Here is a 57263-nt window from a genome sequence, read left to right on the forward strand (position 1 = left end):
CGAAGAACAGGGCCAGCAGCAGCCCGGGGAAGGCGACCGCGATGTCGACGACGGCTGCGATCAGCCGGGCCGCACGCCGTCCGACGACCACAGCCGCGGTCCCCAGCAGCAGCCCCGCAACGACCGCGACAAGCATGGCCAGCAGCGCGAGTCCCACGGAGAGGCGGGTGGCGACGAGGACGCGGAGGAACAGGTCGCGGCCGAGGTTGTCGGTGCCCGCCCAGTGCGCGGACGATGCGCCTTTCAGCAGGTCACCGGTGTTGATCGTCGCTGCCTGGTCATGCCACAGGGGCGGAGCGATCACCGCGAGCACGAGGACGGCCCCGAGCAGCAGTCCGGCAGCAGCTCCGACCGGTGTGCGCAGCACCGCGAGCCAGCCGCCTCCACGGCGGGGGGCCGGACGCGTGCGGGCGGGGGCAGGTGTGTTCATGGCCATTGCTCAGTACTCCCGGATCGTCGTCGAATGCGGGTCGAGCAGGGCCACCGCCACGTCGACCATCACGTTCACCAGCAGCACTCCGACGCCGTACACCAGGACGATGCCCTGCACCAGCGGATAGTCCTTGGCCAGAATGGAGTGAACGATGGTGTCGCCCAGTCCCTGCCAGGCGAAGACGTTCTCCACGAGCACGGTGCCTGCGATCATCGCGCTCAGGAGCAGTCCGCCGACGGTGATCGTTGCCGTCAGCGCGTTCGGCAGCGCGTGCCGCAGGTAGAGGACGGCCGCGGGCAGCCGCTTGGCCCGGGCGGTACGCATGTAGTCGGCCTCGATCACCGTCACCATCTGCACGCGCAGGAGCCGGGCCAGGACCGCTGCCGGGCCGATTGCGAGCGACAGCACAGGCAGCACGTACGAGGCGGGTCCCGTGTGCCCGGCCACCGGCAGCCACCCCAGGCTCACCCCGAACACGTAGACAAGGAGCACGCCGAGCAGGAAGTCGGGGATGGTGCCGAGCGCCACACTGGTCCCGGTGAAGCCCAGCTCGATGCGCCGGGCCCGGCCGCCGCGCGTGAGCACGCCCATGAGGACACCTGTCGGCACGGCTATGACCACCGCGACGGCGAACGCCGTCAGCGCGAGTTGCAGTGTGGCGGGCAGCCGGTCGCCGATCACCTGCGAGGTGGGCAGGTTGAAGGTCATCGAGGTGCCCAGGTCGCCGCTGAGGACGTCTCGGAGGTAGTGGACGTACTGCACGGGCAGCGGGTCGTCGAGGCCGAGGTCGGCGCGGCGCGCGGCCACCAGGGAGGCGGCCGCGGTTGGGCCGAGCGCGGCGCGGACCGGGTCACCGGGTATGAGGTGGATCATGAGGAACGCCGCCGTGACCAGCGCCCAGAGCGACAGGACGAGCCGGCCCGCCCGGCGCGCCGCGAAGCGTATCCAGGTGTTTCCGGTCAGTCGGGTCAAGGTGCGTGATGGTGCCTGGCTCAAGGTGGTCACGGCCGTCCTCGTCTCTCCGGTCGGCGGGCCGGTGTCTGCTGCGGGGGCTGCCGGATGCGCCGTCGTCAACGGGCGAGCATCCGGATACTGGTGGGGATGAGACTGCCGGCGTACTCGAACTTCGCGCCGCTGCCGAACATCCGGGTGGCCTGGTTGGCGAACGGGACCACGTCGGCGTCCTTGGCCAGCGCGCTCTCGGCCGCCAGCCACTTCGGGCAGCCCTTCGTACCGACGGAGTCCGTGGCCTGGGTAATCCCGGCGGAGTAGTCCGCGTTGTCGATATGCGCGAAGTTGGTGCCGGCCGGCGGCACGGGACCCGACAGGAACGGGGCCATCTGGTCGGGCGAGCCCGTGTTGAGGGCCTCCCAGATGATGTCCCAGTCGCCGGTGGTGAAGAGCGTCTGTCCTATGCGGGTTTCGTCCTGGGGCCTGCTGGTGATCTGCACCCCCAGCTTCTGCCAGGTCTGCACGGCGAGTTCGGCTGCTGCCGTCCCTCCGGCGCCCAGCGAGGTGTTGTGGACGAAGGTGAGAGAGAGCTTGTGGCCGTCCTTCTCCCGCACTCCTCCGGAAGCGCGCTTCCAGCCCGCGTCGTCGAGTACCCGCTCGGCCGCATCCAGGTCGTGGGCCGGCAGCGCCTTGGTCAGGGAGTCCCCCGGGCAGACGGGAGGTTCGGTGACGGTGAACGTGGTGGGCGCGGTGCCCTTGCCCGCCGTGAGCACCTGGCGCAACTGTGCCAGGTCGAGTGCCTGGGTCAGCGCACGCCGCACGGAGGCGTCCGCCGCCGGGCGGCTCTTGGCCTGGTTGAACCACATCTCCCCCGTGACCAGGGGTGAGGAGGTGGAGAAGAGGTGTTGGCCTTCCAGACGGGAGGTGTCCGCACCAGTGACGGTGGCGGCGTTCAGAGCGCCGGACATCAGAAGGTTCGCGGCCGTCGTCTGATCGGAGACGACCTTGACGACAATGGTGTCCGGCAGTCCCTTTGTAGCGGTGCCGATGCCGTTCGGCCCCCACGTGTAGCCGCGCCGCTTCCGATACGTGTACTCATTTCCGGCCACAGACCTGGTGAGCTGGTACGGTCCGGTGCCGAGCGTCTTGTGCACCAGCGCCGACCGGTTCTGCATGCCCTTCGCGCACACCATCGGCAGACCCGCCAGACCGTAGGTGACGAACGGAGCAGGACCGGCCAGGGTCAGCGTCACCGTGCCGGCAGAGGTGTCGGCCGTGGCGTGGGCGCCCGCCGGGAGGAGTACGCCGAGCAGCGGGCTCTTGTTCTTGGGATCGGCCACGTAGTTGATGTTGGCCGCGACGTCGGCGGCTGTGAACGCCGATCCGTCGGAACAGGTGACCCCCTGGTGCAGGCTCATGACGACCTTCTTGCCCGTCGTCTTCCAACTGGTCGCCAGTCCCGAGACGATCTTGCCGTCGGCGTCCGCGTTGAGCAGGTGATCGTAGGCGAACTGCCCGATCTGGATCGCCGCGTCCGACGGCGACGCCTGCGGATCGAGACTACCGGGGTCCGCGTTCACGGCGAACGTGAACGTCCCGCCGTCGACAACCTTCCCGGCTCCGGAGCCGCTGCCGGTACCGGCAGCACACCCAGTGATCATCATTGCGCCGACACCCGCCCAGGCTGCTGCTGCGCTGAGTCTCATGCCTTCCCACCTCCTGACCGCCCTGGCTGGCCGAATATGGCCGTTCGCGCCATGCTGCCCGATGCCGCAGCCACGGGGTTGGTACCGCCAGACGAGAACGGAAGGGCCCACTTGTCGGTGCGGACGATGGTCAGGCCGAAGGCCACACGGTCAGTGGTCGCTCAAGACCGCGGGCCCCCCGCCCGAGGTACCAGGCGTCGGCGGGCGAGCGCTGACGATGCAGGCAGGGTGCGAATCACGGCGCGAGTTTTCGTCGCCGCGCACGAGGCGCCCGGGGCTCTCGGCTCCCTAGCCTCCAGCCTCACAGGCCGGCGGAACAGCGCCGCCGGTGTCGTTCTCAAGGAGCCCGTGTACATGTCTGAGCTGCCCGACAACCCCGCGACGCCGTTCGCGCGCTGGCTGCGCGACACCGACGAATCCGATCAGCGGCGTTTCGAGACCGGCATCCCCGTGCGCGACGGCGCCGAACTCGCCGCCGACATCTACCTTCCGCAGGACGACGCTCCCGCGCCCGCGATCGTGACCATCACCCCGTACGGAAAGGACAGCACCGCCTTCGTCACCGACGAGGCACGTTTCTACCAGCGCCACGGATACGTGTTCGTCGCGGTCGACGTGCGTGGACGCGGCAAATCCGAGGGCACGTGGCTGCCGTTCGCCAACGACCCCGACGACGGCCATGACGTCGTCGAATGGGTCGCCGCACAGCCCTGGTGCACCGGCAAGGTCGGTATGACCGGACTGAGCTACATGGGCTGGACGCAGTGGGCGGCAGCATCGCGCAGGCCCCCGCATCTGACCTGCATGCTCTCCACATCCGCGGCCGGCCGCTGGCAGCAGGAGATCCCCTTCACCAACGGCGCCTTCCAGCTGTACTTCGCCTGGTGGGCGTACGCCACCAGGCGCCGCATCTCCGAGATCCACGGCCTGGCCACCATGGACTGGGACCGCCTCCTGCCCACCCTGCCCTACGACGCCATCGGGACCGAACTCGGCATCCCGCAGGAAAGCTGGCGACTGCTCACCCAGAAGGACCGCCTCGACGACTTCTGGCAGGCGCTGCGCTTCGACGACGTCTACGACAGCATCGACGTTCCGTGCCTGCACGTCACCGGCTGGTACGACCTGGAGGACCTGCTCGGCGCGTTCCACCACTACGAGCACATGGCCGCGGCCTCCCCCGCCGCAGACTCGCAGTATCTGCTGGTCGGCCCGTGGAGCCACGTCAAGTCCCGCTACCCCGACCGCTACTATGCCGGCCGCGACCTCGGCCCGGATGCGGCCTGGGACATGGATGCCGAGCATCTGCGGTGGTTCGACCACTGGCTGAAGAAGCAGGGGCCGGGTCTGGATGACGTGGCGAGGATCCGGCTGTTCGAACCCGGCACCGACCAGTGGCGCACCCCGGATACCTGGCCGATGGCGACGTCCGAGCAATCCCTGTTCCTGGGTAGCCAGGACGAAGAGGGTGTCCTGAGCGCCACCGCTCAGCAGCAGGAATCCTCGACCGCCTATCGGTACGACCCTGCCGACCCGGTGCCGACTCAGGTGGACGTGCGGGCCTATCCCGTCGAGGACGTACCGCTGCTGCAGGATGCCAACGAGGCCCGCCCGGACGTCCTGTCCTTCACCGGCCCGGTGCTGGAGACGGAGACCAGGATCTCGGGATGGGGACGCGTCGAACTGTTCGCCTCGTCCGACTGCGACGACACCGAGTGGCACGTCAAGGTCTGCGACGTCCACCCGGATGGCCGATCCTACAAGGTCACTCAGGGCTGTCTGCGCGCCGCGTGCCGTGACTCGCTGGTCGAACCGGCTCCGCTCACGCCGAACGAGATCACCAGGTTCGTCGTCGAACTGTGGCCGACCCAGCATGTGTTCCTGCCCGGCCACCGAGTGCGGGTCACCGTCACCAGCAGCGACTTCCCGTGGTTCGCCCGCAGCCTGAACCGCTTCGGTGTGGTGGCGGACCAGGCTGAGGCACGCGTCGCCCTCAACACCGTCGTGCACGGCGGCAACCACCCGAGCCGACTGGTCCTGCCGGTGGTGGACGTGGCGGCGCAGTGACATGAGCGGTGCCGCCTCCAGGCGGAGGCGGCACCGCATCGTTGCGTCACCGTGAGAGGCGCCGGTCCGCCCGGCCGGTGTGCAGGTACTGGGCGTGGCCCGCGCCGTCGTCGCCGACGAACGTGTGCGGCACGTGCACGCCCGCCTCGGCCTGGGCGGCGAGCAGGGTGTCGCCGCGCAGGTGGAGCAGCTCGTAACGCTGCGGCGTCATCCCCAGCCCCATGGCGACTGGGGTCGGCTTCTGGTCCACCCAGATGCGGCCCTCGGCGTCCTGGCTGACCGTGCTCTCGGCCATGCGGGAGGCGTACGTGCCGACGTACCGCGAGGCGTCCACGCGGCGGGGTTCAGCCGACGGCACCGGGTACCTCGGCACGGTCACGCCCGCGAGCTCTCCCAGGATGTGCCCGAAGACGGTCTCGAACACCGGGATCACCTCACCACCGTTGGTGAGCAGCGCCACCGCCACACCCCGCTCAGGCACCGCCCGCAGGAAGGCACGCTGACCGATGGTGCCGCCGTCATGGCCGACCACACGGCCCCCCTGCCAGTCGAACAACTCCCAGCCAAGCCCCCAGGACGTGTCCGTGCCCAGGTACGGTACATCCACCTGGGGTTCCTGCATCGCCCGCACGCTCGCCGCGCTCAGCGCGCGGTGGCCCGGGGCCATGTGCAACCGGGCGAAGGAGATCAGGTCGCGTGGGCTCATGGCCAGCATGGCACCGGCGGCCACGTTGGACCGGGTGATGGCCCAGACGGGCGCCGGCTGCGGCTCGGCCTCCGGTCCGGCGCTGAGGTGGCCGACGGCGGCACGGTGCAGGATCGCCTCGTAGGGGCTCGCCGCGGCGTGCTCCAGACCCAGCGGCGCGAAGAGATGGCGGCGCAGGCAGTCGTCGTACGACGCGCCACGCAACACCTCGGCGATGCGGCCCAAGACGCAGTAACCCGCGTTGTTGTACGAGAACATCTCCCCCGGTGCGAACAGCTGAGGCACATCGGCGAGGGTGGCCACATACTTCTCCACACAGTCGTCGCCGACGCCGGTGTCCGTGAAGATGTCGCCCTCGAATCCCGCGGTGTGGGCCAGCAGTTGGCGTACGGTGATTGCCGTCGCTGCGGCAGAGTCGGCCAGCACGAACTCGGGCAGGTAACGGCGCACCGGAGCGTCGAGATCGAGTCGGCCTTCGTCGACGAGCTGCATGACCAGGGTGGCTGTCCAGACCTTGGTAATAGAGCCGATCTGGAACACCGAGTCAGCAGTCGCCGCCACGCCGGTCACCCTGTTCAGCACGCCAGCGGCGAAGTCGACCACTTCATCTCCAACGCACACTGCGACGGCCGCGCCCGGAACTCGGTGCTCGGCCAACAGTCCCGGCAGGCTCGACCGGATCCAAGTCTCGATATCCTTCAGGTTCGCCATGAGGGAGCACTCCAAGCAGGAACTCTTACGGGTTACTGGATGCTAGACGTGGCCGCGGCGGCGAGGTTCGTGTCGCCCGACGATTCTGCGCTTACACCTTTGTGCTCGTGGCGTTCTGGCCGACGGATACGATGCGCAGCGATCGGCCGCTGCCCTCACTATCGATCACGCCCACGAGGAACGCGCCCATCCCGTCGGATCGGCCGCCGAGACCGTCGCCTCGCTCACGGCTGGGGCCAGGCCGGAACGCACCGAACTGGTGGCCTCCACATCGGCGCCAGTTTCGACCAGTCAGCCAGGGGCGAGAGGGAGGACGCCACCAACTGAATCGCCGACGCCCTGCCTTCCGAGGGCAAGGCCGGCGACCTCGCCCAGGCAAGCCTCTACGTCATTGAGCACTGTGCATCGTGAAGTTGCTCGTCACGGGTCTGGTGCGCGTGCGGTTCGGAGTGCTCGTGCTGGTCGTGGGTGGATGACTTCGTCGGGGTCCCGGGCTCCGGCAGCAGGCGGTAGCGGTCCTGTTCCCGCCGGACCAGGCCAGCTGTTGGACGGGGGAAGTGGGTGCCGAGCAGCAGGTCGTCGGAGTCGGCCAGACGGTCGAGGAGGCGGTGGCGGGTGCTCACGGCCTGCTCGGGGTCGATGTCGACGCAGCTGGTCAGGTGGGGGTGGGAGAGCTGCACGGGGTGGTGGATGCTGTCGCCGGTGATCAGGCCCGAGCGGTTGGTGCCGTGCAGTTCCACGGCGATCTGGCCGGGGGTGTGCCCGGCGGCCGGCACCAGGCGGATACCCGTCTCCACCTGGTGCCCTTCGGCGGGGATGTCGGCGAGGTCGAACTGCCCGTGGTCATGGACGGGCAGGACGGAGTCGCGGAACATCTGGCGGCGGTTGGCGTCCAGGTCGGCGGCGGCCCAGTAGTCCCACTCCGTACGGCTGGTGAGGTAGCGGGCGTTGGGAAAGGTCGGCACCCAGTGATCGCCGTCCAGGCGGGTGTTCCAGCCGACGTGGTCGGTGTGCAGGTGCGTGACGATCACCAGGTCCACCGACTCGGGCGCGAATCCCGCGGCTGTAAGGCGCCGCAGGTAGCCGGTGTCAAGGCGGTTCCAGGCGGGGTTGGCGCGCTCCTTGCCGTTGCCGATGCCCGTATCCACGAGGATCCGCAGGCCACCGGCCTCGACGGCGAAGGTGTGACTGGCGAGGTAGGGCACCTCGGCGTCGGCGAAGTGCGGGCGCAGCCACGGCGCCTGGTCGATGACCTCCTTGGTGGCCCCGGGGAGCAGCCAGGGGCCGGTCTGCGGCGGTAGGGCGATCTCGTCGATGCGGTGGACGGTGATCCCGCCGAAGTCCCAGGAGAGCGGGGTGTCGGTGGCGGCGGGGGTGGGCTGGGTCATCGTTGTGCCTTTCCGTGTGCGCCGTCCGGCTGGTACGGCGGAGTGCGGGGTCCGTGCGGGCGGGTTCAGCGGACTGCGGTGTGGTACCGGGTCAGGAGCGGTACGGCGAGGGCGGCCAGGGCCAGGATGATGACCGTGGCGCCGTAGAGGGACACGGCGGTGGTGAGGCCGTACAGGTTCGTCAGGACTCCGGCGAGGATCGCCGGGATGCTCATGGCGAGGTAGCTCAGAACGTAGTAGGCCGCGAGGGTCCCCGCGCTCTCGTCGGCTTCCGTCCTGGACAGCAGCCGGCGCAGAGCGCCCTGCGTCACCGACCCGAAGCCCACCCCGGAGAGCACCGTGCCGGCGAACAGCGCGAGCAGGCTGTGCTCGTACGGGCTGCTGAGGGTGAGCAGGGCGCCGGGGACCAGCAGGGCCGAGCCGGCGATGCTCGCCGTGCTCGCCGGCAGTGACCTGGCGGCGATCACCGCCAGCGCGGCGGCGACACTCAGGGCGAAGAACACCAGGCCGCCGACGGCCCGGGGCGCGAGGGGAGCGATCGTACGGGCCAGGGAGGGGCCGAGCGAGGAGTAGAAGCCGCCGAGGGCCCAGGCGGCGATGACGCCGGGGGCGGTGAGCAGCATCGTCCGGCGGGCGGAGGGGGCGATGGCGATGCTAGGGCGCAGCGAGTGCCACGCGCCGGGGTGCGGGTGCGCCGTCTCCGGGGTGAGGGCGACAGCGGAGGCCTGGGCGGCGAACAGCACGAGCAGTACGAGGTACACGGTGCGGGTGGGCGCGGGTGCGAACTGCACGAGAGCGGTGGACGCCAGAACGCCGGCCGCCATGCCGCTCACCGGGGTGACGCTGTTGGCCAGTGCGGCCCGGCCCGGGCGATCGGGGTGCTCGAAGTCGAGCAGTGCGGCCCCAGCGGCTCCCGACGCCGCGCCGGTGGCCAGGCCCTGGACGACCCGGGCGGCGATGAGGTCGGCCACCCCGTGCGCGGTGGCGAAGATCGCCATTGAGGCGGCCTCGGCAAGCAGCGCTCCCGCCAGCACCGGACGTCGGCCCAGGTAGTCGGAGAGGGTGCCGGCGGCGAGCAGTGCCACGAGCAGGGCGAGCGCGTAGGCGCTGAACACGACCGTGACCGTGAGCGCCGAGAAGTGCCACTCGGCCTGGTAGAGGGCGTACAGCGGGGTGGGCGCACTGGAGGCGGCCAGGAGACCGATCAGGACGGAGGCTTGGAGGGCGAACGATCCTCGGCGACGCAGCAGAGCGCGGGGGCGGGACGGGGTGGCGGTGGCAACGGACACGGACGCCTCCAGACACTTAAGGCAATATCTTTGCGATAAGAACCTTAGCGTGCACCCCACCACTAACGCAACAGATTAGCTTTTGTGGGGGCTTTTCGCGGCGGGCGTGACCGGAGCGGCGCCGGTGCGCGCTGCCCGCGCGCTACCGCCCCGGCGCGCGGGCAGCGCGGGCCGGCCGTGTGCTCCGGACGCTCAGGACGGGTCGAGCGCAGCCGCCACCAGGCGGTGGACGTACTCCGTCGACAGGCCGTCGGGACGGAAGAGGATGCGGTACATCACAGGCGCTACCACGCGGTCCAGCAGACTCTCCACCTCCGGCACCGCCTCCCCGCGCCCGGCCGCACGCACCCCGATGGCCTTCAACTGCTCGACCGCGTAGTCGGAACAGCGGGCGGCGCCGCCGCCCGCCGGGTCACCGGCCAGCGCATCGCGAATGTAGACCACGCCTACCTGCGAGGACATCTCCTCCAGGAACTGCTCCGCCCACGCCTGAAGGTCCGCCCGGAGGCTGCCGTGGTCGGCCGGGGGCCCCTCGGGGCGCAGTCGCTGCACCGCCACGTCGGCCAGCAGTGCCTGCAAATCACCCCAGCGCCGGTAGACCGTCGAGGGAGTGACCCCGGCGCGGGCGGCGATCAGGGGCACGGTCAGCCCGGCCCGGCCGACCTCGGCCTCCAGGTCCTGCACGGCCTGATGCACGGCCTGCTGGACGCGCGCGCTGCGCCCGCCCGGGCGTACTGCGGTTCGGGTAGCCATGCCACTACTCTAACGCGAACCGTTTGCGTCAAGCGCGGCCACCGGCGCGCGTCCTTGACGACGGGCTCGGGAGCCTCGCCGAGACGGGGCCGAAGGGGTCACCGGTAGACCATGTTGGAGAGACGTCGTTTCAGGGCTCGCCGTGCACCGCCAACCCTCCCGACGCGCAAGAACCGGGCCGCCCCGCATGGCTGAGGGTGCCCACCGCATTCACGCCACTCCCTCCTAGTAGTGCTTGGTCAGGTTGGTATCGGTTCTGGCATGTTGCGGTGGCAGGTGGGGCAGGCGCCGGTCCAGACCGCGAGGAGTGACTGCAGTTCGCGGGTGACTTGGTAGAGGGTCAGGCCGGCGCCGTCGCTTTGGGGGACCGGGTGAGGCGTTGGAGGGTGCAGAAGGCGTGGGCGACGGAGACGAGGGTGACGTGGTGGTGCCAGCCTCTGAAGGTGCGGCCTTCGAAGTGGGCCAGGCCCAGAGTCTGCTTCATTTCGCGGTAGTCGTGCTCGATGCGCCAGCGCAGTTTCGCGGTGCGCACGAGGGTGGCTAGTGGGGTGTCTGCGGGCAGGTTGGACAGCCAGAACTGGACGGGTTCGGTTTCGGTGGCGGGCCATTCGGCCAGCAGCCAGCGCACCGGAAGTTCCGGGCCGTTGCAGGCTTTGCGGATCTCGCGTCCGGCGGGACGGATCCGCAGGGCCACGAAGCGCGAATGCATGCGCTTCACACCGCTGCGGCCGCTGCCCGGCCGGGAGCCTTCCCGCCACTGCACCGGCCTCGCGGCTCGCTTCCCGGCCGCGATGACCAGCTTCTTCACCGTCTGGGCCGGCCCGGGGTAGGACGGTGCGGGCCTCGGGCCACGACCGCTGCAGGGCGGGGCGTACGGCCGGGCTTCTTCCGGGTGGGCGGTGGTCGTGGTGGAGATGCCGACCGCGTAGCTGAGTTCGCGTTCTTCCAGGCCGAGGCGGAAGGCTGCGGTATCACCGTAGCCGCCGTCGGCCACGACGAGCGGGACGTCGATTCCCCACGACCTGGTCTCGTCGATCATGTCCAGGGCCAGCTGCCACTTCTCGACGTGTCCGACGTCTTCGGGGATGCCGCACGTGGTGCGGCGGGCCACCTTGCCCGGATCGGCCTTGGGCGAGGCGGGATCCCAGCTCTCGGGCAGGAACAGACGCCAGTCCACAGCCGCCGACGCGTCGTCGGAAGCCAGGTGCAGGGACACTCCGGCCTGGCAGTTGGTGACCTTGCCCGGGGCCCGTATTTCAATAACTGTCAGGGACGGGTTTCCGCGGGGGCTGTTCGGGCGTGTAGCTGTTCCATTGTGCGGGCGGGCGATCCGGGTATCGGCGTGACGAGGATCCGGTGCAGGTCTAGGAGCCGTTGTGCGTCCTGGTACTGGATGGACAGGTTGGTGCGGTTGACGCCCAGTAGTTGGGCCAGGAACGTCATGGTCACTACTCTGCGGCGGCGCAGGATGGCTGCCAGGAGTCGGTGGGTGTGGTCCACGCTGCTGGTCTGTGGGTGGCGGTAGCTGCGCGGGCGGTGGAAGCGACGCTGGAATGCTGCCTCGGCCAAGGCGTCCCAGAAAGGCTCCGAGACCGCCACCAAATACTCGAAGGCGGTTCGTGACATGCCGGTCAGGGCCGGATCGGTGAGCATCGCGGTCAGGGCCGGGTCGGTCCGGTGTGTCGTTGCCGGCGCGCTTGGCGCTCGCGGTGGAACGGGAGACAGTGTGTAGTTCCAGTCACCGTGGAAGGCGTGGGGTGTGATCGGAAGGGCGTGGAACTCGGCGGGTGTGATGCTGATGCCGAGGTCGTAGCAGCCTGTGTCCAGTTCGGCCCCGATGGTCAGGCCGGTCCTGGTGGTTGTGGCGGCGATGGTCTCGAGGACGACCTGGTAGCTGGTCAGCGGCCGCCCTCGCCAGTTCGCGGTGATGTGACAGAACATCCGGTGCTCTATCTTGTTCCACTTCGAAGTCCCCGGCGGTAGGTGACAGACCGTGATCTCCAGGCCGCTCTCTCGTGCGAAGGTGGCAAGGTTGCTTTTCCAGGTCCAGCGGCGGGGATCGTTGGAGCCGCCGGAGTCGGCGGTGATCAGGAGCCTGCCGGCATTCGGGTGGTCCGCCCGTCCGCGGTGCTGCCACCAGCGTCGGATGGACTCCACCGCGAACTGGGCGGTGTCGTGGTCGGTGCCGACGTTGACCCATCCGCTGTTGTTGGCGATGTCGTAGATCCCGTAGGGGATCGCCATGGGCTGGTCGTTGGTGGTGAACGTGTGGCAGTCCACCTTGATCGCGTTCTTGCCCGGCCGCCAGGCGCGACCGGGCCGGTCCCGGTTGCCGAGCCATTCCTTGGCCTTGGTGTCGACGCTGATCACCGGCTGGGCATCGTCGAGGAACGCGGCGGCGGTGGCATTGAGGTGGGTGAACTGGGCATCGCGGTCCGGATGGCTGATGCCCTCTGTTGTCTTCGCGGTTCCCTGCAGGCTGTAGCCCAGGGTGTGCAGCAGGTGTCCGACGGTTGAAGCGCTGATCGGGTGGCCCTGTGTGGTGAGGGTTGAGGCCAGGGCCCGTAACGACAGCGTGGTCCACCGCAACGGGGAGACGGGGTCGCCTCGGGTGTGCGGCTCGATCAGCGACTCCAGTGCGGGCAGCAGACCAGGGTCGGTATCTGTCAGCCGCTTGCGGCCCGCACCTGGAGCCCGGACCCGCAGGGTCGGTGAGGAGCAACCGGCCAACTCGGCCATGCCTCGCGTGATGGTTGCAGTGCTGGTGCCGGAGGCGGCGGCGACCCGGACGATCCCGCCGCGGCCGAGGGCCGTAGCCTCACTGGCCAGGTACAACCGACGGCGGCGCTCATCGAAGTGCGGCAGGATCTGATCGAACTTGGCCCGCAGAGCACGAGCGGCAACGCGGTCTGACAGACACGGAGTCACATCTCAGACTCCCACCAACACCCCTCTGCCGAGCACTTATTGAAATACGGGCCCCGGCCGTTCCGGAGTACTGGCGCTGCACTCCGGCGGAGGTGGTGCCCTTCTTCACGAAGCCGGTGTCATCGAGGACCAACACACCCTCTGGCGTGCCGAGTTGCTCTGCTACGTACGCCTGGAGGTCGTCACGCAGACCGTCGGTGTCCCAGCGGCTGTGGCAAAGCAGGTGCTGCAGGCCGTGTGGGGTGGCGTGGCCGGCGTATTCGGCGAGCTGCCAGCTGTTTTTCCGGCCGACCGGGCCGAGCAGCCCGCGGATGTAGTCGCGCATGCGCCGCCGGGTCTCCACCCGGGCGAAGCGGACCCCGGTCTGCAGAAAGAGTTCTTCGAGTTCCAGGTCCCAGGCGTTCGTCGGTACATCGTGGATCACGACAACTCACTGCTCACCGCGCTGTCACTACATGCGGCGCGGGCACCCGTTGGTGGGACGGCCTGCCCAAGGCCGCCCCGCCCAGGCCCAACCCCCGCTACACTCCCCACCGCCAGGCCGTTGACCAGCAGAAATACAGAAGTCCGGCTGGAGTACTAGTTGCCGGGGGTAGGCCGCATGGTGATCTCCGCCCGCGTCATTTCCGTCCCGTCATCGGTCGCAGCGCCAAGGGTGTCGCCGGCAGTCGTTCGTGGGGGTGTGTCAGGTCCGGGGAGCTTAACGGTGGGGCTGCTGCCGCGCAGCAGGGAGGCGAACGCAGCGAGGAAGGCGAGGGTGGCACCGAAGGCGAACACGATGACCAGGCCGGAGTGGAAAGGCCCGGAGATCAGGGTCGGGAAGAATTCGCGTCCCGTCAGGGTCTGTTGTTGCACCACCGTCAGGTGGGTCAGGGTGCCGCTGGGCTCGAGCAGGTGCTGGATCGGGTTGACGCCCAGTTGGGCGGCGAACAGGGACGAGACCGGGGGCAGACTGCCGACCTGGGTGGCGACGTGGGCCGGTACGCCCTGCTCCTGCAGGCCGGTGGTGAGGGCGTGCGGGAGGCTCTTGGTCAGCCCGGCGATCATGAGGGAGAAGAACACGCCGATGGAGACGGCGGTGCCCGAGTTCTGGAAGGTGGAGCGCATGCCGGAGGCGACACCGCGCAGTTGTGCGGGCACGCTGCCCATGATCGAGGAGGAGTTGGGGGAGGCGAACATGCCGCTGGCTATGCCGTTGAGCGCGATCAGGGATGCGAAGATCCAGTAGCTGAAGTCGATCGGCAGCAGCATCAAGCCCAGGAAGCTGGCGCCGAACAGCAGCGCGCCGCCGGTGGCCAGGCCCCGGGAGCCGAGCCGGTCGGACAGGTAGCCGGAGACCGGGCCCGCGGCGAGGAATCCGGCGGTCAGCGGCAGCATGAAGATGCCGGCCCACAGGGGGGTATCGCCGTAGTCGTAGCCGTGGAGGGGGAGCCATATGCCCTGCAACCAGATGACCAGCACGAACTGCATGCCGCCCCGGCCGATCGAGATGGCCAGGCCCGCCAGATTGCCGAAAGTGAAGGCCCGCTGGCGGAAGAGACTCAATTGGAGCATCGGCGCGGAGACGCGGGTTTCGATGGCGACGAATGTCGCCAGTAGGACCAGTCCGCCGGCGAGCAGAGTGTCGACCAGCGGGTTGGTCCAGCCCATAGTGCGTCCTCCGTAGGGCTGCAGGCCGAAGGTGACCGCGACGAGAACCACACTGAGGCCCACCGCGAAGGTGATGTTGCCCCACCAGTCGATCCGGCCGCCACCGCTCTTGCCGGTCTCTCGGAGGGTGCGGTAGGCCCACAGCGTGAAGAACACGCCGACAGGCACATTCACCCAGAACACCGCCCGCCAGTCCCAGGTAGACAGCAGCCCTCCGGCGACCAGACCGAGGAACATCCCGGCCAGCCCGGCGACCTGGTTGATGCCCAGGGCGAAGCCGCGCTGCTCCTTGGGAAAGGCGTCCGTCAGGATCGCGGCCGAGTTCGCGGCCAGCATCGACCCGCCGACGGCCTGCACGACCCGCCAGGCGATCAGCCACATTGCCCCGTTCCCGCCGTTGAAGGGGTCGAGGGACAGCAGGATCGAGGCGAAGGTGAAGACCGCGAACCCGGAGTTGTAGATCAGGACCCGGCCGTACATGTCTCCCAGGCGGCCAACCGTGACCACCAGGACGGCCTGGACCAGCCGGTAACCCATGATCATCCACAGCAGATAGGCGATGTTGCCCGGAGCCAGCGGGTCCAGGTGCACGCCGCGGAATATCGCTGGCAAGGCGATCAGCACGATGGAGCCGTCCAGGGCGGACATGAAGACCGCAGCGGTCGTGTTCGTCAGCGCCGTCCACTTGTACCGGTCACCGGCTGAGCGGCGCGGGGCGTACGTCTTGGGAGGGTCCGTCATCGGCGTGCCTTCCGGGATACGTCGGGGTCAGATGTTCTGGGCCAGCCGCTCCAGCAGCGGTGCGGCCGTGGCGAGTTGTTCCAGCTCCGCCGGGGTGAACGCGCCTCTGGTCAGGGCTTGGGCGATGAGTTCGGCCCGCGCGTTGCGCTTGTCCAGCGCCCGCAGACCGGCCTCGGTCACCGACAGCACCATGCGCCTGCCGTCGTTCGGATCCGGGTGGCGTTCGACCAGGCCACGGGCCCGCAGCGCACTGAGCGTCGCCCCCATGGCCTGCGCGGTGATCTGCGCCTGACGGGCCAGCGCCGAGGAGGTGGTGGGGCCCGACCGGTCCAGATGCGACAGCGCGGTCCGCTCGGGCATCGTCAGCCCGCCGTCGATGGGCACTTGGCGCACCCGTCGCAGGGCCCGAACGGGAGGGGCGCAAGGACGCGCTGCAGGCTCGACCGCCGCCAGGATCAGCAGCGTCGCTGCGGTGACCGTGGGTCCGTTCTGAGCCGCACCTATCCGGACGTCGAGCGGTCGCGCAAACGGGGCCTTGTGCGAGCAAGATTAATTATGAGCCGCCGCCCCCCGAACTCGAGTGCGTTCTTAGGACTCCTAGTAAAAAAGAGGTCCAGAGTCGGCGCTAGCAGATGATGCTGAAGCCGAGGGTGAGGAAGGCTTCGTGGACGCGTCGCGGATCTCCCAGCGGGTGCGCAGGCGGCGCAACCAAGGTAAGGGCGGGAAGGTGGCTCCGTTGACGCTCCGATTTTCGCTGTTCGCCGCGCCGCTCACCGACATCACGCTCACCCCGCTCGAGGTCGGACTCGCCCTTGGTGGCCGCCCGGCTAGCATCCTTCGGTGCCTAGCTGGCGCAAGAGACTGCGGTTGTCGGTGCGTACCCACTCCTCGATGAGGCGTCCCCGGTCGTCGAAGCGGAAGATGTTGATCAGGTCGAACATGATGCGTTTGCCGTTGGGCGGCAGCGGTCCGGCCGGTGACTGGGTGAACTCGCGGGCGAAGGTGCCTTCGGTCCATGTCTGGCAAGCCAGGTGGTCACCTTCGGCCACCACGATGCCGCGCCGGATCGCTCGGTCGTCGAAGGCCTCGCGCACGGAGTCAAGGTAGGCGGTGAGCCCGGCGAAGTCGGACTCGAAGCCGTCCGGCCCGTGGAAGCGGAACTTCTCCGTGTCGAAGTACGTCGCGGCCTCGGCCGGATCCTCGCCCGACACCTCCAGCTCACCCGCGCGGATCAGTCGCGCCACGAGTTCGTTTCGAGTGAATCGCTGTGTCATATCACCAGCCTGCCCTCCTTCAGTCATGCGGTCCAACGATGATTCCGCACGATTCCCATGACGAACACGCATGTTAGGATCGCGGCCATGGCCGAGTTCACCCTTGCGGGCCTCCGCGTCGTTCACCAGGTCGCCGCCGCGGGATCGTTCACTCGGGCCGCCGAGATGCTCGGCTACACACAGTCGGCCATCTCCCGCCAGGTCGCTGCCATGGAGGCAGCAGCCGGAGCACCGATCTTTGACCGCAGACGACGAGGCGTGGCGCTCACCCCGGCAGGCCAGGTGCTCGTCCGGCGCGCGACGGAGATTCTCGCCGACATGGCGGCGACCGAGCTGGAACTCGCCGGCCTGCGCGACCGGCTCGCAGGCCGCCTCACGATCGGCGCCTATCCCACCGCCGCTATGGCGTTGGTCCCGCGAGCGATGGCGCAGGTGACGTCCGGTCATCCGGGTCTCGCCGTGATCCTGACGGAGGCCTCGACGCCCGCCCTGCTCCGGCGACTGCAGATCGGTCGGCTGGACGTGGCGGTCATCGGGGTCGGCCACGGCCTGCCGGACTACGACCTGAGCGAACTGAGGCAGACCACAGTGCTCCAAGGCGACCTTCTGCTGGCCGTCCCGGACACGCACCGGTTCGCCGGCCACGCCGGCATCACCATGCCGGACCTCGCCCAGGAGCACTGGATCGCCAGGGACGACGCGGCGGGCGAGCCGCAGTTCGGAGCCTGGCCGACCCTGCCGGACCCCCACATCGCCCACACCGCGCGCAGCTGGTCGACACGCCTCGGCCTGGTCGCGGCCGGCCTGGGCATCACTGTCATCCCCGATGTGGCCCTACCGGCCCTGCCGACGGGTGTACGAGCCGTGGCCGTCACCGACAGTTCCTGGCCCGGACGCGCGACGGTCGCCGTGACCCGGCCACGCCCTTCCGCCCAGGCACAGGCGATGGTGACAGCCCTGCAGAATCAGGCCGCCTGTCTCCACACGCCTGACTCCGGGCAGGAACGGCCTGAGGACTCCTACAAGCAGAGGTCTTCAGGCGGCGCCAGCAGATGATGCTGCAGCCGAGCGTGAGGAAGGCTTCGTGCAGGTCGTCGCGGATCTCCCAGCGGGTTCGCAGGCGGCGGAACCAGTGCAGGAGGGCGAAGGCGGCTTCGACGACCCAGCGGTGGAGGCCAAGGCCGGAGCCGTGTTCGCTGCCGCGGCGGGCGATGACCGGGCGGATGCTTGTGATCGCCACGACGGCGGTGCCCGACCACCTCCGTGGGGCACCGAGCAGGTGGAGTACTAGGCTGTGAAGCTCCAGTCGTCGGTGGCGGCGACATGTTCGGCGGGTGCGATGAGGTGCCTGGTGGTGTCCAGGGCTTCCCGAATGTGCTGGGCGAGGGCGTGTCGGTCGGGGTCGTTGACCCAGCGTTCGAAGGCGACCTTGAACGCGGCGATCCCGATTTCCGCGGCGAGTGCTGCGGTGGTGCTCTCCAGACCGCGTTCGCTCAGCGCGTCGGCGAGGGTGGAAGCGAGTGCGGCGAGTTTGGCCAGTTCGCGTTCCTGGAGTTCGAGGTTGGCGGCGATGACGGCCTGACGTTGCCAGCCTTCTCGCCGACCACGAGATGGAGTACACCCTGGCCCGCTCGGCCAAGGCCTGGGCCGCGCTGGCCATCGCCGCACGCCGCGACGGCCGCCTGCGCCAGGGCCGCCGAGGACTACCACCGTGCCCAGCGCACCAGCCCCTACCCGGTCGAGGTACGCGACGCTGGCCTGTGTTCGTGAACCGCCTCCACCAGGCCATGTACTTTGAGGAAGTCGACAGCAAAAGGCCGACGAGTCCTCATCGCCGAGCTGCTGGGGCTCGGCGGCTACGGCCCGCCCAGATGGCGGCCGTCCTCGCCTCCGAACTGCGCGATCCCGACACCCGCCCCGCCGCCCTGCGCGCCGTCGAATCCCGGCAGCCCTCATGCGAAGGCGCGAGCGTTCTCCGGACCGAAATCGCGATCTGCGGCACTTCCCCGTGTCGCCCGGCCCTGGCGTGTGGCCGGGGCCGGGCGACACGGGCTTTGGTTCAGTTGGTGCGGTAGCGGGTGGCGAGGGCGGGGCTCTGGCCGGCGAAGGCGGCGAGGTCGGCGTGGAAGACGGCGTCGAGCAGGCTGGCGTCCTCGACACCCGGCGCGCAGACGACCTCGCCAAGTCCGAGGCCGCGCAGGCCGGCGGTGACGACGTCCTCGGCACTCATGCGGGGCACGACGCTCATGTCGAGGCCCTGGCGCGAGTGGAACTCGGTGGCGACGATGCCCGGGCACAGCACCTGGACCTGGACGCCGGTGTCCTCTAGTGCAGCGCGTCGCAGGTCCGTTGCCGGTTGGGCGGCTCCTTGCTGTTACGCCTCGTAGTCGCCGAGGAGGACGAGCGCTACCGTGTCGAAGGCGTCGTTCGGGTGGCCGGTGTCGGTGTACAGGAACGCCGCGAGCAGCCCGACCTACGCCGCTCGTCAGCGGGGGTTCTCCGGCAGCAGCCAGGAGCCGCCGAGCCGATGCATGAGGCGCTTGCCGGCCGACTTGCCGTTGCTGGTCAGCGCGCCGCGGCCGCGCGCCGCCGAGACCGCCGCCCGTTTGCTGAGCCCTTCCATCTCAACGGCACGGCCGGCGGTTGGACGATGTCAGCGCGTCACACGACCTGGATGACGTGCTTTCCGCGGACGCCACCGGCCTCCAGGGCGCGGTGCGCGGCGGCAATGGAAGCGAGGGGGTGAACAGTGTCCACGACCGGACGCACATCGCCGTTCTGTGCATACCGGGTCAGTTCGGCGAACAACTCGTGCCGTGGGTTGCCACTGAAGAAACGCACCCGCCGGGAGCCGTGGACGCTGGAGCCGAGCAGGTAGCCAACACTTGTGAGGAGGTTCTCGAGATCGAAGGCGATGGCTACCATGCGTCCCCCTGGAGCCAGCAGCCTACGGTAGGCGGGGTGCTGAGTGCCGACGGTGTCCATGATGACGTCGAACACGCCCAGTCCTTCCGGGCGGGTCGTCGTGTAGTCGAGGACTTCGTCCGCGCCCAGGCCGCGGACAAAGTCGAGGTTCTTCGGGCTCGCGAGGGCGGTCACGTGAGCGCCGAAGACCTTGCCTATCTGGACCGCGACGCTGCCGACACCGCCACTGGCCCCGCGCACCAGGAGACGTTCGCCGGGCCTGAGACGCGCCTTATCACGCAGAGCGGTGATCGAGGTCGTTCCGCCTCCCAGCAACGAGACAGCCTGCACCGGAGTGAGATTGCCCGGGGCCAGAGCTATCTGCCGGGTAGGGACGGCCACGTACTCCGCCGCGCTGCCGGAACTCGTCCGCCCCAGGAAGCCCCACACCCGCTCTCCCTCCCGTATTCCGGTCGCTGAGGGACCGACCTCAGCGATCTCGCCGACGAAGTCGATCCCGACGCGCTGCGGGAAGCGGCGCCCCGTCACCAGGCGCATCTTCCCGGCCCTGCCGGCCAGTTCGCCGCCGTTGACGCTGGCCGCGTGGACGCGGATCAGCACCTCACCGGGCTCGAGATCGGGCACGGGCACCTTGCCCTCGTACAGCACCTCCGGAGGGCCGTACCGGTCATAGAGGGCTGCACGCATCTGGTTCACTGCTTCGTCCTTCCTGTGTCTCGGGAACCGCGGACGGAAAGGACCTGTCCGCTGACTCACCCAAGCTAACGCCGTAACCGGGCGACACCTTCCACTTGAGTTAATGTGAGAGACATGCCTGTCCAGCACTCTCGGAAACCGGGCCGACCTCCCGCTTCCACCGATGAGCCCCAGCCACCCGCCGCCGGTTCAGGGCTGCGCGCCGACGCTCGACACAACCGCAACCGCATCCTCGAAGCCGCCCGCGAGGCATTTACGACCCAGGGAATCGACGTACCCCTCACCACGATCGCCCGCCGCGCCGGAGTCGGCGCCGCTACCCTCTACCGGCACTTCCCCACCCGCGTCTCTCTCATCACCGAAGCCTTCACCGAACAGTTCGCCGACTGCGCTGCCGTCCTCGACAAGGCGCTGGGAGACCCCGACCCCTGGCACGGGTTCTGCTCTTTCATCGAGAAGGTGTGCGCCATGCAGGCCACCGACCGGGGCTTCACGGCCGCGTTCCTCTCCCAGTTCCCCGACGCCATCGACTACGAGCGCGAACGTACCCGCGTCGAGAACGACCTCGCCCAGCTGGTGCAGCGTGCCAAAGCCGTGGGGCGACTGCGGGACGACTTCGACCACGCCGACATCACGCTCCTGCTACTGGCCAACAGCGGCGTTGTCGGAGAGTCGCAGCAGGTCTCGCTGGCCGCGTCCCGACGTCTGGTTACATACCTCCTCCACTCTTTCCGGGCCGACCAGACCGAACCCTTGCCCCCGCCTGCACCGCTGGGACTGCACCACATCCACCAGTCTCCACCCCGCCACTAGGGACTGTCTCCGGTTGTGATCAAGCGGGGCTGGCACACTTCTCATGTGATGACACCACGCGAGTTGCGAGACGCGTGCCCACCGGGAGGGGGGCCCTACGCTTGCCCGTGTTGCCGCTTCTTGACTCTTGAGGCTCGGTGCGCGTGGGAGATCTGCCCGGAGTGCGGTTGGGAAGACGACGGGCAGGATGATCTGAATGCCGATGAGGTCTGGGGCGGGCCGAACGGATCAGAGAGCCTGACCGCCGCCCGCCTTCGATACGCGGATTACGCAGCTGATGGTCGATCTGGAGGCCGGGATTCGGTAGCCCAGGGCGGCGATGGTGCGTGGTGGAGTGCGGCCAAGCAGGTCCTGCGCGGGACTGGTGAAGCGGACGAGTGAAACCTGTTCGATTCGCTACGGGGCATGGCATCTGCTTCCTGCACCGGCGGGGGCGGTCCCGAGGCGAACTTCGGTCTGCCCGCAGTTGATCAATTGGCTGCCGGGAGGCTGGAGATCCAGATGGTCGCTGCGCGGAGGTGGAGTCCGGCGAGGTAGCTCTCGGGTGTCTTGTCGTAGCGGGTCGCGATGCCCCGCCAGTCCTTCATCTTGTTGATGGCCCGCTCGACGGTGTTGCGGTCACGGTAGAGATCGGCGTCGTGGCTGAGGGGTCTGCCGCCCAGACTGCCCTTTTTCCTGCGGTTGGCGGCCTGGTCCTTCTTCTCGGGGATGGCCGCCTTGATGCGGCGTTTGCGCAGGTGGGCGCGGTTGGCGCGGGAGGAGTAGGCCTTATCGCCGGCCACGGCAGCGGGGCCGGGTGCGGGGACGGCCGACAGGCAGGCGGACCCGCACCTTGCTCAGGACCGGGATGAACTGGGGGCTGTCGGCGGCCTGCCCGGCGGTCACAAGCAGCGCCATCGGCCGGCAGCGTCTGTCGGCGGCCAGGTGAATCTTGGAGGTCAGCCCGCCGCGGGAGCGGCCGAGCAGGGCGGCCGTCAGTCGGGCCCGCCGTCGTAAGCGGATACGGCGGCGTTCGGCCCGGGCCGGGTCATTTTCGCTGGCCTGCCCGGCTTGTTCCCCGCACGCGCCCCCTTTTGCGTGGCCGCCTCCTCAAGAGCGGCAAGAGTCTGTTCGCTGACCCGCATGCCGGCCGCGTCGTGATGAGCTCGCACGGTAGTGGAGTCCACGCTGACCAGCGACATGTCGATCTCGTCCCGGCGGGCGGCCTCGGCGATCGCCTCTTCCAACAGGGCCTGGAAGACACCCGCGTCCCGCCATCGCATGAAGCGGTTGTAGACCGTCTGCCAGGCGCCGAACCGCTCGGGCATCTCCCGCCACTGGCCGCCGGTACGGAACCGCCAGATCACACCCTCGAACTGCTCCCGCAGCCGCTCGGGATACGGACCGAACCTGCCGACAGGCAGGAACGGCCCGATGAACTCCCACTCGTTATCAGTGAGTTGCGCACGCGTCACACCACAGTCCTACCGGACAGGCATCCCACCCGCAGTTTGATCACAACCGGAGACAGTCCCTAGGGGCAGTGCGTCGCAGGTTCGTTGCCGGTTGGGCGGCTCCTTGCAACCGCCCGCCCCCCTGAACCCGCGGGCAGTACCACGCTGTTGGTGCTCAGCTTCGACGGCAAGGGGATCGTGATGCGCCCGGGCCACCTGCGCGAGGCCACCGCGAAGGCGGCGATGCGCGCCAAGCGCACGTTCCGCACCCGCCTTTCCGCCGGGGAGAAGACCTGCCGCAAGCGGATGGCCACCCTCGCCGTCGTCCACGACGCGGACCCCGTCCCGCGCCGTCCGCACGACATCATCGCCCCGCCCGGCGGCCGCACCGGGACCCGCCGGCCGCGCCCAGGGCCCAGGGCCCGTGCGAAACGGCTCACCGCCTCCGTCGAGCACGACCCCGAACACGTCATCAAGGCGGCGTTCGACCAGGCCGAGGCCCGCGACCCGCAACACCGAAGGCACTGGGTGGTGCTGGTCGACGGCGCCACCCACCAGCTCGACCTCGTCCGCGCCGAAGCCGACCGCCGCGACGTCATCGTCCACGTCGTAATCGATATCGTCCACGTGATCGAGAAGCTCTGGGCGGCCGCTCGCTGCTTCCACATGGCCACCGACCCGGAAACCGAGACCTGGGTCGGGGCCAAAGCTACCCGGATCCTGGCCGGTGACGCCCCGGCGCCATCACCGACATCCGCGCCGAAGCCGAGCGCCGCCGTCTCACCGACGACCAGCGCGCCGCCGCGGACACAGCCTGCCGCTACCCGACCAACAACGCCGACCACGTCCACTACGACCAGGCCCTGAAGGCCGGATGGCCGATCGCCAGCGGAATCGTCGAGGGAGCAGCACGCCATCTGATCGCCGACCGGCTCGATACCACCGGTTCCAGGTGGAGCGTCCCCGGCGCCGAAGCCGTCCTCACCCTCCGCGCGCTCATCAGCAACAGCGACTTCCCACAGTACTGGGCCTTCCACGTCCGAAGGGAACGCGAACGTCTCTACCCCCACGCTGACCAGCACAACTACGCACTCATGCCTGACCGGCGATCTCACTCCACAAGAGCCGCACCCCCTCGATATAGTCCCGCAGTTCAGCGATCTCCTCCCGCGTGGCAGCCTCCCGCCGATCGAGCTCCTCCAACCACGACACCATCGCCGCCTCCAAGACCACGCTCCAGGACACGACGATCCGCCATCCGACCACGAACGGCAACGGCGCACGGCGTCACCAGCTCACTGCAGAAGAGCCACACCCACCTGCGTCCCGAACGCGTCCTGGAGGGACACATCCGGTCTGCCCAGGGTCCGTCCTCCCAGCTCGGCGACGGGCCCCGAGACCGCGAGCAACGGATTTCCCCTCCGACGCGCCTCCGCTCCAGAAGTCGTACTGGTGAAGAGGTGTTCTTGAGGTGCGCGGTATTCCAGGTTCCGGCCGTCTCGGGTCGACGGCCGGCGACAGCACGTCACCCCGTCGACAGGCTCGCGGCGGCCGCGTCAGGCTCGTCCGCGATCGGGTCACCCCACCGGCCGTACTGCAGCCTTTACGAGGACTCCTGTTACCGCGGTGCAGAAGGGGACGCTGGTCATGCGACGGCTGGGTGATCTGGAGGCGGAGATCATGGACCGTCTGTGGAGGTGGAGGCGCCCGTGCGCGAGATCGTAGACGACATCAACCGGACCCGGCCCGTCGCCTACACCACCGTGATGACCGTGGCCAACATCCTCCACAGCAAGGGCTGGCTGGTACGCGAGCAGAAGGACGGCCGGGTCTGGCTGTACGAACCGGTCCGCAATCGGGAGGAGTACGTGGTCAGCGAGGCACCCGCACCTCACTCATGGCCACAAGGCGTGTCTCGGCGATGGCGGTGCGACGGCACCGGTGGGGCGCGGTTGCACGCTCATACGGGTAGCCGCAGCGAGAACACCGTCCCCTCACCCGGGGTGCTGCGAACGGCCACGGTGCCGCCGTGTGCCTCGACGAGCCGGCGCACGATGGCCAGACCCAGGCCGCTGCTGCCGGTGAGGCGGCGGCGGGACTTGTCGGCTCGCCAGAAGCGGTCGAAGACGCGTGGCAGGTCCTCGGGTGGAATGCCGGCTCCGGTGTCGGCGACCTCGATCAGCACCCGGTCCGCCTCCCGCCGTGCGGACAGGGTGACGCTGCCTCCGTGCGGGGTGTGCCGTACCGCGTTGGAGACCAAGTTGCCGACGATCTGCCGCAGCCGGACCGGGTCGGCGGTCAGTACGGGGTCGCCGTCCGTGCCGGAGGCGACGGTCACGCCCGCGGCGGCGGCACGGGCTCCGTACGCGGCGGCGGCGTGTTCGAGGAGGTCCCGCACGTAGAGGGGCTCGGGGTGGAGGGCCAGGGTGCCCGCGTCGGCCGCCGCCAAGTCCTGCAGGTCGTCGATGATGTGCTGGAGTTGCAGGGCCTCCTCCAGGAGGGAGGAGGTGAAGGCGGTGTCCGGTACGGCGATGCCGTCCTCGGCGGCCTCCAGCCAGCTGCGTATGTTGCCGAGCGGGGTGCGCAGTTCATGGGCGATGTCGCTGGTCATGGCCTTGCGCTGCTCCTCCAGACGCTCCCGGCGCTCGGAGAGGTCGTTGAAGGCCGCGGCCAGCCGGCCGATCTCGTCGTTGCCGGTGACGGGGACGCGCACCGGGCTGCTGCCCGCCGGGCGCAGGGCGGCCTCGGTCAGTGCCCGCAGCGGCCGTACGAGGCGGATGCCGGCCAGGACCGTGACCGACACGGTGACCAGCAGCACCAGCCCCGCGACACCGGCGATGCGCACGGTGTTGGCGGGCGACAGGTCGAAGACCGCAGTGCCCGTCCCCTGCGACGGTGAACCCACGTACAGCTGCGCCGCCGGGGCCACATACGGGGTGAGCTGCTCGCGGCGGGCGGAGTCCACGCAGGTCTGCGCCGTCGCGGAGCCGTTGGGCACCGTGAAGTCGAGGCCTATGGCGTCCTGCTTCAGGTCGTGGCGCCGTAGACAGTCCGCAGCCAGCGTCCGCAACCGGGTGAGCGCCTTCGTCTCGTCGGCGGTGGGCCGTTCCAGCCCCGCGGTGTGGCAGATCTGGGAGGCCTTGATCCTGACGTCGTAGTCGGTGGCGCCGACCACGACGTACGGGTGCCCGTTCGCCCAGCGCGCGATCCGTCCGGTGTACCCGACGGACCGGAGACAGGACAGGACCTTGCCGGCGTAGGGGTCCAGGACGCGTCGTTCCGCCTCGGTCAGCCGGTAAGGGCCCAGGGCCCTGGGGTCGATCCCGCCGGCGGCTCCGCCGGTCACCACGGACGCGTCGACATGGAGCGGGTCGACCACGGCGGACGCCCGGTCGGGCAGTGCGGCCACGGGGCCGGTGCGGGCCAGTGCCCGGGTGCGTCCCCGGGCGGTGAGCGTGATCGTGCGGCCGGTGCGCCGCGCGAGGGCCCGTACGACCGGCTGTACGTCGTCCCACGTGGGGTGCGTGGCGGCGTACCCCACGAGGGTCGTGTAGATGACGGTGTCGTCCGCGAGGACCTGGCCCTGCTCCTTGCGGACCGCCTGCGCGGTCGTTCGGGCGGCCAGCCAGGCGGTCGCCGCGACCGAGCAGACCGCGATCAGCACGGAGGCGGCCAACAGCCGTATCAGAAGGCTGCGGTGGGCGAAGGGGCCGACGCGCACCGCTCAGCCGCCGGTCAGCTTGTAGCCGATGCCGAACACGGTCATCAGGCGGACGGGCCGTCGTGGGTCGGGCTCGATCTTCTTGCGCAGGTTCAGCACATGGACATCCACGGTCCGTTCGGTGATGTACGGGCTGGACCCGTGGGTATGGGCCAGCAACTGACGGCGGGTGAAGACCCGGTCCGGCTGCTCCGCCATGGCCGCCAGGATCCCGAACTCCCCCGGGGTGCACTCCACTTCCCGCCCGCCGACCCGCACCTGATGGCGCGCCGGTTCCACGGTGAGGTCACCCACCCGCAGGACGAGGTCGTCCGCGCCGCCCGTGCGCCGGGTGCGGCGCAGCAGCGTTCGGACCCGGGCCATCAGCTCGCGGGGGCTGTACGGCTTGGTCAGGTAGTCGTCGGCGCCGAGGTCAAGACCGAGCAGCAGGTCCTCCTCGGAGGAGCGGGCGGTCAGCATCAGCACCACCAGTTCCTCGGACTCCCGGCGCAGCACGCGGCACACGTCCAGCCCGTCCACGACGGGCATCATCAGGTCGAGCACCAGGAGGTCGGGCCGGAGTCGGCGGGCCTGGTCGATGGCCGCGCGCCCGTCGTGCACGACGACGGCGGTGTGGCCCTCGCGCTCCAGGTAGCGGCGGATCACCTCGGCCTGTTTGGTGTCGTCCTCGGCCACCAGGACATGTGCGCACATGCTTGTGGACCTTATGACTTGTCCGAGCCGTTCGAACGGGATTCTGATGACGGTCTGACAGGATCTTCATACCTTTTGGCGACGGTACCGGACATGCCGAACACCACCATCCGGTACGCGGCCGCCGCGACGGCCGCGCTCTCCCTCTCCCTGCTCACCGCCTGCGGCGTCAAGGACGAGGGCACAGGTCAGGTCGCCTCGCTCCAGAGCCCGTCGGCGGACGGCGGGAAGAACACGTCGTCGCCCAGCTCGGAGAACGGTGTCCAACTGCGGTTGGACATGACCGACGACGAGAAGACGGACGTGATGGAGAGCTGGCAGCTCTGCCTGGTGCACCAGGGCCTGCCGAGCTACACCAAGCAGGACGGGAAGCGGAAGCTCGTCCTCACGCAGGCCCCCCGTAGCAAGTACCCCAAGGAGTACAAGGCGTGTGAGTCGAAGCAGCCCATTCAGCCACCGGAGATGGACCCGCAGAAGAACCCGCACTACATGGACGACTACCGGACCTGGATCAAGTGCATGAACGACAAGGGGTTCGCGGTCGAGGCGCTTCCCGACGGCGACGGCTGGACCTTCGCCTCCCACCCCGGCCGGGTCGACCCGAACAGCGCGAAGGCCAACCAGATCGAGTTCGACTGCAAGCTGGAGGCCTTCGGTGGCGGAAAGTGACACCGACGGCGCCGCTGTCACTCCGCGCCGCCGCGCACGCCGCCGGACGGCCGCCGTGGCCGCGGTCGTCGTGGCAGCGGCCGCCGCGACGGGTGGCGCGGTGATCGGCTGGCAGAGCCACGGCTCACCGTCCACCCGCACCGCCACGGACTCCGCCCGGGTCGCGACGACGGCCGTGGTGCGGACCGACCTGTCCGACGCGCAGACGCTGGACGGCACGTTGGGCTACGGCCCTGCCCGCACCCTCAAGGGCACCGGGGACGGCACGGTCACCTGGCTGCCCGCCACGGGCGCCACGGTGACCCGGGGGCAGCAGCTCTACCGGGTGGACGACCAGCCCGTCGCGTTGTTCTACGGCGCCACCCCGCTGTTCCGCACGCTGGACACCCAGGGCACGGTCGGCACCGATGTGAAGGTCGTCGCCGACAACCTGGTGAAGCTCGGCTACGACATCGGCGCCCAGCCGGCGCCGGGCAGCTGGGTGACCCCTCCGGCCTCCGGTGCCACACCGACCCCGACGCCGCACCCGAGCGGGAGCACGGCCCCGTCCTCCGGCCCGTCGGCGACCGGTTCGACGACGGCGGCGCCGGTCCGGGTCAAGATCGGCGACGGGATACTCACCGCCCCGCTCATCAGCGCGATCAAACGCTGGCAGACGCACGTCGGAATGGCCCCGACCGGCGTGGTGGGCCCCGGCGACGTGGTGGTCCTCCCCGGCAAGGTGCGGATCTCCGCCGTACAGGCGCAGCCGGGCGACCCGGCCGCCGAGCCGCTGCTTTCGGTCACCTCCACCAGCAGGAAGGTCACCGTGCAGGTCGATCCGACCGAGGTCGGGTCGATCCGGTCCGGGGACACGGTGTCCGTCGCCCTCCCGGACACCTCGACGGTGCGCGGCACCGTGACGGCTGTCGGCCGGATCGTCCAGGGCGGGACGGACAACGGCAGCGGGGCCGGCACGGATCCCGCGCAGCTGACCGTGACCATCTCACTCGCCGAGACGGCGGCCGTGCGCCGGCTGGACTCCGCCCCCGTGCGGGTGACGTTCGCGGGGAGCGCGCGCAAGGGCGTCCTCGCCGTACCGGTGGGCGCGTTGCTCGCACTGCGCGAAGGCGGATACGCCGTGCAGCTTCCGGACGGGCGGCTGATCGCGGTGAAGACCGGGCTGTTCGCCAAAGGCATGGTCGAGATCAGCGGCACCGGCCTCGGCGCGGGCCTGAAGGTGGTGACGACCTCGTGACACCCGTGCTCGCCGTGCGCGGCGCGACGATGGAGTACGCGGGCGGGGTGAAGGCGCTGGACTCCGTGTCGCTGACCGTGGAGCAGGGCGAACTGCTCGCCATCACCGGCCCGTCCGGCTCCGGCAAGTCCACGCTGCTCAACATCATGGGCACCCTGGACCGGCCGACCGGCGGCACCGTCGAGATCGACGGACAGGACGTCACCCTGCTGACCGACCGGAATCTGTCGGCCCTGCGGGCACGACGGCTCGGCTTCGTGTTCCAGCACTTCCACCTCACCGACGGGCTCCGTGCCTGGGAGAACGTCGCAACCGGCCTGCTCTACGCCGGAGTTCCGCGCCACCGACGCCGCACACTGGCCCGCGCGGCCCTCGCCAGGGTCGGCCTGGCGCATCGTACGGGCCATCTGCCGCACCAGCTCTCCGGCGGCGAACGGCAGCGCGTCGCCATCGCCCGCGCCCTGGTGAACAATCCGTCACTGGTACTGGCCGACGAACCCACCGGCGCGCTCGACACCGCCAACGGCGCAGCGGTGCTGGATCTGCTCACCGAACTGAACGGCGAGGGGACCACGATCGCGCTCATCACACACGACCGGGACATCGCGGCCCGGCTGCCGCGCAGGGTGGAGATGCGCGACGGGCGCGTCCTGTCCGACACGTCGGCCGCGTCCGACGCGTCCGACACGTCCGACGCGGCGGCGAAGGCGGTGCGGACATGAGAACGCCCCCGCGGGCCGAGCCGCCGCACCCGCCCAAACCGGTCCGGCTGGCCCCGCTCGACCTGCTCGGTCTCGGGCTGCTGGGCATCCGTACGAGAAAGCTGCGCGCCGCCCTGTCCGCGCTGGGCATCTCCATCGGCATCGCCACCCTGGTCGTCGTGACCGGGATCCCGGCCTCCAGTCAGCGGGCGCTGATGGCGCAACTCACCGCGCTCGGCACCAACATGCTGCAGGTCCAGCCGGTCCCGGACCAGAAGCCGCCGGTGCTCATCCCCGAGACGGCCACCGACATGGTGGCACGCATCGGTCCCGTGACCGTGGCGAGCGCGGTCGCCAACACCCATGCGTCCGTGCACCGTTCGGACCGAGTGGACTCCGCCGACTACTCGGGGCTGCCCGTCCTCGCGGCCAGGAACAACCTGCTCAAGGCGGTCAACGGCACGGTGCAGTCCGGCCGTTTCCTCAGCGCCTCGACCGACCGTCTCCCCACCGCCGTCCTCGGCTCGGTGGCCGCGAGCCGGCTCGGTTTCACGAGGGTGACTCCGGGCGGCCCCGCACCGCAGATCTATGTCAACGGCCGCTGGTTCACCGTCATCGGCATCCTCGCCAAGACCCCCCTCTCCCCCGACCTCGACCGTGCGGTGCTGGTCGGCTGGCAGGCGGCACGCGCGCAGCTGAAGTTCGACGGGCACCCGACCGTCATCTACGTCAAGGCCCGCGAGGACTCCATCGAGGCCGTACGGGACGTGCTGCCCGCCACCGTCTACCCCCAGCTGCCCGGTCTGGTGCAGGTCAGCCGCCCATCCGACGCGCTGGCCGCCAAGCGGGCCACCCAGACCACGCTCTCAGTGCTCTTCCTCGGCCTCGCCGGGGTGGCCCTGCTGGTCGGCGGGATCGGAGTCGCCAACACGATGGTGGTGTCCGTGCTGGAACGCCGTCGCGAGATCGGGCTGCGGCGGGCGCTGGGGGCCAGCCGGGGCCAGATCCGGGGGCAGTTCCTCACCGAGTCGGTCGTCCTGTCCGCGCTCGGCGGACTGGCCGGAACGGTGATGGGGATCCTGGCCACGGCCGGCTATGCGGTGTGGCAGGGCTGGCCGGTGGTCGTCCCGCCGGCCGCCGCGGTGGGCGGATTCGGGGGAGCGGTGCTGGTGGGCATGGTCGCGGGCGTCTACCCGTCGGTGCGGGCCGCCCGCCTGACGCCGACGGAGGCGCTGGCGTCGGGGTGAGGTGCGGGACCGGGGTGCGTACGGTCGCGAGGAGCGCATGCCCGAGGTGCCGAAGGTGACCATGTACCGGCACGTCGCTGTGCTGGCCGAGGCGGGTTTCCTGGACGTGGCCGACGAGCAGCGGGTGCGCGGCACGGTCGAGCGGCACTACCGGTTGTGCCAGGACCGCCCGGTCGTCGATGCCGACGCCGCCGCGGTGATGACGCTGGAGGACCACCGCTGGGGCTTCGCCGCCGCCATGGCCGTGCTGATCGCGGAATTCAACGCCTACCTCGACCGCGACGGCGCCGACCCGGTGGCCGACGCGGTCTCCTATCGCCAGGGCACGCTCTGGCTCAGCCCGGACGAACTCGCCGAGATGACGGCTGAGTTGCGCGCGGTGCTAGGGCCTCGGCTGGCCAACCGGCCGGCGCCGGGCCGCACACCCTACCTGCTCAGCCCCATCCGCTTCCCCGTCGGTTTGCCGTCCCCCGACGAGGCGCGGCCTTGAAGGGACGGCGTTGCCTCTGAATGGCGTCTGGGCTCGTCCCCGTCCTGCGCGCGGGCGGCCCCTCCGCTGCGGCGGTTCAGCGCAGTTCGCCTGGGCGCAGGTGGGGAACGAAGGCGAGCAGGTCTGGGACCAGGAAGATCACCCCCGGGGAGATTCAAGGCTCTGGCCGCAGTTCCGTGAACGATCTTGAAGGTGAGCGTCAATGCCGGAATGCTGACCCATGTGGAGAGCAATGGTGCAGATAGGTTGACGTCAATCCAGGATGCCCTTAGTACTCCAGCCGTAGATCGTGATCTTCACGCTCGGGCGGTTTGTCGCCGGTAGTGGCTGGCCTGGGATCGGGCCTGGTGGCGGCGTCGCCAGTCGGACCAGCCGAGCCGGTGGGCGAGGCCTTGGACAGGTCGGATGACGAGCGTAATGAACAGGCGCTGGATCTCGTTGCAGGTGAGCGGTATGAGGTCGTCGGGGGCGGGGTGGCGGGTGTGTTCGTCGGCACGGACGACGGCGAGGAAGGCCTGCGCGAGCATGGCCAGGGTGACCCAGCGGGACCACGATCTATAGCGGCGGACCTGGTGTTCGGCCAGGGCGGCCAGACCCTTGCCGGCCTGGAAGAACTCCTCCACTCGCCATCTTGATCCAGCGACGCGCACCAGCGTGGTCAGCGGCACCGATGTCGGCGAGTAGCAACGGTAGTAGGCGTGTTCGCCGGTGCTGCGGTTACGGCGAATCAGCAACTGGCAGCTGCGGGTGTCGGCGAGGTCGATGACCGCCCAGTCGTAGAAGCGGTGGCCCTTGGCGCCGGCCCCGGCGGAGAGCTTCTGCCAGGCCCGTTTGGGCACCTTCTTGGCCAGGGTGTCCGCGCGGAACTTCCCGGCCTGCGTGACGGCTTCGTGTGAGCAGGCCACCGCGAGGACGTAGCCAATGCCGCGTTCCTCCAGGGCGCCTCGCAGCTTCGGGTTGCCGCCGTACACCTCGTCGCCCGCGACCCAGGCGGCCCGGCGGCCGGCATCCAGGAACCGGGCGACCATGTGAGCGGCCAGTTCCGGCTTGGTGGCGAAGGCAGCGTCCTCGCCGAGCCCGGCGGCGCGGCAGCGGTCGGGGGCGGAGGTCCAGGAGCGCGGGACGTACAGTTCCCGGTCCACCGCAGCATGCCCACGCTGACCTGCGTAGACCAGGTAAACGGCAACTTGGGCGTTCTCGATTCTGCCTGGGGCCCGTATTTCAATAAGTGCTCGGCAGAGGGGTGTTGGTGGGAGTCTGAGATGTGACTCCGTGTCTGTCAGACCGCGTTGCCGCTCGTGCTCTGCGGGCCAAGTTCGATCAGATCCTGCCGCACTTCGATGAGCGCCGCCGTCGGTTGTACCTGGCCAGTGAGGCTACGGCCCTCGGCCGCGGCGGGATCGTCCGGGTCGCCGCCGCCTCCGGCACCAGCACTGCAACCATCACGCGAGGCATGGCCGAGTTGGCCGGTTGCTCCTCACCGACCCTGCGGGTCCGGGCTCCAGGTGCGGGCCGCAAGCGGCTGACAGATACCGACCCTGGTCTGCTGCCCGCACTGGAGTCGCTGATCGAGCCGCACACCCGAGGCGACCCCGTCTCCCCGTTGCGGTGGACCACGCTGTCGTTACGGGCCCTGGCCTCAACCCTCACCACACAGGGCCACCCGATCAGCGCTTCAACCGTCGGACACCTGCTGCACACCCTGGGCTACAGCCTGCAGGGAACCGCGAAGACAACAGAGGGCATCAGCCATCCGGACCGCGATGCCCAGTTCACCCACCTCAATGCCACCGCCGCCGCGTTCCTCGACGATGCCCAGCCGGTGATCAGCGTCGACACCAAGGCCAAGGAATGGCTCGGCAACCGGGACCGGCCCGGTCGCGCCTGGCGGCCGGGCAAGAACGCGATCAAGGTGGACTGCCACACGTTCACCACCAACGACCAGCCCATGGCGATCCCCTACGGGATCTACGACATCGCCAACAACAGCGGATGGGTCAACGTCGGCACCGACCACGACACCGCCCAGTTCGCGGTGGAGTCCATCCGACGCTGGTGGCAGCACCGCGGACGGGCGGACCACCCGAATGCCGGCAGGCTCCTGATCACCGCCGACTCCGGCGGCTCCAACGATCCCCGCCGCTGGACCTGGAAAAGCAACCTTGCCACCTTCGCACGAGAGAGCGGCCTGGAGATCACGGTCTGTCACCTACCGCCGGGGACTTCGAAGTGGAACAAGATAGAGCACCGGATGTTCTGTCACATCACCGCGAACTGGCGAGGGCGGCCGCTGACCAGCTACCAGGTCGTCCTCGAGACCATCGCCGCCACAACCACCAGGACCGGCCTGACCATCGGGGCCGAACTGGACACAGGCTGCTACGACCTCGGCATCAGCATCACACCCGCCGAGTTCCACGCCCTTCCGATCACACCCCACGCCTTCCACGGTGACTGGAACTACACACTGTCTCCCGTTCCACCGCGAGCGCCAAGCGCGCCGGCAACGACACACCGGACCGACCCGGCCCTGACCGCGATGCTCACCGATCCGGCCCTGACCGGCATGTCACGAACCGCCTTCGAGTATTTGGTGGCGGTCTCGGAGCCTTTCTGGGACGCCTTGGCCGAGGCAGCATTCCAGCGTCGCTTCCACCGCCCGCGCAGCTACCGCCACCCACAGACCAGCAGCGTGGACCACACCCACCGACTCCTGGCAGCCATCCTGCGCCGCCGCAGAGTAGTGACCATGACGTTCCTGGCCCAACTACTGGGCGTCAACCGCACCAACCTGTCCATCCAGTACCAGGACGCACAACGGCTCCTAGACCTGCACCGGATCCTCGTCACGCCGATACCCGGATCGCCCGCCCGCACAATGGAACAGCTACACGCCCGAACAGCCCCCGCGGAAACCCGTCCCTGACAGTTATTGAAATACGGGCCCCTGCAGTGCCGGTGTACTGACGCTGGACGCCGACCGTGTCGGTGCCCTTTTTCACGTCTCCGGTCTCGTCGACCACGAGGATTGCCTGGTCGTCGTGCAGATGCTCCACCACGTAGTCGCGCACGTCGTCACGGACGGCGTCGGCGTCCCACTTGGCCCGCCCGAGGAGGTGCTGCATGCCGTCCGGGGTGGCCTCCCCAGCCCATTCGGCGATGGTCCAGCAGTTCTTGCGCGGCAGGTCCGACAGGAGCCCGAGTACCAATCGTCGGGCCCGACGTCGGGGCTCGACCCGCTTGAACCGGCCGGCGATCCGACCCATCAGGTCCTCGAAGGACTCCTGCCAACGCGCGGGGTCTGCGCTGGCGTCCGAGGCTGGCGCTTGATCATTGATTGTCCACACAACGGGAAATGATCAAGCGCCGCCTCGTCCTCGTGCGCGCCATCGGACCCAGTAGTCGACCCCATCTACCCGGTAGCGGTCCCCGCCGTCGAACCGCCACTCGGCAACCAGCAACTTCGCCTCTGCAGGCGCTTGGCGGTGCGGGGTGAGCATTGCCGTCAGCTCGTCATACCGGGCGTTGATACCTCCATGACCAGGATGACGATCGATCCCGGCAGTTCCTGCGTCGTAGCACTGGTTCCACCCGATGAAGATCGTCCACTGTTCGCGCTCCAGCGCGACCAGGGCCCCGTCCACCGGCCATACAAAGTACTCGTCCGGAGCAACGGAGAAGTCGACATCGTGGCACTGGAAGTAGTGGGGTACTCCATCGATGTCGACAAGCCCAGCGCGGGGGCCGTCGTACCAGTCCAACTCGGCGTATATATGCTCGAATCCGTCAGCGACCAGCTGCCGTTCGTCCCAGATCTCAGCCACGTGCGCAGGCTACCGGCGACTGACCTCCGCTTACGTGATCACGATCTACAGCTGGAGTATTAGGCGGGTGTTGTCACAGCCCGTGTCGTGTCTGGTTACCGCCGCATCTCAAGTCACCGTTGAGCCCGCCGAATGCTGGGATCTCCCCGATGACGACCGGACTGCTCTGCGGGAGTGGGGCTTGCCGCGGCTGCCACTGTTCACGCCCTGCCCTCAGCCCAGCGCCGTCCCCACACTCCTTCTGAGGGGCCTCGCGTTTTCCGGACAGGCTTCTGACCGTTTATTTCACGCAGCGATTCGCAACTTCTCGTACGCGGCATGAACTTCGCGCGGAGGGCGGTAACCCACCGCCGAGTGGAGGCGTTTGCGATTGTACCAGAATTCGATGTAACGAGTGATGTCCTGCCGGGCGGCCTCGCGTGTCAGGTAAGTTACGCGTGATACGCGCTCGTTCTTCAGGGCGCCGAAGAATGATTCGGCCATGGCATTGTCGAAACAGATCCCGGTTCGGCCGGCAGATCTGCGGAGCCCGAAGCGGTTCAGCGTCCTCCCGAACTCGGCTGACATGTAGTTACTTCCGCGATCCGAGTGAAATATCGCGTCGGCTGAGAGGTTCCTGTTCCGTGCCGCGTTACGGATTGCTCTGGATATCAGTGAGGTTTGGTAGTGGTCGTCCATCGCGTAACCGATGACTTCCTTCGTGCAGCAGTCGATGACCGTTGCCAGGTACAGCCAGCCTTCGCCGGTCGCGACATAGGTGATGTCACCGACGAGCTTCTCGCCGGGCGCATCTGCAGTGAAGTCGCGGCCGACGAGGTCCGGCACCTGGCCGGCCGCAGCCTGAGTGAGGTTGAACCTCTTCGGCCGTGGCAGGCAGGGCACCAGGCCCAGTTCGCGCATGAGGCGGCGGACCAACTCCACGCCTGCGGCGACGCCCCAGCGATGCAGCTGGGCCTGAATGCGCCGGTGCCCGTAGGTGCTGTCGGACATGTCGAAGGATTTCTCGATGAGCAATTTCAGTTCTTCGCGCCGCTGGGCTGTCGCGGATTCCGGGCGGGATCGCCAGTCGTAGTAGCCGGATCTGGAGACGCCGAGTCGGCCGCACATGAACTCGACGCTGTATGCGTACTTCTCGGTGTCGAGCCGCATCTCGTCGATGAACTCGTACTTGCTTGCTACCGAGGATCCTTCGCGAAGTACGCTGCGGCTTTTTTCAGGAAGGTAACTTCCATCTCCAGCTCGCGGTTGCGTCGTTCGAGTTCCTTCAGGCGTGCCCGCTCGTTCACCGTCAGTTCCGCATCGGGGGCTGGTTCCTGCTGCTTCTGGTATTTCTTCACCCAGCCGCGTAGCGTCTCCGAGTTCAGCTCAAGCTCCCGGGCGACTTCGGAGATCGTCTTGCTTGACCTCAACGTGATCTGGACGGCTTCCTCGCGGAACTCCGGCGAGTACTTACTGGGTGGCGCCACTTAGTCCTCGTTTCCTTGTTCAGGACAACCCTATTGGGTGCCTGTCCGGAAACCTCGTGGCCCCTCATGCCCAACCGTGCCGGCGAGTACGAGCGCCGCCTGGTCAAGGACGGAGTACGGCTCTACGAAATGGGCTATTGGGGGCCCGATGCGAGCAGCTTCGTGGTCGCCGTGGTTCCCGGAGAGGGGCGGGTGCTCTGTCTTCTCCCCGCGCCAATCACAGTCGACGATCTGCCGGAGGTTCTTCGGCCGTACCACCAGGGGCTTCACAAGCCTGCGGTGTCCTTCTTCAGCTCTTCGGTCGCGCAGTACGTCGAGACGGCCTGGCGGTGGCATGCAGCCCTGCAGATCCTTCAGCAGATAGAGGAGCCTGAGTTCACAGTCGGAGAGGCGGAATACCTGCGCCACCACGACCGTCTCTACTCACTCGTGGAGCTTGTGGTGGATGCGGTAGGACGTATCGATCCTGCGGCTGAAGGGGAAGGCCTGCCTTCGGTCTGGATCGAACTGATCCGTGAGAACTCGGTTTGATGGTTGGTCGTACTTCCGACAGTCACGGCTGAATAAGGATCCGGACCCGGAGGAGTTCGAACGAGGCTCGGCCGTACATAGCTCGCTTGAGTGTTTTCACCCGGTTTACATGTCCTTCGACGACCCCGGAGCTCCAGGGCAGGGTCAGACCGGCGGTCACTGCATCGAGGTCCTGGCGGAGGAAGCCGGCGAAGCCCTTCATGGGCTTCGGAGCGTCCTGCTCGGCCTGCCGGATCCACTCCAGCAGCAGGTATCCGCGTTGGTGGCGAACCAGGTCGGCCAACGCCCGAGCGAGATCGCAGGCCCGGGTGATGTCCGGGCAGGCGAGCCGGACTTGCAGGAGCCGCTCGTCCTGGCTGTCGGTGAGCGTCTCCCGGGGCCGCATGATCCACGAGGTGATCTTGCGAGGGCTCGGGATGTCGGCCCGGACCGGTTCGGCGGTGCCAGCACGAAGGGCGGCGAGGTGCTTGCGGACGACCTGGCGGCTGCCCCGGTAACCGCGGGCCTGGATCTCCAGGAACAGCCCGGTGCCGCTGACCTGGCCTTGTGCTTCAGTGAAGCGGGCGTTGAGGTACGCCTTGAAAGGCTCCAGGACGCCGTTGGGGCGGCGCTCGCGGGCGGAGGCCAGCAACTCGTCGAGGTCGGTGTCGCGGAAGCGGCGCACGGTCTTGCGGTCGAGGTTCAGCCGGCGGCCGATGGCGCTGATCGTCCAGCGTTTCTCCAGCAGGCGGTGGATGTCCTCGTAGCGATGGCGGGTGCGTTCGATGATCTGGGTGCGGGGCAGTTCCGCGGGCGGTAACAGCATCGGGGGCGGTTCCGGCCCCTCGGTCACTGTCTCCTCCTCGGCGCGTTTGCGCAGGCAGTCGCGGTGCTGGTGGCAGGTCTTCTCCACTGCGGCGGACAGGTTCTGAAGCAAATGCCAGCGGTCTGCGACTTCGAGGGCATCGGGGGCGGCTTCCCTGACCGCCTTGGTGTAGGCGGTGGCCCGATCCCGGCAGATGATCTCGGCACCGGGATGCTCGGTGAGCCAGGCCGCGAACGTCTCCGAGGTGCGGTCGGGCAGCACGTCCACGACCCGGCCGGCCTCGACATCGACCAGCACGGTGCCATAGGTGCAGCCCTTGCGGAAGGCGAACTCGTCCACCCCCAGCACCCGCGGCGCACGGTCCGGCACCGCCGGCGCCGTCAGCAGCCTGAGCAGCCGGGTCCGCCCCGCGACCAGCCGCAGGCGGCGACACAACCGCGCGGCCGGACGGCCGCCCAGTTCCACCGCGATCGACCGCAGCCACCCCGTCAGTCCGGTGCTGGAACGGCGGTGCCGCTCTGACAGGCCCGACACCTGCTCGACAAACGTCTTAGGGTGTAGCTCCTTTCAAGGGACGGCCCTACCTGCATGAACTGCGGCTTGGCGCGCGACCGGGTGATCGAACCGGGTCTCCAGGAGGGCATCGCCGCGATCCGTGACTTCCAGGCAGTCGATCTTGATCCGGCCCCGAGCGTGACCTGGCGGTTTCGAAACGATCTATGCGGTGCTCAGCCCGGCCGGTCAGGCAAATGCCCAGCTCAGCCTGTCCCTTGAAAGGAGCTACACCCAACGTCTTACGGGAACAGTTCTTCCGGTCGCAGAAGTACCCGCGGACCCGCAGCCGGACTATGACCCTGCGAGGTCCCAACGGCCTTTCATTCAGGGCTCGTTGATACGTGCTGTGTATGCGCCCCGCCTGTTTCCGGCAGGCCGGGCACCGGCCCGGGCTGGCGATTGACACGGCCTCCACCACGAGGACGTCGGAGGAGACGCTGACGCTCTCCACTCGCACATCGATCCCGGGAAACAGCACAGCCTCGAACGTCTTGCTTACCATGCCGGGACATACTCTGCCGAAACGATCCCTCGCTCACCTCGGTGACCTGGGGATTCACGGAACTGCGGACAGAGCCAGATTCAAATATCCCCAACAGTTTGCCGGCGCCGGTTGCCGTGGTGGACGAGCCAGGCGACGGCGCGTTCGACGGGGGGTCGCCAGCGGCGGTAGTCGGCCTGCCAGCCGGGATCGGTGGCGGCCTGGTGGCGGGCGGCTGCGAGCCGGTCGTAGTGGGGGCGGATGGTCAGGATGCGTCCGGCCTCGGCTTTGGTGCACCGTTCACGCAGGGGGCATCCGGTGCATAAGTCCCCGAAGGAGGCTTTGCGCTGGTGGTGCTGCCCGCCGGGGACGGACAGAGCCACGGTGTGTCCGGCCGGGCAGGTCACAGTGGCGGTGGTGGTGTCGATGGTGAAGTCGTCGAGGGTGTAGCCGCCGGGGACGGCGGGCCGCAGTGGTGCGGGCTTGAGGAACAGCCGGTGCCCGGCTTCGTGGAGGGCCTGGCGGGCGTCCCCGGTGGAATAGGCGGTGTCACCGAAGGCGTCCACCGGGGTGTCCTCGTCGGCGAGCAGGTCCTGGCCCACAGCGGCCTCATGGTGCTCGGGCCCGGCGCCGGGCGTGAGGGCGACGGCGGTGCATAAGCCGGTCTCGGTGAGTGGGCCGGGGAGACGGTCGGGCCGGATGTGTGGGAGACCTGCCGGGAGTTGATCCCGGCCGGGAGTGTGTTCGCGTTCCGGGCGCTGCATCAGGTTTGAAGGGTACGGCCGTCATCCGTAGGTAGATCAAGCCTCACTCCCCCGCATCCGATGGCGCGAGGAGTGCAGTTCGCCCCACCATGCGCACGCTCGGATCCCGAAGGATACCAACGACCCACGTGCGCTCCCCTCGCCGTCGACCGTATGGCGTCTAAGGGCTGTCCCGTAAATGATCTTCCGGCTGGTCGGGACGTGCTCGACCTCGGAACGGTCGGGCTCGCCTATCCGGCGAGGGTGAGGTTGTGCAGGCGGGCGATGCCGAGCATGGCGTGGTGGACACCGTCACCGCGGAGGCGGCAGTCGCGGAGGATCTTGTAGGTCTTCATGCGGGCGAAGCAGTGCTCGACGCGGGCGCGGACCTGCTTGTGTGACTTATTGTGAGCCTGCTTCCACTCAGGCAGTTCCTCGCCCTTGCGGCGACGGTGCGGCATCACCAGTCCGGTGCCCGGGTAACCGCCGTCGGCAATCGTCGTGGTGTTGCCGACCGCGGTCTTCGCGCCGGATTCCGCCCAGGCCCGGCAGTCATTGCGATTGCCCGGCAGTGGTCGGCCGACGACCACGACCAGGCGAGTGTCGGCGTCGATGACTACCTGGTGGTTGGTGGAGTAGCGGTAGTTCTTCGACTGCTCGGCGACCTTGTGATCGCGGGTGGGCACCAGGGTGCCGTCCACGATCAGCACGGCGTCTTTGGCGAACCGCCGGCGCGGCTGCAGGGCCAGCCTCGGCCCGAGGTCATCGATCATCCGGTCGGCGGCCGACTTCGACACGCCGAACAACGGGGCCAACTGCCGCATGGTCAGATTCGTCCGCCAGTACGCGGCCACCAGCAGCACCCGGTCCTCCAGCGGCAGCCTCCACGGTCGGCCCCGCCGGCACGCGTCGGCACCCTCGCGACGCAGTTGGATCACCAACTTGCCGAACGCACGCGGGCTCAGCCCGGTGAAGGGGGCTATCCAGGACGGCTCGGCCGCCGTGATCACACCAGCCACATCCAAGATCATCCCATCGGCGGTCAGCCGGTCACTTGCAGGTCCCCGCCCCAACTGCCGCATTCAACAGTGCCGGTGGCGAAGCAGACCTTCAGGCCGACCCGTCCGGTGCGGGCGTCAAACCTCTGGTCCACCGCGAGGATGACCTCTCCCAGGTAGTCGGCAAACGGTGTCCCGCGTTCACTCGACACCACCTCGACCCGGCTGCTCTCACCAAGGTCGTATCCCGCGTGGGGTGCCTCCTCATCCGTGATCAGGCACCAGTCGGAGCCGGTCGTGATGTGGAAGTAGCCACCAAGTTCGTCGACGAGCCAGATCTCCAGCGGGCCGGCAGCATCCTCGGAGTCGTGCCGGTGCCAGGCGGCCACCACCTGCTGCACGCGGCGTCCAGTCAGGCGGTCGGGGTTCGCCCCCGCGCCATGCAGCGGACACTCGTGCGGTTCGGTCGGTATCACCCGCAGACCGTACCTGTTGTCGAGCAGCAGGTCACAGAGATTACGGGACAGCCCTTAGCTAGCACGTGACGCGGCACCGCCGTACCGAATAACGAAGGCCTCGACGTGTCACGCACGCCGACCTGCACAGATGAGGCCATGGCGACGGACCACCCCACAGAGTGGCGCGCTCTCTGGATTGCACCTACTTACGCGCAGGAAACGGATCCCCTGGACTTCGGCGCCAAGATCTTGGCTCCGAGCCCTGGGCGCCGGCACCTCCCGGCGCGCAGTCGCACACAATTTTATAAACAAGCGTAGATGAGATTCTAGTTTTTATCATGACAATCATCGCGAATCACACTTGTTACAACCAGCCGTCTTGAGCTACCGTCAACCGCGTTCGTAAACACCTGTAGATGGCTGGGTCTGGCGCACTCAGAGCGGAAGCCATTCGCCTGGCCGCAGCCGCCTGGAGGTGCGGCATGTGACTACGGGAGGCGCGACCTTGTCCGAAAGCAGGCTCACGTTCAAGCGGCCCCCTGCTCCGAACTCACCCGGAATATCACTCCGGTGCTGCGATGAGTAAAACAAATGACGCACCCGAGACCTCTACATCCGATTCCCCAGATCGATATATGATGCCTCGCGAAGTGGAACACCGACTCGGCATTTCGCCTTCAACTAGACGCCGGTGGACAAATCGCGGTCTGCTGAGCGCTTACCCTCTTGGCCCGTATTATCGCCCAGGTCCAGGAGAAAATCGGGAAGGGAACCGTAATGGCAGTCGGGTGCGCTACAGCGAAAAGCAGGTCACTGACCTGTTCGAGCGCATCAAGAAGGGAGAACTCGCACGCTCGCCCAAGCCATTGGATCCGTAGGATGTTCAGGCTGAGGAAACGTTGGATCTCTCAAGGGAGGGATATATGGCCGAGTCCGACGCACCGTTTGACCGCTGGCACAAGAAGTATCCGAAACCGGGTGACGTGTCGTGCAGATGCGGCACGAAGAAGAACCCGCTGTACCCGTCCGCCGACCATGGACGGGGTCTGCAGTGGCAGGCTCGCTACACGGATCCGGACGGCAAGCCGCGCCGGCCGACGTTCGAAACGTGGGAGAAGGCCCGGGATCACCTGGACGAGATACGCGTAGCTCTGCGCAGTAACTCGTGGGTGGATCCCGAGCCCGGGAAGAAGACCGTAGCATTCTATGCGGACGAGTTGATCGCGCGCCGGAAAAGGAAAAAGAAGAACTACAACACGACCAAGAACTACGAGAGCCATCTCCATTCCCACATCAAGCCGTTCGCGGGAACCAGACCTGCTCAGACGCTGACCCGGCGGGACACCATGGCCTTCATCGATTTCTTGCTGGATCGGCCGGGCCTCAACGAGGCATCCAGCGTGATCCAGGTGTACAAGACCTGGCGCATCCTCATGAACTACATGGTCGACGCAGATGCCCCCTTGCCCGCCAACATCTGTGCACGGATCGAACTCCCAGATGTCGATCCGCGGGTCAGTGTCGCGTTGTCACCGGAACAGGTGGCAGATCTTGCCGCAGCGATGAGTCAGGTGGCGCCGAGACTGGAGATCCTGGTGTGGATTGGCGCCTGCGCCGGGCTTCGCAAGGGGGAGGCGTTCGGGCTCACCAAGGACGCCGTGGACTGGGATCAGGATCTGCTCTACGTGAGGGAGCAGCGGCAGGACGGCAGGTCTGCAAAGCTCAAGACCAGGACCAGCTATGCCACGCTACCGGTTGATCACTTCTTGATCGTGCGTTTGAAGGAGCACGTGGAGACCTTCCCCCAGGTGGCGCCGGTCTGCGCGGAGACCGCGCGCCAGCGGAGAGCCAGGGGTTATGTTCCGCCGGCAGATGAGGGTCTGATCGTGACCAACCGTCTCGGCCGCCCCCTCAAGCGGGAGGCTTTCCGGCACTACTGGAAGGCTGCCGTGGAGTTGGCGGGTCTTCCCGGCGAAACTCGGTTCCACGACCTGAAGCACTTCTACACGACGCGTCTGGGCTCGTCCGGCGACTTCGACCCTAAGACGGTTCAGGCGCTGTCGCGTCATGCGGAGTTCTCGGAGACGTGGGACACGTACGCCCATCCCCCCCTGGCTGTCCAGGGCGTCAAGGTCAGGACCTTCGGCTCCCTGTTCGCCGCGGCGTGACTCGCGTCCGCTGCGGTCTGGTCGGCCGCGGTGCGGGGACTTGACCCGACCCGACCTTGTTGTGCAAGACTCACTGTCAGTTCGAGGCTACCCATCGCAGCGCGAGGGGGTGCCGGTCCGTGGAACGACCGGTGCACTCGATTCGACCCCGATTCGACCCCGTGAGTGCCGACAGAGCGGATCAATGCTCTGAGCAGGGAAGATGGGGTGCGGCGGAGGCTACGGGTCTTTACTCGTGGTAGTAGCCGCTGGGCTCGCTGGGCAGGACGCCCTCCGAGTTACGGAAGACGGTGCCGTCCTGCGAGTACGGGAACGGACCGTCCGACGCGATCAGGTCGAGCGTGTCGTACGCCTGCGACGGCAGGTCGCTGTAGCAGATGCTGCCGACCGAGCTGGCAGCCGCGTCCGCCGTGGTGGCGGTGACGGTGCCGCCGACGAGGAGGGCGGACAGGAGGGCGCCGGCGGCGCCGATACGGGTGATTCGTGGGGGGAATCTCATGGCCCCATGATGACGCGCGTAGACAGTGGCATGTCAATGACAAGTCTGAAGAATTTCCCGTCAAGTCCCCTTCGTTTTCAGGAAGTTAACCTGGGGCCCGCCGACTTCACCGGGCGGGCCCCACACTTCACGGAGGTCACGGCGCCGCCGTCAGGCGTTCTGCTCCGCGATGTACGAGCCGTAGTCGGGGCGCCCCGCGATGTCGTACGACTGGATGGAGACGCCCGCCGCTGTGATCCGCCCGCCGGTGTGCCGGAACTTCGTCGGTACGGCGCCCTCCTGGAAGAAGCGGCGGCCGGTGCCCAGGACGACCGGGAAGGTCAGCAGGTGGAGGGTGTCCACGAGGCCGAGGTCCAGCAGGGAGCGGACCAGGGCGCCGCTGCCGTGCACCTGGAGCTCGCCGTCGGTGCGCTCCGTGAGGGCTGTGACCTCCTTGGCGAGGTCGTCGGAGAGGACCGTGGTGGCGGACCACCCCCGGTCGGTCAGGGTCGCGGACGGGACGTACTTGGGCAGCGCGTTGAGCTTGGCCGCGATCGGGTTGGCGGGGTCGGTGATCTTCGGCCAGTAGGACGCGAAGATGTCATAGGTACGGCGGCCGAGCAGAAAGGCGCCGGCCCGCCCGAAGACCTCGGCGACGAACCGGCCGAAGTCCTCGTCGCCGTAGGTGAAACTCCAGCCGCCGTGCGTGAAGCCGCCGCCGGGGTCCTCCTCGGGGCCACCGGGCGCCTGGTAGACGCCGTCGAGGGTGACGAACATGGTGGAGACGAGCTTGCCCATGAGGGGTGCCTGCTTCCTGGGGTGGGGTCTGTTGTCATCGGTTCAGACCCCGCTCGCACCCGCGACTCATCGGTGGGGCGCCGGCGCTCACCCCGTGTGCGTCGAGAACAGTCCGCCCGTCGGGCCCTGCTTGTCGCCGCCCTGGGCCTTCTTCAGGGCGTTGGCGAGGCTCTCGATGGTGAGGGACTGCAGGATCACCCGGCCGTTGCCCTCCAGGGTGGCGAGCGAGAGGCCCTCGCCGCCGAAGACGGCGTTCATGATGCCCTGTCGGTTGAGGCCGCCGACGCGCTGGACGCCGTACTGGATGCCCTCCTCGAAGGCGACGACACAGCCCGTGTCGACCTCGATACGGCCGCCGAAGTCGGCGGGGTTGAGGTCGATGAAGTTGCCCGCACCGGCGATGATCACCGTGCCGTGGCCGGTGAACTTCTCCAGGATGAAACCCTCGCCGCCGCTCATCCCGGTGCGGCCGCCGGCGAAGGCGATGCCGAACTCGACGGTGGACTCGGCGGCCACGAAGGCGTCCTTCTCGGCGAACCACGCGCGCGTGCCGTCGAGTTCCAGCGCGCGCATCTCGCCGGGGAGTACGCCCGCGAAGCCGACCGTGCCCTGGCCGCCCTGGGAGGTGAAGTACTGGAACGCCAGCGACTCACCGGCGAGCATGCGCTGGCCGACCTGCATGGCGGTGCCCATGGCCTGCCGGAGCATGCCGCCCATACCGCCGCCCCCGCCCTGCGGCTGACCGCCGTTGCCCGACGGCCCGCTCAGCCGGGTCTCCATGGTCACGTTCGTCGTCTTGAACAGGAACTTGCCGGCCTCGCAGTAGACGGTCTGGCCGGGGTGCAGGTTGACGACCGCCATCTGCATGGCGTTGCCGACGATTTCTTGCTGAAGGGTCACGGGGGAACAACGTAGCGGGTGGCCCGACGGTTCCCTTTGCCCGCCCGCCCACTCGACTCGGTCGCTTGAGAAGCGACCGTCTCAGAGATCGGGCGAGCCACCGGTTTTCGAGCTCGCTTCCCGAGAAGCCGAGTCCGGCGGTGGGCGGGAGATGCCGGTCAGGACAGTTCGCGGTGCCTTGTCGCCAGCGCTGCCGCTCCCGTCTCCGTCGGGGACCCGAACAACCGCAGACGTGAGATCCCGCCGTCCGGGAAGACGTCCACGCGCGCGTGCGTGCCGACGGCGGGGGAGGCCAGCACGAAGCGGTGGTTCGTGTCCGGCTGGAGGCGGGTGCGGGGGACGATCTCGCGCCACTCGCCGTCCTCGCCGTCCTTCACCGACACCGACGCCCAGCCCGCGCTGTTGCCCTTCAGGTACGCCGTGTCGATCTCGAGGGAGCGGATCTGGGACTGGGCCGTCAGACGGTAGCGGATCCAGTCATGGCCCCGATCGCGGCGACGGCGGGTCTCCCAGCCGTCGTCCATCTTGCGGGAGCGGCCCGGCTGGATGGTGTTGGTGGCCGGCGAGTAGAAGAGGTCGGACGCGTCCTCGACCTGGCCGCCGTTCTCCAGGGCGACCACGTCGAAGGTGCCCAGCGCGGCCAGCCACCCCGGGTCCGGCACGACCTCGCCGTGGACGCGCAGGCGTGCGATGCCGCCGTCGGGGTGCTGGTTGACGCGGAGGTGGGTGAAGCGCTGCTCGACGGAGACGGTGAAGCCGTTCGCCGCGTGGCCGCCCACCGGGGTGCGCGGGACGAGGGGCGTCCACTTCACGTCGTCGGCCAGCAGGTCCTCCGGAGACGGGGAGCCGGGCACGCACGCGCCCTCGACGGACACCGCCTGCGGGTAGTTGCCGCGGAAGTGGGCCGTGTCGACGACGATCCCGCGGACCACGCCCGGTGCGCCGAGGCGGACCAGCGCCCAGTCGTGGTCCTCGGCGGCCGGCCAGGGCTGCTCGGCGGAGGCGCCGCGCCGACGGCGGGTCTCCCAGCCGTCCATGATCTTGCCCTTGTGCCCGAAGTGCTCGGGGTCGAACTCGGCTCGTCCGGGCACCAGCAGGTTCTCCCGCTGGGCGAAGAACTCGTCGTTGGCGGCGATGACCCCGCCGCCGAGCCGCCGGTCGGCGAGGTCGGCGTACCGGGTGAAGGGGAAGTCGGCGGTGCGGTAGTCCGCGTACGGGTCGCCGCCGGCGTAGGGGTGCGCGTCGCCGGTGAAAGTCGGGATCGCCGTCAAAGGTCTTCCTTTCGGGGGTCGGCCACTGCGGGTGCGGGAGAAATGGGAGGTCAGGGGGTGGTGCGGGCGAGCAGGCGGCCCTTCGGGGGCGTGAACTCGCCGTCGGCGACGATGCGTTCGCCGCGCAGCCAGGTCGACTTCACGACGCCGTACAGGGTCTTGCCCGCATACGCGGTGACACGGTTGCGGTGCTGGAGGCCGGCCGGGTCCACGGTGAAGGTCTCGTCGGGCGCGAGGACGGCGAAGTCGGCGTCCCGGCCCACCGCGATGGCGCCCTTGCTGCCGTCGAGCCCGACGAGCGCGGCGGTGCGGGCGGACATCCAGCGGACCACGTCCTCAAGACCGTGGCCTCGCTTACGGGCTTCCGTCCACACGGCGGCGAGGCTGAGCTGGAGGCCGGAGATACCGCCCCACGCGGTCGCGAAGTCGGCGGTCTTGAGGTCGGCCGTGGAGGGCGAGTGGTCGGTGACGACGCAGTCGACGGTGCCGTCGGCCAGCGCCTGCCAGAGCAGGTCCTGGTTGGCCGCCTCGCGGATGGGCGGGCAGCACTTGAACTCGCTGGCGCCGTCCGGGACCTCCTCGGCGGTGAGGGTGAGGTAGTGCGGGCAGGTCTCGACGGTGAGCCGGACGCCGTCCCGCTTGGCCTCGGCGATCAGGGGCAGCGCGTCGGACGAGGACAGGTGCAGGACGTGCACGCGCGCGTGGAGGCGTTTCGCCTGGGCGATCAGCTGGGCGATCGCTGTGTCCTCGGCATCGCGCGGGCGGGAAGCGAGGAAGTCGGCGTACTTCGGGCCGCCCTGCTGCGGGGCCGCCTCCAGGTGGTGCGGGTCCTCGGCGTGCACGATCAGCAGTCCGTCGAAGGAGGCGATCTCCGCCAGGGACCGGGCGAGCCGCTCCTGGTCGAGGTGCGGGAACTCGTCCACGCCGGACGGCGACAGGAAGGCCTTGAAGCCGAAGACACCGGCCTCGTGCAGCGGGCGCAGGTCCTTGACGTTGTCCGGGAGCGCGCCGCCCCAGAAGCCGACGTCGATGTGCGCCTTGTCGGCCGCGACCTCCTGTTTGACCCGGAGGTTGTCGACGGTCGTGGTCGGCGGGAGGGAGTTCAGCGGCATGTCGACGAGGGTGGTGATGCCGCCGGCCGCGGCCGCGCGCGTGGCGGTCCAGAAGCCCTCCCACTCGGTACGGCCCGGGTCGTTCACATGGACGTGGGTGTCGACCAGGCCGGGCAGCAGCACGTGGTCGCCGAGGTCCTCCAGGCGGGCGCCCGTCGGGACCGGGGTGTCGTACGGCAGTACGGCCGTGATCGTCCCGGCGGACACGGCGACCGAGGCGGCCCGTGTCCCCTCCGGGGTGATGACGCGCGTCGAGCGCAGCACCAGTTCAGCGTCGGACACCCGGACCCCTCTCTCTGCCGCCGTTTTACTTCCGGGAAACGGGATTTACACCCATGTAACGGAATTCAACGTTCTGTTGAAGGAGTCTTCACTCCCACCCCCGCGCCGTCAAGGGCACACTGCCCATCGGGGCCCCATGGGCGCCTACTCTGGACGTTTCCACAAAGCGGAATTATAATTCCGACAAGCAGAACGTAGCTACGCACGAGCGGGGAGTCAACCGACCGCCGGGTAGGCTGCTGCCCTCCTGCCCGCCGCGAGAGCAGTCCCGAAAGGAACGCGCCGTGCCGACGTCCAGCGCCAGCACCACCGACTCCGCCAAGTCCAGCAGCGGCGGGGTCCAGTCCCTCGAGCGCGCCTTCGATCTGCTGGAGCGGATGGCGGACGCGGGCGGCGAGGTCGGCCTCAGCGAGCTGTCCGCGAGCAGCGGGCTGCCGTTGCCGACGATCCACCGGCTGATGCGCACGCTCGTCGCCTGCGGCTATGTACGCCAGCAGCCCAACCGGCGGTATGCGCTCGGGCCCCGCCTGATCCGGCTCGGCGAGTCGGCGTCCCGGCTGCTGGGCACATGGGCGCGTCCGTACCTCGCACGGCTGGTCGAGGAGACCGGGGAGACGGCGAACATGGCGCTGCTCGACGGGGACGAGATCGTGTACGTGGCGCAGGTGCCGTCGAAGCACTCCATGAGGATGTTCACGGAGGTGGGCCGCCGGGTGCTGCCGCACTCCACGGGCGTGGGGAAGGCGTTGCTGGCGCATGTGCCGGACGCCGAGGTGCGGGCGCTGCTGGGGCGGACCGGGATGCCCGCGGCGACGGAGAAGACGATCACCACTCCGGAGGGTTTCCTGAACGCCCTGGAGGAGGTGCGGCGGCTGGGGTACGCCGTGGACGACAACGAGCAGGAGGTCGGGGTGCGGTGTCTTGCCGTGTCCGTGCCCGATTCGCCCACCGCGGCGGCCATTTCCATCTCCGGTCCCGCGGGGCGGGTCACGGATGCGGCGACGGAGAAGATCGTGCCGGTGCTGCAGCAGGTGGCCGTTGAGCTGTCCCAGGCGTTGGCTAGTTCTGGAGCCTAAGGGGTAGGGGCTGCTTCGCCGTTGGCGGGTGCGGGTGGGTTGTGGCTGGTCGCGCCCGCGCGGCGGAGCCGCATATCAATAACGCCTCGCGCCCCTAGGTGGGCAACCTTGACGGCGCTTCAATGCCTCGGCTCCCCGAACAGGTCCACCGCCTCGCGTACGTCCGACAGACCTCGCGACAGTGCGCTCACCGAGCCGATCGCTCCCGCGATCAGTAACAGGGACCGGCGCAGGCGCGGGATCTCCGGCATGCCGCCCGTCGCCATCGCCGCCAGGGCGGCCAGTTCGTCCTCCGCTATGGCGCGATCCGGGAACTCGGCCGGGTGTGCGGCCAGTTCACGGCGCAGCCTGGAGACCGCCGTGCGTAGCTCCGTAACCCTCGGATCGTCGTCTCTGCCGGTCACTGGCCTCTGTCCCAAGCTCCGCAACACAGCTCTCCCCCCTCGCCAGGTGTCCCTCGGCGTCGGTCGGGCGCCCGGGGACGCGGGTCAGTAAACGCCCTCCCGCGCGGAAAGCGCTACAGCGCGGACCGAAATTCAGCCCTGCGGAACCGGCCGCCCGCCCCGGTGTCGGGTATGCAGGACCCATGACGGACACACATGACCGGATCGCCGGGCTGCTGCTCGCCGCGGGGGGTGGCCGACGGCTCGGCGGGCGGCCCAAGGCGCTGCTGACGCACCAGGGGCGGCCGCTGGTGGAGTACGCGGTCGGGGTGCTGCGCGCGGGCGGCTGCGGGCCGGTCCACGTGGTTCTGGGGGCCCGTGCGGGCGAGGTGCGGGAGCGGGCCGAGCTCGGCGACTGCGTGATCGTCGAGAATCCGGACTGGGCCGAGGGCATGGGGTCCTCGCTGCGGGTGGGGCTGGAGTCGCTGGCCGGGGCGGGGGTGCCGGCCGTGCTCGTCTCGCTGGTGGATCAGCCGGGGATCGGGGATGCGGCCGTGGCACGGGTACTCGGCGCGTACCGGGACGAGGGATCACTGGTGTCGGCCGCCTACGACGGGGGGCGCGGGCATCCCGTGCTGTTCGGCGCCCGGCACTGGGCAGGGATCGCCGCCGGCGCGGTCGGGGACCAGGGCGCCCGCGGCTACCTCAAGGCCCACGAGGAGGCGATCAGGCTCGTCGAGTGCGGGGACGTGGCCGAGCCGTACGACATCGACACGGAGGCCGACCTGCACCACCTTGAGTGAACGGGATGGCACCGAGCGCCACATTGGCTCGACTCGAAGAATCTCGACATCAACAAACCATTGAACTTCCACGATGAGGAAACTAGTATCCACTGTTCAGAAGCACCCAGCCCCTTGAAACGGGCGTGCTTCGCTCTGTCCAGAACGACCGGAACGACTGGCACCCGGTGCCACCGCTGAAGGAAGTGACAGCTCATGTCCGCACCAGCGCCGTCTCCGCCGGCCATCGTCGACGCCGCGCCCCTGCCCCGGCAGGAGGAGGTCCTCACCGACGCGGCGCTCGCCTTCGTGGCCGAGCTGCACCGGCGGTTCTCACCGCGCCGTGCCGAACTCCTCGCCCGCCGTGCCGAGCGCCGCGCCGAGATCGCCCGCACCTCGTCCCTGGACTTCCTTCCGGAGACCGCCGCGATCCGCGCGGACGACTCCTGGAAGGTGGCCCCCTCCCCCGCGGCCCTGAACGACCGGCGCGTCGAGATCACCGGCCCCACCGACCGGAAGATGACGATCAACGCCCTCAACTCGGGTGCCCGGGTCTGGCTCGCGGACTTCGAGGACGCCTCCGCGCCGACCTGGGAGAACGTCGTCCTGGGGCAGCTGAACCTGATCGACGCCTACACGCGGAACATCGACTTCACCGACCCGGCGAGCGGGAAGTCGTACGCCCTGAAGGCCGACGAGGAGCTGGCGACGGTCGTCATGCGGCCGCGCGGCTGGCATCTGAACGAACGGCACATCGAGGTCGACGAAGAGCAGGTCCCCGGCGCCTTCGTCGACTTCGGGCTCTACTTCTTCCACAACGCCCAGCGGCTGCTCGACCTCGGCAAGGGGCCGTACTTCTACCTCCCGAAGACCGAGTCGCACCTCGAAGCCCGGCTCTGGAACGACGTGTTCGTCTTCGCACAGGACTACGTCGGCATCCCCCAGGGCACCGTCCGCGCCACCGTGCTGATCGAGACGATCACGGCCGCGTACGAGATGGAGGAGATCCTCTACGAACTCCGGGACCATGCCTCGGGGTTGAACGCCGGACGCTGGGACTACCTGTTCTCCATCGTGAAGAACTTCCGTGACGGCGGGCCCAGGTTCGTCCTGCCGGACCGCAACGCGGTGACGATGACGGCCCCGTTCATGCGGGCGTACACCGAACTCCTCGTCCGCACCTGCCACAAGCGTGGTGCGCACGCGATCGGCGGTATGGCGGCCTTCATCCCGTCCCGCCGGGACGCCGAGGTCAACAAGGTGGCCTTCGAGAAGGTCCGCGCCGACAAGGACCGCGAGGCGAACGACGGTTTCGACGGTTCCTGGGTCGCCCACCCCGATCTGGTCCCGATCGCCATGGAGTCCTTCGACCGGGTCCTCGGCGAGAAGCCGAACCAGAAGGACCGGCTGCGCGAGGACGTCCATGTTGAGGCCGCCGACCTGATCGCGATCGACTCACTGAAGGCGAAGCCGACCTACGCCGGTCTGGTCAACGCCGTCCAGGTGGGCATCCGTTACATCGAGGCCTGGCTGCGGGGCCTGGGCGCGGTGGCCATCTTCAACCTCATGGAGGACGCGGCCACCGCCGAGATCTCCCGCTCGCAGATCTGGCAGTGGATCAACGCGGGCGTCGAGTTCGAGAACGGCGAGAAGGCCACCCCGGAGCTGGCCCGCAAGGTCGCCGCCGAGGAACTCGCCGCCGTCCGCGCGGAGATCGGCGAGGAGGCCTTCGCGGCCGGCCACTGGCAGCAGGCCCACGACCTGCTGCTCCAGGTCTCGCTCGACGAGAACTACGCGGACTTCCTGACGCTGCCCGCGTACCAGCAGCTGCGGGGCTGAGTGCTCAGGGAGCAGGCTTGTCCGAGTGGCCCAGGGACCTTCCCGGGGCCACTCGGTCGCGTACGGCCTGCTTCACGGCCGTCGGCTCGGGGAAGCCCTGTTCGCGCCGGTCCCACACCACCTCGTCACCGACCCGTACGACGAAGACGCCGCCCTTGCCCGGCTTCAGCGCCAGCTCCGTCAGCTCGGTCTCGAAGGTGGTCAGCAGTTCCTGCGCCAGCCAGGCCGCCCGCGGCAGCCAGCGGCACTGGGTGCAGTACTCGATCTCCACGCGCCCGCTGTCGCTCATCCGAGGTGTACCGACCAATCCTGTTGAGCCGCGGGCTTGCCGTGCAGGTCGGGGACCCGCTTCAGCCAGTCCGGGCGCCCTTGCTGGGTCCTGGCCGCACGGGCGGCCTCCTCGGCCGCGAGCTGGTCGCGGCCCGGGAAGTCGGTGGGGAGCCACTGCGCGGAGGCCCGTACCCGGGCCAGCAGATAGCCGATATAGGCCTCGCGCATCTCGTCGGGTGCGCCGAAGTCGGTGAGCCAGGCGTCCGGGACCTCGGCGAGGATCTCGCGGAGCAGCTGCTCGGTCACCCTGGGGGCGAGTTCGGTGTCGGCGGCGCGGGTGTCGGGGCCGTACTGGCCGAGGGCGTGGTGGCGGAAGTCGTACGCCTTCTCGGGGACCGAGACGTCCCAGCGGTGGTGGAAGACGAGGGCGGCGCCGTGGTCGATGAGCCACAGATGCGGGGGCGCGGTGCCGAAGGTCGGCCAGACCATGAGGTTGGAGCTGTGGACCGTACGGTCGACGTTGACGGTGAGGGCGTCCAGCCAGACGATCCGGCCGGCCTCCAGCGGGTCCACCGGGAAGACCTTGGCGATCTCCGGGGTGAAGTCGGTCGCGCCGGGCAGGAAGTCCATCCCGAGGTTCACTCCGCCGCTGGCCGCGTGCAGGTCGCGCACCTCCTGGTGCGGCTCCTCCTCGGCGATCGCGGGGTCGAAGTGCACCAGGACCAGTTCGGGGAACCGCAGCCCGAGCGCCCGCGCCAGCTCCCCCACGATCACCTCGGCGACCAGCGCCTTGCGGCCCTGCGCGGAGCCGGTGAACTTGACGACGTACGTCCCGAGGTCGTCGGCCTCGACGATCCCGGGCACCGAGCCGCCGGAGCGGAGGGGCTCTATATAACGGGTGGCGTTGACCTCTCTCAGCATCCTGACCACAGCTTCCACTCTTCCGCTTGAGTGAGCATAGTAACCAAGTGTGACGGCCGACGAGGGGGGCGTGTCGACGTGCGCACCGCGGCTCTCGCCCCACCCGAATAGCCGAGAAATGAATTCAGGTCGCTTTGTGGCCGACCCGGTCGCCGTGTCCCCGCGCCGACCGGGCCTGCCGCATTTCTCATGGGTACGGATTGACTCCCTGCACCCTGTCAGTCGCCGAGGCCGCTCAAGGTTCGGCGACTCCCACTACGGATTGCTCAGTCCGTCGCGGGGGTTCTGGGCGCTGTCGTCGGTGGACGCTCCAAGTTCACCGAAGACAGTGCACTGCACGCGTCGACCGGTGTCAGAACCGCGCCGAGCGGTCGCTGCCACCGCTGCGGGAACGACCCTCGTACCGGTCACGGCTGCTGTCATATCGGTGTCCATAACGGTCCTCGTACCGGTCACGGCTGCTGTCGTAGCGGTAGCCGTCCCGACGCCGAGCCCCGGCGGCGACGAGTGCGCCTGCCGCGGCTTGTTTTCGTTGGCGTCAGCGACACTACTCCTTCATATTCGGCACTCGAAACACGTCCTGCGTGATGTATGCCATGCACGGACAAGCCGGCGCGCCGGAATATTCGAACGGCGTGAAAGCGCGCCGAAAAGAAGATCGTCATTTACTCTGCGGCCAGCGGATTCGGCAACGGCAGATAGCGTGCGTCGGCGCCGTCCGCGCCGGTCCAGCGCAGCAGCAGGTTCGTCTTGCCCGGCAGGGTCGGCGACGCCAGCAACTCGGCCACCTCCGGCAGCGGATGCCGTCCCAGCTCCCGACGTGCCGCGGGCCACGGGTCGAACCCGGCGTGCCGTTCGGCGAGGGCGGCGGCGACCTCGGTGAGGTGGTTGACGACCAGGCAGTACACCAGCCGCTCCCATCCCGCGGCCCGCTCCACGTCGGCCAGCAGCTTCACCCCTTCGGCGTCCCGGTACAGCGCCTGCACCGGCATGCCGTCCGGGCCGACGGCGACCAGGGTGTTCTGCAGATGCGCTTCGAGGACGACACCGTGGTCCGCGAAGGCCGTGAGCGCCGGGGGTACGACCGCGCGCAGATACGCCTCCCACCAGGCCTCCGGGTCCGCGGTCGCGGCCAGCGGGTCGCCGTCGTAGCCCTCCACCAGGCCGGCGGCGAGCAGCGCGGTCGCCCCCGGCAGCAGCGGCCCGCGCAGTCCGTCCCGCACGATGACCGCGAGTTCCTCGAAGGCGAAGCGGGCGGTGCGGTAGCCGCGGTCGCCGAGCCAGCCGGCCGGCCCGCCCATCGCCGCGAAGGCGGCGGTCGCGGCCGCGTCCGTACGGCGTAGTCTCCGCAGGTCATGGGCCCACAGCCGACGGATGTCGTTGGTGATCCGGACATCCAGGCTGAACTTCAGGAACAGGTCCCGCACCGGCTCGTAGACGGTGCGGATCGCCGCCGTCGGCCAGGTCGTGAACGCGCTCTCGCCCAGCCGCACCAGCCGCCCGTCCGCGAAGGCCGGGGCGAGGTCGCCGGCGACCAGGTCGAGCTGCCAGGGGTGGGCCGGCAGCAGCCGGTATCCCTGCGGTACGGCGGCCAGCGCGTCCAGCGCCGACATGTCGCCCTCCTCGGCCACCTCGTCCTCGCGCACCCCGAGCAGCACCAGCGGGAACCGGGCGTGTGCCTCGGGGGCGTACGGCAACCAGGCGGCGACCGGGCCGCCGCCGCGCGCCTTGGGGGCGGGGTGGTAGGGATGGCCGGTGATGAGCGACTGCTCCGAGCGCAGATACGGGTCGTCGGGCGCCGCCGCGCGGGCGCGTGCCGTGAGCAGCGCGGCGACCGTGTCCCGGCTGTCGATCATCTCCGCGGGCAGGTCGCCGTTGGAAAGCCCGGTGTGGCCGCGCAGTTCCTCGGCGACGAGCTTGACCAGCTCGGCGTGGCCGATGCGCTGCCAGCGCCCGGCCGCGTACACCTCGGGCGCGGCGGGCCGGCGTTCGCCGCGCACCCGCAGCAGCCGTCCGCCGCCGGGCAGCCGGTAGACCCGCAGCTCTCCGTCCGCGGCGTCCGGGAGCGGCTGGGCCACCTCCCGGAGCAGGCAGTTGAGCAGGGGCGCGGCAGCATACGCGTCGGCGCGCTCTGCGACGGCGTCGCTGGGGGGCATGAGGTCCACGCGTTCCATTCGTTCTCTGACGTCCACACAGTCCGATCACGATCAGTATGTCTCTCGTCGACGGGCATCATGAACGTCGTACCCGTCCCCGAGGAGCCCTGCCGTGCACCGTCCCTCCCCCATCGAGAACCGGATCGCCGCCGAGCTGGCCGAGGCGCGGCCGGAGCTCGTCGACCGGTACCGGGCCGAGCTGCCCGGGGCACGGGCGGCGGTGCTGACCCGGCTGTGGCGGGCGCTGGCGCACGAGCCGCTGCCGTGGGTGGCGCGCCGGGTGCGCGGGGCGCACAGCCTGGCGCTGCGGCTGGCCGACGGGCGGGCGCTGCACGGTCCGCACGCGGATCCCTACACCACGGACGCGTATGTGACCGCCGTACGGCTGGACGGGGTGCCGTACGACGATCCGGCGCTGCTGATGACGGATCTGGGGTGGCCGCACTCGGCGGGGTTCGCCGCCGAACTCGGGCACAGCGCCGCGTCGTTGGCGCTGTCGCGGGCGGACCGGGAGTTTCCCGCGAAGGAGTGGCCGGACCGGGACTGGGAGTGGGAGCAGCGGGTGGTCGACGGGCACCCCTTCCACCCCAACTGCCGTTCCCGGCCCGGCTTCTCGGCGGCGGAGCAGCTCGCGTACGGGCCGGAGCACCGGCCGGTGGTGCGACTGGAGACGGTCCCGGTCGCCGCCGGGGAGTGCCTGCTGACCGGTGACTGGCCGGACGAGCTCCGGGACGGGGAACGGCTGTTGATTCCCGTGCACCCGTGGCAGACCGCCCATGTCCTCAAGGGCGGCACGGGCGGGCCGTGGCGGGACGCGCACCCGCTGATGTCCCTGCGCACGCTGGCGCTCCCCGGCGGACCGCATGTGAAGACCGCGCTCAGCGCCCGGCTGACCTCGTCCGTGCGGGACATCTCCACGTACTCGATCGACGCGGCGATGACGTTGTCGTCCTTCGCGACGGACCTGGCGTCCCGCACGGACGGACTGCTCCACATCACCCGCACGCTGGGCGCGGCGACCGCCGGCTCCCCCGATCTGGCGGCGGTGCTGCGCGAATCGCCCGAGGCCTGTGCGGCACCGGGCGAGCGGGTCCTCCCGGTGGCGGCCCTGGCCACCACCGCCCTCCCCGAATCCCCGTCCTGGCTCGCCGACTTCACCCGGCTCGCCCTGACGGTGGGGCTGCGGCTGCTGGAGCTGGGCGTGGCCCTGGAAGCACATGGCCAGAACCTCCTCGTGGTGCTCTCCGGCACCGGCGCACCGCTTCGCCTGGTCTACCGCGACCTGGCCGACATCCGCCTCAGCCCCGCCCGCCTGGCCCGCCACGGCATCGCCGCGCCCGATCTGACGGGCCGCCTGGTCACGGACGACGAAACGACGCTGCGCCGCAAGCTGTTCGGCTCCCTGGTCGCGGGCGCGCTGGCGGGCACGGCGGGTTCGGGACCGGCTCTGGCGACGGCCCTGGAGGCGGCCGTACGGGACCTGCCCACGACCCCCGATCTGTCGGTCCTTCTCGAAGGCCCGGTGCCCGCGAAGGCGTTGACGCTGATGCGGCTGTCGCCGGAGATCCCCGGCGACCAGTGGGCGGCGCTGCCGAACCCGCTCGCCGAGCCCCGGTGACCGACGGTCTCCCGCCGCCGTCCGTTGGCTTGCCGGTCACTCCCGTTTCGGCACCCGGACCTCGTTTTGGAGCCCGGCACCTCTGATCAATAAGATCCGCCGATGATCAGAACACAACGGCTGGCG

49 protein-coding genes and 10 pseudogenes (2 of these 59 running past the window's edge) are annotated in these 57263 nt (G+C 69.0%); 19 read left to right on the plus strand and 40 right to left on the minus strand.

Annotated features, from left to right (window positions below; translation table 11 throughout):
- The 3 genes from EDD90_RS10915 to EDD90_RS10925 form a co-directional block, all read right to left on the minus strand.
- A protein-coding gene (locus tag EDD90_RS10915) for a dipeptide/oligopeptide/nickel ABC transporter permease/ATP-binding protein (RefSeq protein ID WP_123972835.1) crosses the window boundary here: on the minus strand, nucleotides 1-430 show its start. It extends 1604 nt beyond the left edge of the window; only the first 430 of its 2034 coding nucleotides appear in the window; the start codon lies at nucleotides 428-430; its stop codon lies off the left edge, out of view.
- A 9-nt stretch (nucleotides 431-439) separates the two neighbouring features.
- Entirely contained in the window at nucleotides 440-1405 is a 966-nt protein-coding gene (locus EDD90_RS10920) for an ABC transporter permease (protein WP_260327793.1), read from the minus strand.
- Between the two features lie 98 nt (nucleotides 1406-1503).
- On the minus strand, nucleotides 1504-3090 hold the full coding sequence (locus EDD90_RS10925; RefSeq protein ID WP_123972836.1) for an ABC transporter substrate-binding protein: 1587 nt from the start codon (nucleotides 3088-3090) through the stop codon (nucleotides 1504-1506).
- Nucleotides 3091-3444: 354 nt separating this feature from the next.
- Here EDD90_RS10925 and EDD90_RS10930 point away from each other — a divergent pair, with 354 nt between their 5' ends.
- A complete protein-coding gene (locus tag EDD90_RS10930; protein ID WP_185149037.1) occupies nucleotides 3445-5157 on the plus strand; it encodes a CocE/NonD family hydrolase in 1713 nt (570 codons plus the stop codon).
- Nucleotides 5158-5203: 46 nt separating this feature from the next.
- Here EDD90_RS10930 and EDD90_RS10935 read toward each other — a convergent pair whose 3' ends face one another.
- The 10 genes and pseudogenes from EDD90_RS10935 to EDD90_RS10975 all read right to left on the minus strand — a co-directional run bounded on the left by EDD90_RS10935 (nucleotide 5204) and on the right by EDD90_RS10975 (nucleotide 16567).
- On the minus strand, nucleotides 5204-6574 hold the full coding sequence (locus tag EDD90_RS10935; protein WP_123972838.1) for a serine hydrolase: 1371 nt from the start codon (nucleotides 6572-6574) through the stop codon (nucleotides 5204-5206).
- 383 nt (nucleotides 6575-6957) lie between these two features.
- Nucleotides 6958-7962, minus strand: coding sequence for an MBL fold metallo-hydrolase (locus EDD90_RS10940; protein ID WP_123972839.1), 1005 nt, complete (start codon nucleotides 7960-7962; stop codon nucleotides 6958-6960).
- A gap of 65 nt (nucleotides 7963-8027) precedes the next feature.
- Entirely contained in the window at nucleotides 8028-9251 is a 1224-nt protein-coding gene (locus EDD90_RS10945) for an MFS transporter (protein ID WP_260327794.1), read from the minus strand.
- Between the two features lie 192 nt (nucleotides 9252-9443).
- The gene (locus EDD90_RS10950; protein ID WP_123972840.1) at nucleotides 9444-10004 is read right to left on the minus strand and encodes a TetR/AcrR family transcriptional regulator; all 561 of its coding nucleotides are present in this window, start codon (nucleotides 10002-10004) and stop codon (nucleotides 9444-9446) included.
- 340 nt (nucleotides 10005-10344) lie between these two features.
- A pseudogene (locus tag EDD90_RS55285) lies at nucleotides 10345-11247 on the minus strand (IS701 family transposase); the annotation flags it as partial.
- Between the two features lie 3 nt (nucleotides 11248-11250).
- A pseudogene (locus EDD90_RS55290) lies at nucleotides 11251-12932 on the minus strand (ISAzo13 family transposase); the annotation flags it as partial.
- The gene (locus tag EDD90_RS10960; protein ID WP_260328719.1) at nucleotides 12853-13323 is read right to left on the minus strand and encodes a transposase; all 471 of its coding nucleotides are present in this window, start codon (nucleotides 13321-13323) and stop codon (nucleotides 12853-12855) included. The gene EDD90_RS10960 and the pseudogene EDD90_RS55290, both read right to left, overlap by 80 nt.
- 188 nt (nucleotides 13324-13511) lie before the next feature.
- On the minus strand, nucleotides 13512-15323 hold the full coding sequence (locus tag EDD90_RS10965; protein ID WP_123972841.1) for an MFS transporter: 1812 nt from the start codon (nucleotides 15321-15323) through the stop codon (nucleotides 13512-13514).
- A gap of 27 nt (nucleotides 15324-15350) precedes the next feature.
- Entirely contained in the window at nucleotides 15351-15707 is a 357-nt protein-coding gene (locus tag EDD90_RS10970) for a MarR family winged helix-turn-helix transcriptional regulator (protein ID WP_260327795.1), read from the minus strand.
- A 443-nt stretch (nucleotides 15708-16150) separates the two neighbouring features.
- On the minus strand, nucleotides 16151-16567 hold the full coding sequence (locus tag EDD90_RS10975) for an ester cyclase (RefSeq protein WP_260327796.1): 417 nt from the start codon (nucleotides 16565-16567) through the stop codon (nucleotides 16151-16153).
- A 117-nt stretch (nucleotides 16568-16684) separates the two neighbouring features.
- Between EDD90_RS10975 and EDD90_RS10980 the strand changes: the two genes are divergently transcribed.
- Nucleotides 16685-17653 (plus strand): LysR family transcriptional regulator, encoded by a 969-nt coding sequence (locus tag EDD90_RS10980; protein WP_123972842.1) that lies wholly within the window; start codon nucleotides 16685-16687, stop codon nucleotides 17651-17653.
- On the opposite strand, the pseudogene EDD90_RS57160 reads toward EDD90_RS10980, so the two are convergent.
- From EDD90_RS57160 to EDD90_RS11005, 5 genes and pseudogenes are all read right to left on the minus strand, one after another.
- Nucleotides 17643-17822, minus strand: a pseudogene (locus EDD90_RS57160) (IS5/IS1182 family transposase); the annotation flags it as partial. The gene EDD90_RS10980 and the pseudogene EDD90_RS57160 overlap by 11 nt on opposite strands.
- Nucleotides 17823-17884: 62 nt before the next feature.
- Entirely contained in the window at nucleotides 17885-18265 is a 381-nt protein-coding gene (locus tag EDD90_RS10995; protein WP_123972843.1) for a hypothetical protein, read from the minus strand.
- 391 nt (nucleotides 18266-18656) lie between these two features.
- Nucleotides 18657-18845 carry a hypothetical protein gene (locus tag EDD90_RS11000; protein ID WP_260327797.1) on the minus strand — a complete coding sequence of 63 codons (189 nt, stop codon included), beginning with the start codon at nucleotides 18843-18845 and terminating at the stop codon, nucleotides 18657-18659.
- A 237-nt stretch (nucleotides 18846-19082) separates the two neighbouring features.
- On the minus strand, nucleotides 19083-19220 hold the full coding sequence (locus EDD90_RS55295; protein ID WP_185149038.1) for a hypothetical protein: 138 nt from the start codon (nucleotides 19218-19220) through the stop codon (nucleotides 19083-19085).
- A 38-nt stretch (nucleotides 19221-19258) separates the two neighbouring features.
- On the minus strand, nucleotides 19259-20218 hold the full coding sequence (locus tag EDD90_RS11005; RefSeq protein WP_221305095.1) for an NAD(P)-dependent alcohol dehydrogenase: 960 nt from the start codon (nucleotides 20216-20218) through the stop codon (nucleotides 19259-19261).
- A gap of 114 nt (nucleotides 20219-20332) precedes the next feature.
- Between EDD90_RS11005 and EDD90_RS11010 the strand changes: the two genes are divergently transcribed.
- Complete coding sequence (locus tag EDD90_RS11010; RefSeq protein WP_123972844.1) at nucleotides 20333-21031, plus strand: TetR/AcrR family transcriptional regulator; 699 nt, start codon at nucleotides 20333-20335, stop codon at nucleotides 21029-21031.
- 48 nt (nucleotides 21032-21079) lie between these two features.
- Nucleotides 21080-21412 (plus strand): CPCC family cysteine-rich protein, encoded by a 333-nt coding sequence (locus tag EDD90_RS11015; RefSeq protein WP_123981142.1) that lies wholly within the window; start codon nucleotides 21080-21082, stop codon nucleotides 21410-21412.
- 89 nt (nucleotides 21413-21501) lie between these two features.
- On the opposite strand, the pseudogene EDD90_RS11020 reads toward EDD90_RS11015, so the two are convergent.
- A pseudogene (locus EDD90_RS11020) lies at nucleotides 21502-22485 on the minus strand (IS5 family transposase).
- A 150-nt stretch (nucleotides 22486-22635) separates the two neighbouring features.
- On the opposite strand from EDD90_RS11020, the gene EDD90_RS11025 reads away from it, so the two are divergent.
- Entirely contained in the window at nucleotides 22636-23331 is a 696-nt protein-coding gene (locus tag EDD90_RS11025; RefSeq protein ID WP_123972845.1) for a hypothetical protein, read from the plus strand.
- Between the two features lie 225 nt (nucleotides 23332-23556).
- On the opposite strand, the gene EDD90_RS11030 is transcribed toward EDD90_RS11025, so the two are convergent.
- Nucleotides 23557-23739 carry a hypothetical protein gene (locus EDD90_RS11030; protein ID WP_123972846.1) on the minus strand — a complete coding sequence of 61 codons (183 nt, stop codon included), beginning with the start codon at nucleotides 23737-23739 and terminating at the stop codon, nucleotides 23557-23559.
- A 372-nt stretch (nucleotides 23740-24111) separates the two neighbouring features.
- Here EDD90_RS11030 and EDD90_RS11035 point away from each other — a divergent pair.
- Nucleotides 24112-24341 (plus strand): annotated as a pseudogene (locus tag EDD90_RS11035) (BlaI/MecI/CopY family transcriptional regulator); the annotation flags it as partial.
- A gap of 83 nt (nucleotides 24342-24424) precedes the next feature.
- Here EDD90_RS11035 and EDD90_RS11040 read toward each other — a convergent pair.
- Entirely contained in the window at nucleotides 24425-26140 is a 1716-nt protein-coding gene (locus tag EDD90_RS11040; RefSeq protein WP_260327798.1) for a HAMP domain-containing sensor histidine kinase, read from the minus strand.
- 48 nt (nucleotides 26141-26188) lie between these two features.
- Nucleotides 26189-26878 carry a response regulator transcription factor gene (locus tag EDD90_RS11045; protein ID WP_123972847.1) on the minus strand — a complete coding sequence of 230 codons (690 nt, stop codon included), beginning with the start codon at nucleotides 26876-26878 and terminating at the stop codon, nucleotides 26189-26191.
- 93 nt (nucleotides 26879-26971) lie between these two features.
- Between EDD90_RS11045 and EDD90_RS11050 the strand changes: the two genes are divergently transcribed.
- From EDD90_RS11050 to EDD90_RS11070, 5 genes are read left to right on the plus strand one after another with little or no spacing between them, the layout of a single operon-like run.
- A complete protein-coding gene (locus EDD90_RS11050; protein WP_123972848.1) occupies nucleotides 26972-27547 on the plus strand; it encodes a hypothetical protein in 576 nt (191 codons plus the stop codon).
- Nucleotides 27534-28784 carry a hypothetical protein gene (locus EDD90_RS11055; RefSeq protein ID WP_123972849.1) on the plus strand — a complete coding sequence of 417 codons (1251 nt, stop codon included), beginning with the start codon at nucleotides 27534-27536 and terminating at the stop codon, nucleotides 28782-28784. The genes EDD90_RS11050 and EDD90_RS11055 overlap by 14 nt, the downstream gene beginning before the upstream one ends.
- A complete protein-coding gene (locus EDD90_RS11060) occupies nucleotides 28781-29506 on the plus strand; it encodes an ABC transporter ATP-binding protein (protein WP_123972850.1) in 726 nt (241 codons plus the stop codon). The genes EDD90_RS11055 and EDD90_RS11060 overlap by 4 nt, the downstream gene beginning before the upstream one ends.
- Nucleotides 29503-30732: an ABC transporter permease gene (locus EDD90_RS11065; RefSeq protein ID WP_123972851.1), complete on the plus strand. Its 1230-nt coding sequence runs from the start codon at nucleotides 29503-29505 to the stop codon at nucleotides 30730-30732. The genes EDD90_RS11060 and EDD90_RS11065 overlap by 4 nt, the downstream gene beginning before the upstream one ends.
- Before the next feature lie 37 nt (nucleotides 30733-30769).
- Nucleotides 30770-31222: an ArsR family transcriptional regulator gene (locus EDD90_RS11070; protein ID WP_123972852.1), complete on the plus strand. Its 453-nt coding sequence runs from the start codon at nucleotides 30770-30772 to the stop codon at nucleotides 31220-31222.
- Nucleotides 31223-31518: 296 nt separating this feature from the next.
- Here EDD90_RS11070 and EDD90_RS11075 read toward each other — a convergent pair.
- Nucleotides 31519-32430: pseudogene (locus EDD90_RS11075) on the minus strand (IS701 family transposase); the annotation flags it as partial.
- A gap of 56 nt (nucleotides 32431-32486) precedes the next feature.
- Between EDD90_RS11075 and EDD90_RS11080 the strand changes: the two are divergent.
- Nucleotides 32487-34189: pseudogene (locus tag EDD90_RS11080) on the plus strand (ISAzo13 family transposase).
- Here EDD90_RS11080 and EDD90_RS11085 read toward each other — a convergent pair.
- From EDD90_RS11085 to EDD90_RS11095, 3 genes and pseudogenes are all read right to left on the minus strand, one after another.
- Nucleotides 34168-34488, minus strand: a pseudogene (locus EDD90_RS11085) (transposase); the annotation flags it as partial. The pseudogenes EDD90_RS11080 and EDD90_RS11085 overlap by 22 nt on opposite strands.
- A 93-nt stretch (nucleotides 34489-34581) precedes the next feature.
- On the minus strand, nucleotides 34582-35046 hold the full coding sequence (locus EDD90_RS11090; RefSeq protein WP_123972853.1) for a hypothetical protein: 465 nt from the start codon (nucleotides 35044-35046) through the stop codon (nucleotides 34582-34584).
- 285 nt (nucleotides 35047-35331) lie between these two features.
- Nucleotides 35332-36512, minus strand: a protein-coding gene (locus tag EDD90_RS11095) for an IS3 family transposase (protein ID WP_123972634.1) whose coding sequence is annotated in 2 segments (ribosomal slippage) — nucleotides 35332-36248 and nucleotides 36248-36512 — 1182 coding nt in all. Because the reading frame shifts where the segments join, the coding sequence is not laid out codon by codon here.
- Between the two features lie 66 nt (nucleotides 36513-36578).
- Between EDD90_RS11095 and EDD90_RS11105 the strand changes: the two genes are divergently transcribed.
- Nucleotides 36579-37043 (plus strand): hypothetical protein, encoded by a 465-nt coding sequence (locus EDD90_RS11105; protein ID WP_123972854.1) that lies wholly within the window; start codon nucleotides 36579-36581, stop codon nucleotides 37041-37043.
- Between the two features lie 22 nt (nucleotides 37044-37065).
- On the opposite strand, the pseudogene EDD90_RS11110 reads toward EDD90_RS11105, so the two are convergent.
- The 5 genes and pseudogenes from EDD90_RS11110 to EDD90_RS11125 all read right to left on the minus strand — a co-directional run.
- Nucleotides 37066-38388 (minus strand): annotated as a pseudogene (locus tag EDD90_RS11110) (ISL3 family transposase); the annotation flags it as partial.
- A gap of 40 nt (nucleotides 38389-38428) precedes the next feature.
- The gene (locus tag EDD90_RS58985; RefSeq protein WP_398924325.1) at nucleotides 38429-38905 is read right to left on the minus strand and encodes a transposase family protein; all 477 of its coding nucleotides are present in this window, start codon (nucleotides 38903-38905) and stop codon (nucleotides 38429-38431) included.
- Between the two features lie 80 nt (nucleotides 38906-38985).
- A complete protein-coding gene (locus EDD90_RS11115; RefSeq protein ID WP_260327800.1) occupies nucleotides 38986-39648 on the minus strand; it encodes a transposase in 663 nt (220 codons plus the stop codon).
- Between the two features lie 230 nt (nucleotides 39649-39878).
- Nucleotides 39879-40646, minus strand: coding sequence for a transposase (locus EDD90_RS11120; RefSeq protein WP_123972613.1), 768 nt, complete (start codon nucleotides 40644-40646; stop codon nucleotides 39879-39881).
- Nucleotides 40647-40669: 23 nt separating this feature from the next.
- A complete protein-coding gene (locus EDD90_RS11125; protein ID WP_123972612.1) occupies nucleotides 40670-41101 on the minus strand; it encodes a hypothetical protein in 432 nt (143 codons plus the stop codon).
- Between the two features lie 905 nt (nucleotides 41102-42006).
- Between EDD90_RS11125 and EDD90_RS11130 the strand changes: the two genes are divergently transcribed.
- The gene (locus EDD90_RS11130) at nucleotides 42007-43251 is read left to right on the plus strand and encodes a site-specific integrase (RefSeq protein ID WP_123972856.1); all 1245 of its coding nucleotides are present in this window, start codon (nucleotides 42007-42009) and stop codon (nucleotides 43249-43251) included.
- Between the two features lie 232 nt (nucleotides 43252-43483).
- Here the strand turns inward: EDD90_RS11130 and EDD90_RS11135 are convergent.
- From EDD90_RS11135 to allB, 5 genes and pseudogenes are all read right to left on the minus strand, one after another.
- Nucleotides 43484-43750, minus strand: a pseudogene (locus EDD90_RS11135) (ribonuclease domain-containing protein); the annotation flags it as partial.
- Between the two features lie 150 nt (nucleotides 43751-43900).
- Complete coding sequence (locus EDD90_RS11140; protein ID WP_123972858.1) at nucleotides 43901-44527, minus strand: dihydrofolate reductase family protein; 627 nt, start codon at nucleotides 44525-44527, stop codon at nucleotides 43901-43903.
- 87 nt (nucleotides 44528-44614) lie between these two features.
- Nucleotides 44615-45427, minus strand: coding sequence for an AIM24 family protein (locus EDD90_RS11145; protein ID WP_123972859.1), 813 nt, complete (start codon nucleotides 45425-45427; stop codon nucleotides 44615-44617).
- Nucleotides 45428-45585: 158 nt separating this feature from the next.
- A complete protein-coding gene (alc, locus tag EDD90_RS11150; protein ID WP_123972860.1) occupies nucleotides 45586-46698 on the minus strand; it encodes an allantoicase in 1113 nt (370 codons plus the stop codon).
- Nucleotides 46699-46748: 50 nt separating this feature from the next.
- Nucleotides 46749-48092 carry an allantoinase AllB gene (gene allB / locus EDD90_RS11155; protein WP_123972861.1) on the minus strand — a complete coding sequence of 448 codons (1344 nt, stop codon included), beginning with the start codon at nucleotides 48090-48092 and terminating at the stop codon, nucleotides 46749-46751.
- Between the two features lie 284 nt (nucleotides 48093-48376).
- On the opposite strand from allB, the gene EDD90_RS11160 reads away from it, so the two are divergent.
- Entirely contained in the window at nucleotides 48377-49168 is a 792-nt protein-coding gene (locus EDD90_RS11160; RefSeq protein WP_123972862.1) for an IclR family transcriptional regulator, read from the plus strand.
- A gap of 119 nt (nucleotides 49169-49287) precedes the next feature.
- Here EDD90_RS11160 and EDD90_RS11165 read toward each other — a convergent pair whose 3' ends face one another.
- Nucleotides 49288-49572 carry a DUF5955 family protein gene (locus EDD90_RS11165; protein ID WP_260327802.1) on the minus strand — a complete coding sequence of 95 codons (285 nt, stop codon included), beginning with the start codon at nucleotides 49570-49572 and terminating at the stop codon, nucleotides 49288-49290.
- A gap of 182 nt (nucleotides 49573-49754) precedes the next feature.
- On the opposite strand from EDD90_RS11165, the gene EDD90_RS11170 reads away from it, so the two are divergent.
- Nucleotides 49755-50354: an NTP transferase domain-containing protein gene (locus tag EDD90_RS11170; RefSeq protein ID WP_123972864.1), complete on the plus strand. Its 600-nt coding sequence runs from the start codon at nucleotides 49755-49757 to the stop codon at nucleotides 50352-50354.
- A gap of 195 nt (nucleotides 50355-50549) precedes the next feature.
- On the plus strand, nucleotides 50550-52172 hold the full coding sequence (gene aceB, locus EDD90_RS11175; protein WP_123972865.1) for a malate synthase A: 1623 nt from the start codon (nucleotides 50550-50552) through the stop codon (nucleotides 52170-52172).
- Between the two features lie 4 nt (nucleotides 52173-52176).
- Here aceB and EDD90_RS11180 read toward each other — a convergent pair whose 3' ends face one another.
- The 3 genes from EDD90_RS11180 to EDD90_RS11190 form a co-directional block, all read right to left on the minus strand.
- Complete coding sequence (locus EDD90_RS11180) at nucleotides 52177-52461, minus strand: SelT/SelW/SelH family protein (RefSeq protein ID WP_123972866.1); 285 nt, start codon at nucleotides 52459-52461, stop codon at nucleotides 52177-52179.
- On the minus strand, nucleotides 52458-53363 hold the full coding sequence (locus EDD90_RS11185) for a HipA family kinase (RefSeq protein WP_123972867.1): 906 nt from the start codon (nucleotides 53361-53363) through the stop codon (nucleotides 52458-52460). Before EDD90_RS11185 ends, EDD90_RS11180 begins: the two co-directional genes overlap by 4 nt.
- A 665-nt stretch (nucleotides 53364-54028) precedes the next feature.
- Nucleotides 54029-55537, minus strand: coding sequence for an IucA/IucC family siderophore biosynthesis protein (locus EDD90_RS11190; RefSeq protein ID WP_123972868.1), 1509 nt, complete (start codon nucleotides 55535-55537; stop codon nucleotides 54029-54031).
- A 94-nt stretch (nucleotides 55538-55631) separates the two neighbouring features.
- On the opposite strand from EDD90_RS11190, the gene EDD90_RS11195 reads away from it, so the two are divergent.
- Together EDD90_RS11195 and EDD90_RS11200 are read left to right on the plus strand one after the other, a co-directional pair.
- Nucleotides 55632-57137: an IucA/IucC family protein gene (locus tag EDD90_RS11195; RefSeq protein WP_123972869.1), complete on the plus strand. Its 1506-nt coding sequence runs from the start codon at nucleotides 55632-55634 to the stop codon at nucleotides 57135-57137.
- Between the two features lie 102 nt (nucleotides 57138-57239).
- Nucleotides 57240-57263, plus strand: partial view of a VWA domain-containing protein gene (locus tag EDD90_RS11200; protein ID WP_123972870.1) — the start only. Its footprint extends 1242 nt past the window's final position; only the first 24 of its 1266 coding nucleotides appear in the window; its start codon is at nucleotides 57240-57242; the stop codon falls past the right edge of the window.

The sequence above is a fragment of the Streptomyces sp. Ag109_O5-1 genome, assembly GCF_003814875.1.
Lineage (GTDB): Bacteria > Actinomycetota > Actinomycetes > Streptomycetales > Streptomycetaceae > Streptomyces > Streptomyces sasae.

Coding starts and splice junctions, on each gene's coding strand:
- EDD90_RS10925 (WP_123972836.1), bottom strand. CDS start 3,090: ATGAGACTCAGCGCAGCAGCAGCCTGGGCGGGTGTCGGCGCAATGATG.
- EDD90_RS11000 (WP_260327797.1), bottom strand. CDS start 18,845: ATGAGCGTCGTGCCCCGCATGAGTGCCGAGGACGTCGTCACCGCCGGC.
- EDD90_RS11070 (WP_123972852.1), top strand. CDS start 30,770: ATGCCCGAGGTGCCGAAGGTGACCATGTACCGGCACGTCGCTGTGCTG.
- EDD90_RS10940 (WP_123972839.1), bottom strand. CDS start 7,962: ATGACCCAGCCCACCCCCGCCGCCACCGACACCCCGCTCTCCTGGGAC.
- EDD90_RS55295 (WP_185149038.1), bottom strand. CDS start 19,220: ATGGAAGGGCTCAGCAAACGGGCGGCGGTCTCGGCGGCGCGCGGCCGC.
- EDD90_RS11190 (WP_123972868.1), bottom strand. CDS start 55,537: ATGGAACGCGTGGACCTCATGCCCCCCAGCGACGCCGTCGCAGAGCGC.
- EDD90_RS11130 (WP_123972856.1), top strand. CDS start 42,007: ATGGCCGAGTCCGACGCACCGTTTGACCGCTGGCACAAGAAGTATCCG.
- EDD90_RS11140 (WP_123972858.1), bottom strand. CDS start 44,527: ATGGGCAAGCTCGTCTCCACCATGTTCGTCACCCTCGACGGCGTCTAC.
- EDD90_RS11050 (WP_123972848.1), top strand. CDS start 26,972: ATGCCGAACACCACCATCCGGTACGCGGCCGCCGCGACGGCCGCGCTC.
- EDD90_RS11115 (WP_260327800.1), bottom strand. CDS start 39,648: ATGCAGCGCCCGGAACGCGAACACACTCCCGGCCGGGATCAACTCCCG.
- EDD90_RS58985 (WP_398924325.1), bottom strand. CDS start 38,905: ATGGTAAGCAAGACGTTCGAGGCTGTGCTGTTTCCCGGGATCGATGTG.
- EDD90_RS10950 (WP_123972840.1), bottom strand. CDS start 10,004: ATGGCTACCCGAACCGCAGTACGCCCGGGCGGGCGCAGCGCGCGCGTC.
- aceB (WP_123972865.1), top strand. CDS start 50,550: ATGTCCGCACCAGCGCCGTCTCCGCCGGCCATCGTCGACGCCGCGCCC.
- EDD90_RS10935 (WP_123972838.1), bottom strand. CDS start 6,574: ATGGCGAACCTGAAGGATATCGAGACTTGGATCCGGTCGAGCCTGCCG.
- EDD90_RS11170 (WP_123972864.1), top strand. CDS start 49,755: ATGACGGACACACATGACCGGATCGCCGGGCTGCTGCTCGCCGCGGGG.
- EDD90_RS11045 (WP_123972847.1), bottom strand. CDS start 26,878: ATGTGCGCACATGTCCTGGTGGCCGAGGACGACACCAAACAGGCCGAG.
- EDD90_RS10965 (WP_123972841.1), bottom strand. CDS start 15,323: ATGACGGACCCTCCCAAGACGTACGCCCCGCGCCGCTCAGCCGGTGAC.
- EDD90_RS11185 (WP_123972867.1), bottom strand. CDS start 53,363: ATGCTGAGAGAGGTCAACGCCACCCGTTATATAGAGCCCCTCCGCTCC.
- EDD90_RS11010 (WP_123972844.1), top strand. CDS start 20,333: ATGCCTGTCCAGCACTCTCGGAAACCGGGCCGACCTCCCGCTTCCACC.
- EDD90_RS11105 (WP_123972854.1), top strand. CDS start 36,579: ATGCCCAACCGTGCCGGCGAGTACGAGCGCCGCCTGGTCAAGGACGGA.
- EDD90_RS10930 (WP_185149037.1), top strand. CDS start 3,445: ATGTCTGAGCTGCCCGACAACCCCGCGACGCCGTTCGCGCGCTGGCTG.
- EDD90_RS10980 (WP_123972842.1), top strand. CDS start 16,685: ATGGCCGAGTTCACCCTTGCGGGCCTCCGCGTCGTTCACCAGGTCGCC.
- EDD90_RS11180 (WP_123972866.1), bottom strand. CDS start 52,461: ATGAGCGACAGCGGGCGCGTGGAGATCGAGTACTGCACCCAGTGCCGC.
- EDD90_RS11065 (WP_123972851.1), top strand. CDS start 29,503: ATGAGAACGCCCCCGCGGGCCGAGCCGCCGCACCCGCCCAAACCGGTC.
- EDD90_RS11015 (WP_123981142.1), top strand. CDS start 21,080: ATGACACCACGCGAGTTGCGAGACGCGTGCCCACCGGGAGGGGGGCCC.